General features: G+C 68.2%; 42 protein-coding genes (1 of these 42 only partly in view). 18 read left to right on the top strand and 24 right to left on the bottom strand.

Features of this window, described 5'->3' with window-relative positions; translation table 11 throughout:
- Nucleotides 1-166: 166 nt before the first annotated feature.
- The 6 genes from accC to cutA all read right to left on the bottom strand — a co-directional run bounded on the left by accC (nucleotide 167) and on the right by cutA (nucleotide 5,954).
- Nucleotides 167-1,534, bottom strand: a complete 1,368-nt coding sequence (gene accC / locus ACIPRS_RS09595) for an acetyl-CoA carboxylase biotin carboxylase subunit (protein ID WP_446538392.1) — start codon at nucleotides 1,532-1,534, stop codon at nucleotides 167-169.
- A 10-nt stretch (nucleotides 1,535-1,544) separates the two neighbouring features.
- Complete coding sequence (gene accB / locus ACIPRS_RS09590) at nucleotides 1,545-2,021, bottom strand: acetyl-CoA carboxylase biotin carboxyl carrier protein (RefSeq protein ID WP_277727522.1); 477 nt, start codon at nucleotides 2,019-2,021, stop codon at nucleotides 1,545-1,547.
- A gap of 47 nt (nucleotides 2,022-2,068) precedes the next feature.
- Nucleotides 2,069-2,509: a type II 3-dehydroquinate dehydratase gene (aroQ, locus tag ACIPRS_RS09585; protein ID WP_446538391.1), complete on the bottom strand. Its 441-nt coding sequence runs from the start codon at nucleotides 2,507-2,509 to the stop codon at nucleotides 2,069-2,071.
- 211 nt (nucleotides 2,510-2,720) lie between these two features.
- Nucleotides 2,721-3,314, bottom strand: a complete 594-nt coding sequence (locus tag ACIPRS_RS09580) for a TlpA family protein disulfide reductase (RefSeq protein WP_446538390.1) — start codon at nucleotides 3,312-3,314, stop codon at nucleotides 2,721-2,723.
- A complete protein-coding gene (locus tag ACIPRS_RS09575; protein ID WP_446538389.1) occupies nucleotides 3,311-5,605 on the bottom strand; it encodes a protein-disulfide reductase DsbD family protein in 2,295 nt (764 codons plus the stop codon). The genes ACIPRS_RS09580 and ACIPRS_RS09575 overlap by 4 nt, the downstream gene beginning before the upstream one ends.
- 13 nt (nucleotides 5,606-5,618) lie before the next feature.
- On the bottom strand, nucleotides 5,619-5,954 hold the full coding sequence (gene cutA / locus ACIPRS_RS09570) for a divalent-cation tolerance protein CutA (RefSeq protein WP_446538388.1): 336 nt from the start codon (nucleotides 5,952-5,954) through the stop codon (nucleotides 5,619-5,621).
- Between the two features lie 204 nt (nucleotides 5,955-6,158).
- Here cutA and ACIPRS_RS09565 point away from each other — a divergent pair, with 204 nt between their 5' ends.
- The 3 genes from ACIPRS_RS09565 to ACIPRS_RS09555 all read left to right on the top strand — a co-directional run bounded on the left by ACIPRS_RS09565 (nucleotide 6,159) and on the right by ACIPRS_RS09555 (nucleotide 11,319).
- Nucleotides 6,159-6,452 (top strand): co-chaperone GroES, encoded by a 294-nt coding sequence (locus ACIPRS_RS09565; protein WP_142126167.1) that lies wholly within the window; start codon nucleotides 6,159-6,161, stop codon nucleotides 6,450-6,452.
- A 101-nt stretch (nucleotides 6,453-6,553) separates the two neighbouring features.
- Nucleotides 6,554-8,194: a chaperonin GroEL gene (gene groL / locus ACIPRS_RS09560; RefSeq protein WP_142126166.1), complete on the top strand. Its 1,641-nt coding sequence runs from the start codon at nucleotides 6,554-6,556 to the stop codon at nucleotides 8,192-8,194.
- A 218-nt stretch (nucleotides 8,195-8,412) separates the two neighbouring features.
- On the top strand, nucleotides 8,413-11,319 hold the full coding sequence (locus ACIPRS_RS09555) for a TonB-dependent receptor plug domain-containing protein (protein WP_446538454.1): 2,907 nt from the start codon (nucleotides 8,413-8,415) through the stop codon (nucleotides 11,317-11,319).
- 203 nt (nucleotides 11,320-11,522) lie between these two features.
- On the opposite strand, the gene ACIPRS_RS09550 is transcribed toward ACIPRS_RS09555, so the two are convergent.
- The 5 genes from ACIPRS_RS09550 to ACIPRS_RS09530 all read right to left on the bottom strand — a co-directional run bounded on the left by ACIPRS_RS09550 (nucleotide 11,523) and on the right by ACIPRS_RS09530 (nucleotide 18,153).
- Nucleotides 11,523-12,416 carry a helix-turn-helix transcriptional regulator gene (locus tag ACIPRS_RS09550; protein WP_446538387.1) on the bottom strand — a complete coding sequence of 298 codons (894 nt, stop codon included), beginning with the start codon at nucleotides 12,414-12,416 and terminating at the stop codon, nucleotides 11,523-11,525.
- A 1-nt stretch (nucleotide 12,417) separates the two neighbouring features.
- On the bottom strand, nucleotides 12,418-13,401 hold the full coding sequence (locus ACIPRS_RS09545) for an alpha/beta hydrolase (RefSeq protein ID WP_446538386.1): 984 nt from the start codon (nucleotides 13,399-13,401) through the stop codon (nucleotides 12,418-12,420).
- A gap of 90 nt (nucleotides 13,402-13,491) precedes the next feature.
- On the bottom strand, nucleotides 13,492-16,125 hold the full coding sequence (locus ACIPRS_RS09540) for a tetratricopeptide repeat protein (RefSeq protein ID WP_446538385.1): 2,634 nt from the start codon (nucleotides 16,123-16,125) through the stop codon (nucleotides 13,492-13,494).
- Nucleotides 16,126-16,195: 70 nt separating this feature from the next.
- On the bottom strand, nucleotides 16,196-16,720 hold the full coding sequence (locus tag ACIPRS_RS09535) for an ECF-type sigma factor (RefSeq protein WP_093301688.1): 525 nt from the start codon (nucleotides 16,718-16,720) through the stop codon (nucleotides 16,196-16,198).
- 122 nt (nucleotides 16,721-16,842) lie between these two features.
- Entirely contained in the window at nucleotides 16,843-18,153 is a 1,311-nt protein-coding gene (locus tag ACIPRS_RS09530) for an aminotransferase class V-fold PLP-dependent enzyme (protein WP_446538384.1), read from the bottom strand.
- A 320-nt stretch (nucleotides 18,154-18,473) separates the two neighbouring features.
- On the opposite strand from ACIPRS_RS09530, the gene ACIPRS_RS09525 reads away from it, so the two are divergent.
- The 9 genes from ACIPRS_RS09525 (at nucleotide 18,474) to rarD (ending at nucleotide 30,769) form a co-directional block, all read left to right on the top strand.
- Nucleotides 18,474-19,550, top strand: a complete 1,077-nt coding sequence (locus ACIPRS_RS09525) for a 3-deoxy-7-phosphoheptulonate synthase (protein ID WP_446538383.1) — start codon at nucleotides 18,474-18,476, stop codon at nucleotides 19,548-19,550.
- A gap of 117 nt (nucleotides 19,551-19,667) precedes the next feature.
- Entirely contained in the window at nucleotides 19,668-20,096 is a 429-nt protein-coding gene (locus tag ACIPRS_RS09520; RefSeq protein ID WP_446538382.1) for a DUF2141 domain-containing protein, read from the top strand.
- Nucleotides 20,097-20,107: 11 nt separating this feature from the next.
- A complete protein-coding gene (locus ACIPRS_RS09515; protein WP_446538381.1) occupies nucleotides 20,108-21,625 on the top strand; it encodes a carotenoid oxygenase family protein in 1,518 nt (505 codons plus the stop codon).
- Between the two features lie 48 nt (nucleotides 21,626-21,673).
- Complete coding sequence (locus ACIPRS_RS09510; RefSeq protein ID WP_446538380.1) at nucleotides 21,674-23,848, top strand: hypothetical protein; 2,175 nt, start codon at nucleotides 21,674-21,676, stop codon at nucleotides 23,846-23,848.
- A 483-nt stretch (nucleotides 23,849-24,331) separates the two neighbouring features.
- The gene (lipA, locus tag ACIPRS_RS09505) at nucleotides 24,332-25,348 is read left to right on the top strand and encodes a lipoyl synthase (RefSeq protein ID WP_446538379.1); all 1,017 of its coding nucleotides are present in this window, start codon (nucleotides 24,332-24,334) and stop codon (nucleotides 25,346-25,348) included.
- A 210-nt stretch (nucleotides 25,349-25,558) separates the two neighbouring features.
- Complete coding sequence (locus tag ACIPRS_RS09500) at nucleotides 25,559-27,739, top strand: carboxy terminal-processing peptidase (protein WP_446538378.1); 2,181 nt, start codon at nucleotides 25,559-25,561, stop codon at nucleotides 27,737-27,739.
- A 198-nt stretch (nucleotides 27,740-27,937) separates the two neighbouring features.
- A complete protein-coding gene (locus ACIPRS_RS09495; protein WP_337731736.1) occupies nucleotides 27,938-28,786 on the top strand; it encodes a methylated-DNA--[protein]-cysteine S-methyltransferase in 849 nt (282 codons plus the stop codon).
- Between the two features lie 157 nt (nucleotides 28,787-28,943).
- Nucleotides 28,944-29,852, top strand: a complete 909-nt coding sequence (yedA, locus tag ACIPRS_RS09490) for a drug/metabolite exporter YedA (RefSeq protein WP_337731735.1) — start codon at nucleotides 28,944-28,946, stop codon at nucleotides 29,850-29,852.
- On the top strand, nucleotides 29,849-30,769 hold the full coding sequence (gene rarD / locus ACIPRS_RS09485; protein ID WP_446538377.1) for an EamA family transporter RarD: 921 nt from the start codon (nucleotides 29,849-29,851) through the stop codon (nucleotides 30,767-30,769). Before yedA ends, rarD begins: the two co-directional genes overlap by 4 nt.
- Before the next feature lies 1 nt (nucleotide 30,770).
- Here rarD and ACIPRS_RS09480 read toward each other — a convergent pair whose 3' ends face one another.
- The 3 genes from ACIPRS_RS09480 to ACIPRS_RS09470 form a co-directional block, all read right to left on the bottom strand.
- A complete protein-coding gene (locus ACIPRS_RS09480; RefSeq protein WP_192202258.1) occupies nucleotides 30,771-31,358 on the bottom strand; it encodes a hypothetical protein in 588 nt (195 codons plus the stop codon).
- A 10-nt stretch (nucleotides 31,359-31,368) separates the two neighbouring features.
- Nucleotides 31,369-33,561 carry a molybdopterin cofactor-binding domain-containing protein gene (locus tag ACIPRS_RS09475; protein WP_446538376.1) on the bottom strand — a complete coding sequence of 731 codons (2,193 nt, stop codon included), beginning with the start codon at nucleotides 33,559-33,561 and terminating at the stop codon, nucleotides 31,369-31,371.
- A 66-nt stretch (nucleotides 33,562-33,627) separates the two neighbouring features.
- Nucleotides 33,628-34,083, bottom strand: a complete 456-nt coding sequence (locus tag ACIPRS_RS09470) for a (2Fe-2S)-binding protein (protein ID WP_192202256.1) — start codon at nucleotides 34,081-34,083, stop codon at nucleotides 33,628-33,630.
- A gap of 171 nt (nucleotides 34,084-34,254) precedes the next feature.
- On the opposite strand from ACIPRS_RS09470, the gene ACIPRS_RS09465 reads away from it, so the two are divergent.
- Nucleotides 34,255-35,217 carry an XdhC family protein gene (locus ACIPRS_RS09465; RefSeq protein WP_446538375.1) on the top strand — a complete coding sequence of 321 codons (963 nt, stop codon included), beginning with the start codon at nucleotides 34,255-34,257 and terminating at the stop codon, nucleotides 35,215-35,217.
- Nucleotides 35,214-35,825 (top strand): nucleotidyltransferase family protein, encoded by a 612-nt coding sequence (locus ACIPRS_RS09460; RefSeq protein ID WP_446538374.1) that lies wholly within the window; start codon nucleotides 35,214-35,216, stop codon nucleotides 35,823-35,825. The genes ACIPRS_RS09465 and ACIPRS_RS09460 overlap by 4 nt, the downstream gene beginning before the upstream one ends.
- Before the next feature lie 45 nt (nucleotides 35,826-35,870).
- On the opposite strand, the gene ACIPRS_RS09455 is transcribed toward ACIPRS_RS09460, so the two are convergent.
- The 4 genes from ACIPRS_RS09455 to ACIPRS_RS09440 all read right to left on the bottom strand — a co-directional run bounded on the left by ACIPRS_RS09455 (nucleotide 35,871) and on the right by ACIPRS_RS09440 (nucleotide 40,811).
- Complete coding sequence (locus ACIPRS_RS09455; protein ID WP_446538373.1) at nucleotides 35,871-37,184, bottom strand: ABC transporter permease; 1,314 nt, start codon at nucleotides 37,182-37,184, stop codon at nucleotides 35,871-35,873.
- Nucleotides 37,185-37,196: 12 nt separating this feature from the next.
- On the bottom strand, nucleotides 37,197-38,357 hold the full coding sequence (locus ACIPRS_RS09450) for an ABC transporter permease (RefSeq protein ID WP_337731728.1): 1,161 nt from the start codon (nucleotides 38,355-38,357) through the stop codon (nucleotides 37,197-37,199).
- A gap of 11 nt (nucleotides 38,358-38,368) precedes the next feature.
- On the bottom strand, nucleotides 38,369-39,058 hold the full coding sequence (locus ACIPRS_RS09445) for an ABC transporter ATP-binding protein (protein ID WP_337731727.1): 690 nt from the start codon (nucleotides 39,056-39,058) through the stop codon (nucleotides 38,369-38,371).
- Nucleotides 39,059-39,569: 511 nt separating this feature from the next.
- Entirely contained in the window at nucleotides 39,570-40,811 is a 1,242-nt protein-coding gene (locus tag ACIPRS_RS09440) for an efflux RND transporter periplasmic adaptor subunit (protein ID WP_446538372.1), read from the bottom strand.
- A 233-nt stretch (nucleotides 40,812-41,044) separates the two neighbouring features.
- Here ACIPRS_RS09440 and ACIPRS_RS09435 point away from each other — a divergent pair, with 233 nt between their 5' ends.
- From ACIPRS_RS09435 to ACIPRS_RS09420, 4 genes are all read left to right on the top strand, one after another.
- Entirely contained in the window at nucleotides 41,045-41,965 is a 921-nt protein-coding gene (locus ACIPRS_RS09435; protein ID WP_446538371.1) for an ABC transporter ATP-binding protein, read from the top strand.
- On the top strand, nucleotides 41,965-42,723 hold the full coding sequence (locus ACIPRS_RS09430; protein WP_446538370.1) for an ABC transporter permease: 759 nt from the start codon (nucleotides 41,965-41,967) through the stop codon (nucleotides 42,721-42,723). Before ACIPRS_RS09435 ends, ACIPRS_RS09430 begins: the two co-directional genes overlap by 1 nt.
- A 28-nt stretch (nucleotides 42,724-42,751) precedes the next feature.
- Nucleotides 42,752-43,942, top strand: a complete 1,191-nt coding sequence (locus ACIPRS_RS09425; RefSeq protein ID WP_446538369.1) for a sensor histidine kinase — start codon at nucleotides 42,752-42,754, stop codon at nucleotides 43,940-43,942.
- Nucleotides 43,943-44,089: 147 nt separating this feature from the next.
- A complete protein-coding gene (locus ACIPRS_RS09420; RefSeq protein WP_446538368.1) occupies nucleotides 44,090-44,692 on the top strand; it encodes a response regulator in 603 nt (200 codons plus the stop codon).
- Between the two features lie 174 nt (nucleotides 44,693-44,866).
- On the opposite strand, the gene ACIPRS_RS09415 is transcribed toward ACIPRS_RS09420, so the two are convergent.
- From ACIPRS_RS09415 to ACIPRS_RS09390, 6 genes are all read right to left on the bottom strand, one after another.
- Nucleotides 44,867-46,237 carry a leucyl aminopeptidase family protein gene (locus ACIPRS_RS09415; protein WP_446538367.1) on the bottom strand — a complete coding sequence of 457 codons (1,371 nt, stop codon included), beginning with the start codon at nucleotides 46,235-46,237 and terminating at the stop codon, nucleotides 44,867-44,869.
- A complete protein-coding gene (locus tag ACIPRS_RS09410; protein ID WP_446538366.1) occupies nucleotides 46,234-46,974 on the bottom strand; it encodes an HAD family hydrolase in 741 nt (246 codons plus the stop codon). The genes ACIPRS_RS09415 and ACIPRS_RS09410 overlap by 4 nt, the downstream gene beginning before the upstream one ends.
- Nucleotides 46,975-47,277: 303 nt before the next feature.
- Nucleotides 47,278-48,372 carry an AI-2E family transporter gene (locus ACIPRS_RS09405; protein ID WP_446538365.1) on the bottom strand — a complete coding sequence of 365 codons (1,095 nt, stop codon included), beginning with the start codon at nucleotides 48,370-48,372 and terminating at the stop codon, nucleotides 47,278-47,280.
- Between the two features lie 202 nt (nucleotides 48,373-48,574).
- Nucleotides 48,575-49,006 (bottom strand): protein sip-5, encoded by a 432-nt coding sequence (locus ACIPRS_RS09400; RefSeq protein ID WP_446538364.1) that lies wholly within the window; start codon nucleotides 49,004-49,006, stop codon nucleotides 48,575-48,577.
- On the bottom strand, nucleotides 49,003-49,509 hold the full coding sequence (locus ACIPRS_RS09395; protein WP_192202241.1) for a phage holin family protein: 507 nt from the start codon (nucleotides 49,507-49,509) through the stop codon (nucleotides 49,003-49,005). Before ACIPRS_RS09395 ends, ACIPRS_RS09400 begins: the two co-directional genes overlap by 4 nt.
- A gap of 8 nt (nucleotides 49,510-49,517) precedes the next feature.
- Nucleotides 49,518-49,614 carry the end of a hypothetical protein gene (locus tag ACIPRS_RS09390; protein ID WP_192202439.1) on the bottom strand. The gene runs 269 nt beyond the window's last position, so 97 of the gene's 366 nt are visible here — the last part of the coding sequence; the start codon falls outside the window, past its right edge — the gene reads right to left on this strand; it ends in the stop codon at nucleotides 49,518-49,520.

Raw genomic sequence — 49,614 nt, 5'->3', positions numbered from 1 at the left:
CGGGGGGGGGCCGCCCCCCCGCGCGGGGGGGGGGGGCCCCCCCCCCCCCCCTTCTCTTTCGTGTGCGTGCGCGCCATTCCGCGATGCCGGCCTGCAGCCGGCGACCCGCCGGCTTCCGCCACATGGAAGGCCCCGCGCGGACGCGCGGGGCTGATCCATCCTCTGCTCAGACCAGCGAGATCGTCTTGTTCTTGCGTTCGGCCAGGCGCTTTTCCAGGTAGTGGATGTTCTGGCCGCCGGCCTGGAATCCCTGGTCGCGCATGATGCGCTGCTGCAGCGGGATGTTGGTCTTGATGCCGTCGATGACCATCTCGCTCAACGCCACGCGCATGCGGGCGATGGCGGTTTCGCGGTCCGGACCGTGCACGATGAGCTTGGCGATCATCGAATCGTAGTTCGGCGGCACGCGGTAGCCTTCGTAGATATGCGTATCCACGCGCACGCCGGGGCCACCCGGCGGATGGAAGTGCTGGATCAGGCCCGGGTGCGGCATGAAGGTGTCCGGGTCTTCCGCATTGATGCGGCATTCGATGGCATGCCCGCGCAGCACGATGTCGGACTGCTTGATGGTCAGCTTCTGCCCGGCCGCGATGCGCAGCTGTTCGCAGACCAGGTCGATGCCGGTGATGCGTTCGGTCACCGGATGCTCCACCTGGATGCGGGTGTTCATCTCGATGAAGTAGAAGCGGCCGTCCTCGTACAGGAACTCGAACGTGCCGGCGCCCCGGTAGCCGATGCGCAGGCAGGCTTCCACGCAGACCTTGCCGATCTCCGCGCGCTGTTCGTCGGTGATGCCGGGAGCGGGTGCTTCCTCCACCACCTTCTGGTGGCGGCGCTGCATCGAGCAGTCGCGCTCGCCCAGGTGGATCGCGTTGCCCTGGCCATCGGCCAGCACCTGGATCTCCACGTGGCGCGGGTTCTCCAGGAACTTCTCCATGTAGACCTCGCCGTTGCCGAACGCGGCCTTGGCTTCGGACTTGGTGGTCTCGATGGCGGCCTTCAGCGCGCCCTCGACATGCACCACGCGCATGCCGCGGCCGCCGCCGCCGCCCGCGGCCTTGATGATCACCGGATAGCCGATCTCGCGCGCGATCTTGGTGTTGGCGACGATGTCGTCACCCAGCGGACCGCCGCTGCCGGGTACGCACGGCACGCCGGCCGCCTGCATCGCGCGGATCGCTTCGACCTTGTCGCCCATCATGCGGATGGTGTCGGCCTTCGGGCCGATGAAGATGAAGCCGGACTGCTCCACGCGCTCGGCGAAGTCGGCGTTCTCCGACAGGAAGCCGTAGCCCGGATGGATGGCCTGCGCGTCGGTCACCTCGGCCGCGGCGATGATCGCCGGGATGTTGAGGTAGCTGTCCTTCGAGGCGGCCGGGCCGATGCAGACGGACTCATCCGCCATGGCCACGTGCTTGAGGTTGCGGTCGACGGTGGAATGCACCGCGACCGTGCGGATGCCCAGGGTGTGGCAGGCGCGCAGGATGCGCAGCGCGATCTCACCCCGGTTGGCGATGACGACTTTGTCCAGCATGGCGCGCGCCTCAGCCGATCACGAACAGCGGCTGGTCGAATTCGATCGGCTGGCCGCTCTCGGCCAGGATCGACAGCACGGTGCCGGAGACGTCGGCTTCGATGGGGTTGAACATCTTCATGGCTTCGATGATCGCCAGCGTCTCGCCGGCCTTCACCGACTGGCCGACGGCGACGAACGCGGGCTTGTCCGGCGACGGCGACGCATAGAAGGTGCCGACCATCGGCGCACGCACCACGTGGCCGTCCGGCAGGGCGTTGCCGGCCTTGGCCGTGCCGCCGGTGGAGGCTTCGGTGGGCGAGCTCATCGGCATCGGTGCGGCGGGGCGCGGTTCCGCGTAGGCGGCGGGGGCCGGTGCCGGCACGGCATAGCCGCCCTTGGGCGTGCGCGCCAGGCGCACGGATTCTTCGCCTTCCTTGATCTCGATTTCGGCCAGGTTCGACTCTTCCAGCAGGTCGATCAGTTTCTTGATTTTGCGGAGATCCATGGGAGCCTCGTGGTTGAACGTCGTTCCCCGCGGGGAACAGAGGAAAGTCAGGCGGGCAGCCGCAGCAGGGCGGCGTCCAGCGCGTAGCGGTAGCTGTCCGCCCCGAAGCCGCAGACCACGCCGACCGCCTTGTCGCTGACGTAGCTGGTGTGGCGGAACGGCTCGCGGGTGTGCGGATTGGACAGGTGGACTTCGATGTAGGGCAGGGCCACGGCCGCCAGGGCATCGCGGATCGCGACCGAGGTGTGGGTGAAGGCGGCGGGGTTGATCAGGATGAAGGCGGTGCCGTCGGTGCGGGCCGCCTGGATGCGGTCGACCAGCGCGTGTTCCGCGTTGGACTGGAGCGTCGCGAGTTCATGCCCGGCGGCCTGCGCCTGTGCCGTCAGTGCCCGGTCGATGTCGGCCAGCGTCGCGTGGCCATAGACCTCCGGCTCGCGGGTGCCGAGCAGGTTGAGGTTGGGGCCATGCAGGACCAGCAGCTTCGCCATCGACGCCTCCAGCGGAAGGGCGGCAGTCTGCTTGAAGCCGGCGATGCTGTCCAGTTCGCCGAAGTTTGCCTCGTTTTAAGCGATTGTTTGATTCCAGGGCGACCCACCTCGGATCAAGGACTTGCAAGGCGGAGCAAACCGCGACGGCGCGCGTGCCGAACGGTGGTCACGCCACGATGGCAGCAGGTTCGATGAACTTCCCGGCGGGAGCCTAGTCCACCCACCCGCTGATCTCGCCGTGCTGGAAGGGCCCGACCTTCTGCCGTTCGATCCTCCCGTCTGCGCCCACCAGCACGGTGTACGGCAGCACGCCCTTGGCGTTGCCCAGCCAGACGCTGGCGTCGGCCGGACCGGGCGTGTCCAGCACGATGGGATAGCTGACCGGCACGCGCAACAGGAAGTCCTGCACGCCCTCAGGCGTGTCCAGCGCCAGACCCACCACCTGGACGCCCCCGGTTCCCTGGGACGTGGCGAAGCGCTGCAACTCGGGCATCTCCTCGATGCAGGGCCCGCACCAGCTGGCCCAGACGTTGATCAGCAGGCGCTTGCCCCGATAGGTGGCCGCGAGATCGACGATCTTTCCATCCAGCCCCGGCAGCGCGAGCGCCGGCATGGGATCGCCGATGCCGGCAGGCGTGACGCCTTCCGGAGGCTTGGGGGCGGTCGCATTCACCGCAGCGTGCAGGGCGCGCTCGCCGGGTCCGGTCCGCCACAGCGGATTGCCGTTGAACCACAGGCTGGCCACCAGGCCCAGGCCACCGGCGACGAGGGCGACGGCCAGGATGCGCGGCGTGGTGACCTTCATCGTGCCGCCCGTTCGAACGCCTGGCGCATCGTGTCGTGGGTCAGCACGGTGGGCAACACCTCGCCCTCGCCACCGTTGCGCGGATACATCACGTACAGCGGTACGCCGACGGCCGCGTGCTGCTCGAGGAACGCGGTGATCGCAGGGTCCACGTTGGTCCAGTCGCCGGTCATCATCACCGCGTCGTGCTCTGCCAGCAGGTCGCGGAACGCGGTGGTGTTCAGCACGGCTTTTTCGTTTGCCTTGCAGGTGACGCACCAGTCGGCGGTCATGTCGACGAACACGATGCGGTGCTCGGCACGCAACGTTGCCAGACGTTCCGCCGAATAGGCCACGTGGTCGTCGGCCGTCGGTGCCGCCGCAGCCTCCGCCGGCAGCCGGTGCACCATCGCCAGCGGCACCAGTGCGGCGACAGTGAGCATCAGCGCCGACACACGCTGCAGTGGCGCTGCGGCGAAGCGCACACGCTGGAACCACCACAGCCCCAGTGCCAGCAGCACCAGGCCGGCGAGCGCCAGGCCGACCGCGTCGATGCCGCGCTGATTTCCCAGTACCCACAGCAACCACACGGAGGTGAGGTACATCGGGAACGCCAGCACCTGCTTCAGTGTTTCCATCCAGGCGCCGGGCTTCGGAAGGCGATTGGCCAGCGCGGGCACGAAGCCGATCAGCAGGAACGGCAGCGCCAGCCCCAGTCCCAGCACCGCGAACACCAGCAGTGCCAGCGGTGTCGGCGCGGTGAAGGCGTACGCCAGCGCGACGCCCATGAACGGTGCGGTGCACGGGCTGGCGACCACCACCGCCAGCACGCCGGTGAAGAAATCGCCTGCCGCGCCACTGCGCGACGCCAGGCCGTGCCCGGCGCCCGCCAGCCGATGGCCGATGGCGAACACGCCCGACAGGCTCAGGCCGACGGCGAACATCACATAGGCCAGCAGCCCGACCACCCACGGCTGCTGCAACTGGAATCCCCAGCCCAGCGCCTGGCCAGCCGCGCGCAAGGCTATCGCCAGCGCACCGACCGCCACGAAACTGACCAGCACGCCGGCGGTGTACCAGAGCGCGCTGCGGCGCGCCTGTCCGCCGCTGCGTCCGCTGTCGGCCAGTGACAGCGCTTTCAGCGACAGGATGGGCAGCACGCAGGGCATCAGGTTGAGGATCAATCCGCCGAACAGGGCCAGCGCCAGCGCCGCGAGCAGGGATGTGGCGCCGCGCTGGTTGCGTGCCAGAACCTCTTCGGGAGGACGGGTGCGTTCCACGTCGGCTGCGATGGGTGCGGTCGTTGCGGGCGTGGCCGGCGCGCTGGCGGTCGCATCGTCCGGTATCGCCGTTGCCGGCAGCGGTGCGACGGCGGCGGGTGCGGGCACGTCGGGTGTGCTGGCCGGCGTGGCCGCCCCGGCCGGGATCGACAGCGTCACCCGTCGCGTCATCGGCGGGTAGCAGATGCCGTCGGTCTGGCAGCCCTGGAAGGTCACGCGCAGCGTGGCCTGCACGGCCTTGGCGTGCTCCCTTCGCAGCGGCACCGGCACTTCCGCCTGCTCGAAGTAGACCGTGACATCGCCGAAGTGCTCATCGCGGTGGGCCTTGCCGGCCGGCCAGCGCGGTGCCTGCAGCGAGACGCCAGCGGCGCCTTCCAGCGCCATCGAGGTACGGTCGCGGTAGACGTAATAGCCGCGTGCCGGCGTGAAGCGCAACAGCAGCTCGTTGCCATTGAAGGCGATCGCTTCGAAGCCGAATGCTTGTTCGGCCGGCAGCGGCAGGGTATCCATGCCCGCCTGCGGTCTCTGCCCCAACAGTCCACCCGTCAGCGCACCCGCACCGAGCGGTACGAACGCCTCGCCCGCAGCGGCCGGCAGCGCGACCTTCACTGTGCGTGTCTGCGGCGGGTAGCAGATGCCGGCGTCGGCGCAGCCCTGATACTTGATCTTCAAGGTAACGCTGTCGGCGTCGGACGCAGGCTGGCCGGGCAGGGCGGCGATCAGTTCGCCACGATACGTCTCGACGTCGCCGAAGAATTCGTCGCGATACGCCTTCCCCTTGGGCAGCTGCAATGGCTGCGCCGCGAAGCCGGCGCCCGCCTCCACGCTGGTGCGGTGACGATAGAGGTAGTAGCCGTCGGTGATCTTCCAGCGGATCTCGATACGGTCCCGCGCCGGTGCAGTGGCCGTCAGCACGAAGGCCTCGTCCACCGGCAGCAGGTCGTCCTGGGTGATCGCCGCCGATGCAGCGGGTGCCACCACGGCGAGCAGGGATAAGGCCAGGAAGGCGAACAGCATGCGGATCAGCGTCATCGGGTCTGGGTCTTCAACTCGAGGGGGCGCTATCGGCCCGGGTTTCAGCGGCGACCCACGCCAGGTAGGCGGGCAGGCCGGCGGCGGTTTCGACCGCCAGGATCTCCGGCAGTTCATACGGGTGCAGTTCGGACAGCCGCGCCATCAGGGCGTCGCGCCGGTCGGCGGGGGTCTTGGCCAGCAGCTGGACCTCGCTGGCCTGCTCCACCTGGCCCTGCCAGCGGTAGGTCGACACCATGCCGGGCAGCACGCTGACGCAGGCGGCCAGGCGCTCGTCCACCAGCGCCCGTGCCAACCGCTGGGCGGTGTCGGCGTCGGGACAGGTCGACAGGATCAGGAAGACGGGCATGGGGCATCGATTATCGCAGACCCGGCCCGGGCGCCCCCGCGACCGATATGTGCACCCACCCCTTGAAACCGCGCCGGGCACCCCGATATCCCTCGCATCCCGGCCCTGTCGGGTTTTTGTGCCCCTGGCGTTGGCAGTCTCCCGTAGGGAGTGCTAACATCGCCGCCCCTTTCCTAGTCCAATCAATCACTTAAGAGGATTGACATGAGCAATATCAAGCCGCTGTACGACCGCCTGGTGGTCAAGCCGATCGAAGCCGAAGAAACCTCCGTCGGCGGCATCATCATCCCCGACGCCGCCAAGGAAAAGCCCACCAAGGGTGAAGTCGTCGCCGTCGGCGAAGGCAAGTTCATCGACGCCACCGGCGGCGTGCGCGCCCCGAAGGTGAAGGTCGGCGACAAGGTGATCTACGGCCAGTACTCGGGTTCGCCCTACAAGTACGAAGGCGTCGAGTACAAGATCATCAAGGAAGACGACGTCCTCGCGATCCTCGGCTGATCGCGCGTGGCGGCTCCGCGCCGCCGCCCACGTCACCGCATTCCTCCTGATGGCGGGCCTGCCCGCCTCACGAACCACACTCAATACTCCTGGAGTTGCACATGGCAGCCAAAGATATCCGTTTCGGTGAAGACGCCCGTACGCGCATGGTGCGCGGCGTGAACATCCTCGCCAATGCCGTCAAGGCCACCCTCGGCCCGAAGGGCCGCAACGTCGTGCTCGAGAAGAGCTTCGGCGCCCCCACCATCACCAAGGATGGCGTGTCCGTCGCCAAGGAAATCGAACTGGCCGACAAGTTCGAGAACATGGGCGCGCAGATGGTGAAGGAAGTCGCTTCCAAGACCTCCGACAACGCCGGTGACGGCACCACCACCGCCACCGTGCTGGCGCAGGCGTTCATCCGCGAAGGCTCCAAGGCCGTCGCCGCCGGCATGAACCCGATGGACCTGAAGCGCGGCATCGACCAGGCCGTGAAGGCTGCCGTCGAAGAGCTGAAGAAGCTCTCCAAGCCCACCGCCGACGACAAGGCGATCGCCCAGGTCGGCACGATCTCGGCCAACTCCGACAGCAACATCGGCGACATCATCGCCGAGGCCATGAAGAAGGTCGGCAAGGAAGGCGTGATCACGGTTGAAGAAGGCTCCGGCCTGGAGAACGAACTCGACGTCGTCGAGGGCATGCAGTTCGACCGCGGCTACCTGTCGCCGTACTTCATCAACAACCAGCAGTCGCAGCAGGTCGAATTCGACGACCCCTTCATCCTGATCCACGACAAGAAGGTCTCCAACGTCCGCGAACTGCTGCCGGTGCTGGAAGGCGTCGCCAAGGCCGGCAAGCCGCTGCTGATCGTGGCCGAGGAAGTCGAAGGCGAAGCCCTCGCCACGCTGGTGGTCAACACCATCCGCGGCATCGTGAAGGTCGCCGCCGTCAAGGCGCCGGGCTTCGGTGACCGCCGCAAGGCCATCCTGGAAGACATCGCCACGCTGACCAACGGCACGGTGATCTCCGAGGAAGTCGGCCTGCAGCTGGAGAAGGCCACCATCAACGACCTGGGTCGTGCGAAGAAGGTCGTGATCTCGAAGGAGAACACCACCATCATCGACGGCGCCGGCGATGCCGAGCGCATCCAGTCGCGCATCAAGCAGATCAAGGCGCAGATCGAAGAGACCTCTTCGGACTACGACCGCGAGAAGCTGCAGGAACGCGTGGCCAAGCTGGCCGGCGGCGTGGCCGTGATCAAGGTCGGTGCCTCGACCGAGATCGAAATGAAGGAAAAGAAGGCCCGCGTCGAAGACGCCCTGCACGCCACGCGTGCGGCGGTGGAAGAAGGCGTGGTCCCGGGTGGCGGCGTCGCGCTGATCCGCGCGCTGCAGACCATCGGCAACCTGAAGGGCGCCAACGAAGACCAGAACCACGGCATCCAGATCGCCCTGCGCGCGATGGAAGCCCCGCTGCGCGAGATCGTCACCAACGCCGGTGAAGAGCCGTCGGTGATCGTCAACCGCGTCAAGGACGGTTCGGGCAACTTCGGCTACAACGCCGCCAACGGCGAGTTCGGCGACATGATCGAGTTCGGCATCCTGGACCCGACCAAGGTCACGCGCTCCGCGCTGCAGAACGCCGCTTCGATCGCAGGCCTGATGATCACCACCGAAGCGATGGTGGCCGAGGCTCCGAAGAAGGACGAGCCGGCGATGCCGGCCGGCGGTGGCATGGGCGGCATGGGCGGCATGGACTTCTAAGTCCCGCTTCCCGCGTCACCGTTCCAGGAAGGGCCCCGCAGCGATGCGGGGCCTTTTTGTTTTTCCGCGATATGCGCACCGCGACACCGCAACAAGCGTTCCGGCAAAGCCGCGCGCGGGACACCTCTCTGCCGGACCGGCTCCGTAGCGTACGAACTTCGGTGCTTAACGATGTTTTCACCGAACACGACGCGAACGACAGCCATCGGAGGAGAGGGATTCAAATGAAACGACATGCATTGCGCGACGCGATCCGCGTCGCCCTGGTCGCGTGCGCGGCCACCGCGGCGGCGGCCCACGCGCAGGAGGCGCCGGCGCCCACCACACTGGATCGCATCGAGGTGACCGGGTCGCGCATCCGGCAGGTGGATGTGGAGACGGCCGCGCCGGTGCTGGTGATTTCGCGCGAGGAGATCCAGAAGCAGGGCTTCAATTCCGTCGCCGATATCCTGCAGAACATCACCAGCGCGGGCAGTCCGGCGGTGAGCCGCATCACGCCGCTTGCCGCAGGCGAAGCGGTGGGCGGTGCGTACATCGACCTGCGCAACCTCGGCCCCAACCGCACCCTGGTGCTGGTCAACGGGAAGCGGCTGGGCATCACCACCGGCGGCTTCCAGGACCTCTCGCAGATTCCGGCGGCGATGATCGAACGGATCGAAGTGTTGAAGGACGGCGCATCGACGCTGTACGGCTCCGATGCGATCGCCGGCGTCGTCAACCTCATCACCCGGCGCAACATGGACGGCATGCAGGCCAGCGTCTATGGCGGCCAATACTCGCAGGGCGACGGCCAGCGCACGGTACTGGACCTGATCGCCGGTTTCAGTGGCGACCGTGGTTCGGTGACCGTCGGCGCGGAGTACACGGAAGAAGATCCGGTATGGGCCACCGATCGCTGGTTCTCCGCGAGCCGCTTCCCGATGGGTGAGGGCAGGGTGCCGAGGCCGGGTGGTGAAAGCGGAACCACGCAGTACGGTCGCCTGATCGTCCCCGGGCGCGGCAACTTCACGCTCCGGCGCGAGACGCCCGGACTCGATCCGCGCGACCTGGACAGCTACCGCGCGCTGGACGACACCGACTTCTCGCTGCCGGTCCAGCAGTCCACGCTGCTGGCGGGCATCGAACGCAAGTCGGTGTTCGTCAACCTCGATCACGCGCTCGGCGACCGCATCCGCTTCGCCGGCGACATGCTCTACACCGACCGCGCCTCGTTCTCGCGCAATGCGGGCTATCCATACTCGTCGCAGGCGTTCGATACGCCGATGTCGATCGACAGCTACTACAACCCCGTCGGCAACCAGAGCGGCGACGCGGAGCCCACCGAAGTGCATTTCACCCGTCGCGGTTGGGAAGTGCCGCGCGAGAACCGGCTTTCGCTGACCACCTATCGCTTCAGCGGCACGCTGTCGGGCTACTTCGACCTGGCCGGCCGCAGTTGGGACTGGGACGTGGGCTACCTCTACAACCAGAACAAGGGCGTGCAGGTCGGCACCGGCAACCTCAACCTTGCCGCCGTGCGGATGGCGGTGGGCCCTTCGTTCCTCAACAGCCAGGGCGTGGTCCAGTGCGGCACGCCGGACAATCCGATTCCGCTGGGCACCAGCCAGGGCGAATGCACGCCGTGGAATCCGCTGTTGCCGTTCGGGTACGGCGGTCCGGGTGACGGCTCGGCGACGGACCCGGCCGTCAGGCAGTTCATCTTCCCGGTCGGTCAGGCCGTCTCGATGACGAAGACGCAGGACTATTTCGCCAACATCACCGGCACGCTGGCGACGCTGCCGGCCGGCGACCTGGCGGTCGCGCTGGGCGTGGAGCACCGCAAGGAATACGGCGAATTCTCGCCCGATGCGTTGGCCCAGTCGGGCGGTTCCACCGATCTCGCGGCCGGGCCGACGGCGGGCGGCTACAGCCTCGACGAAATCTACGCCGAGGTGCAGGTGCCGCTGCTGTCCGAGGTGCCGCTGGCCCGCGAGCTGACGTTCAGTGCGGCGACGCGCTATTCGGACTACGACACCTTCGGCGACACCACCAACAGCAAGCTGGGCCTGAAATGGAAGCCCGTGGACTCGCTGCTCGTCCGCAGCACGTGGGCAGAGGGCTTCCGTGCGCCGGATGTCAGCAATCTGTACGGCGGCGCGTCGCAGACGTTCTCGTTCTACACGGATCCGTGCGACACCGCCTTCGGCGCCGCGCGTGGCAATGCGCAATGCCTGCAGGACGTGCCCGCCGACTTCCGCCAGCCCGCCAATGACGCCGACGGCATCGCGGACGGTCCCGGGACGCAGACGCCGATCCCCTTCGTATCGGGTTCGAATCCCGACCTCACTCCGGAAACGTCCGAATCGACGACGCTGGGCGTGGTATTCAGTCCATCGTTCGCGCCGGGGCTGAACGTGTCGCTGGACTGGTGGACGATCCGCATCGAGAACACCATCGTGGCCGACACCGAGACCCAGGTGCTGGACGATTGCTACCTGCGGGGGATCGAGGCGCGTTGCAACGCATCGACGGGCTCGCGCTTCGAACGTGATGCGGCCACCGGCGAGATCCTTTCGTTCACCACTACGCCGATCAACGTGGGCCATGTCGAGACCGAGGGTTTCGATTTCGATGTCAACTACCGCCGTACGACACCGTGGGGCATCTTCAGTGCCAGCTGGCTGAGCACGTACATCAGCAAGCTCGAACTGAAGACCGACGACCTGGAGGACAATCCGCCGCAGCAGTTGAATGGCATCGCGACGAGCATAGGCAGCAACTTCCGCATCCGCTCCAACCTCAATCTGGGCTGGGAGCACGGGGCATGGGGCGTGTCCTGGGGGATGCGGTACTACGCGGGGGTGAAGGAGCGCTGCGTCTTCGACGACATCTGCAGCCTGCCGAACTACCGCGCGCCCTGGACGGGCGGCGAGATACTGCGGATGCACGAGCGACCTTCCACGACCTTCCACGACGTGCAGGTCCGCTACCAGGCGCCCTGGAACGCGACGATCTCGTTCGGGGCCAACAACGTGTTCGAGCGCTATGGGCCGCCGATGTACTCGCAGCCTAGCTCGGGCTACTCGTATTACGGTGGTTACGACATCGGACGGTTCGTCTACCTGAAGTACCAGCAGAAGTTCTGAGTCGTCCGCAGTGGTCCAGCCGGCCGCGTCCACGAGGACGCGGCCTTTTCACGTGCGAAAAAAAAGCGCACCGGGGAGAGATACCTGGTGCGCAGTCGTGTGCGATGCATGTCGTGCCGCCCGTGTTGCGCGATGCGCGCGGGTGGCGGTGTCCGCCGTCGTGATGTGCGGGTACGCCTGTCGCGCTTCGGGATGGTGATGGCTCAGCGGGCGCCGCCCGCGGTACGGAAGCGGGTCGCGGTGACCCCGGTGGCGCGTTTGAACGAACGCGAGAACGCATGCCGACTCTCGTAGCCTACGCTCGCGGCGATCTCGCAGATCGCCAGTCGGCCATCCTGGATCAGTGCGCAGGCACGCAGCAGGCGGGTCTGGGTGAGCAGGTCGTGGGGCGTCATCCCGAACACGTCACGGAACGAACGCAGGAAATGCGAGGGCGAGTAGCGCGCAGCCTCGGCCAGTGCGCGAAGGTCGTGCGCATCGAATGGGGCGTTGAGGATGCGGTTGCGCGCGGTCAGCAGGCGTGCCACGACCGCGCGCCGATGCCGTTCACTGCGACCGTAGGCGCGCTCCACCCAGTCCGCGGCGCGTGCCTGCGCGTTGCGCGCTGCCAGCATCACGGCGGCCAGTTCGCGCCCCGATTCGCGGTCGCAAGGATGCGGCGCGCATCGCAGCAATGCGGAGAGTCGCTGCAGCATCGGGCGGTCCATGGGCAGTACGGCGGGCAGCAGCAGTGGCGCCGCCAGGCCGCGACGCTCTGCAGGCTCGGACAGCGCCTGTGCCCAGTGGCTGGGCGCGTGCACGAGCACCCAGTCCGCGCCGGGCCCGGCGAGCAGGCGCCTGGGCGCGTCGCCCGGCAGCGCCAGGAACCGGCGGCCGGCGAGCCGGAATACGCCGTCGTCGGTCTCGACGTCCGCCTCGCCGCGCAGCGCGATGACCAGCGTGCAGCCGCTGCACGCGGGCGGCGCATGCATCCCGCGGCCACCGCGCAGGCAGAGGCCCGTCATGGCGTCGCCGGCATCGTGGCCGGAACTCCTGCGCGCGTGGCGGAATCGCATGATGCAGGCAGGCGCCACGTCGTGGCGGCGTGCCGGCACCATGTCAGCTGAAGCCGTAAGGAAGATTCGGCGATGACACGACCTTGTCGCCGATCGCTTCGCCTTCCAGGAAACGCACGCAGTCGCGCAGCACCGTCGGGTCGTTGAGGACGCCGTGGTGGCCGAGGTCGAGCGTGGTCAGCAGGCGCGCAGCAGTGAGGTGCCGGGCGAAACGCTCGCCTTCATCCCAGGGCACTTCGTCGTCGAGCAGATCGTGCACGACCAGCACCGGGATGCCGATGGCCGGCGCGATGCGGTGCGCCTGCAGCGCATCCAACCCTTGGCCAATGCGGGACTCGAGCAGCGCCAGGATGCGCGCGCCCACGCGCTGTCCCATGCCGGAACGATCCACGAAGCGCTGCAACGCCGCGCGAGGATCGGCCTGCGCGGAGACCAGGATCGCCCGCTTCGCGCGCAGGCCCTGGTGCAGCGCGAGCACCACCGACATGGCACCCAGCGAATGGCCGATGACGGCGGCCGCTTCGCCGCATCGGCGGCCGACCTCGAGCATGTCGCCCGCGGTCTCCAGCAAGGTGGACGTTTGCATGGCCACCGTACGGCCCTCGCGGGCGAAGGCGACGACGGCGTACCCGTGCGCCGTCAGAGCGCGCACCCAGCCGGCCATCGCCTCACGGCCCGTCGCGTCAAGCGGCGGTAGCAGCACATACGGCTGCCGGTGCGGATCGCCCCAGGACACTACCTGCAGGCACCGGCCGCGCAACGCCAGTGTTTCACGGCGTTCCGGGCAGCCTTCTACGTATCGCGGACAGCCGGCGAAGCCGGTCTCGTCATCGAGCTGCAGTAACCCCCTGCGTGCGGCGTGGCGCGGTGCGAGCAGGCCGATGAGACATTGCACCGCACGCGTCCACGGGTTGAAGGGGGTCGGAGGCCTGGGTTCGGTATCGCCGCCGCGTGGAGCGGCGTCGGACGGGGAGGGAACGTCGGTCAGGGGTTCGGCGGCGTGCGTGGCGTGGCGGGAAAGCAGCATGGAAGTCCGGTCTCTGCGTGAGGGTTCACAGAGACAAGCGCTTTCCTGCCGTGCTCACTGACACGTCCCGACGATGCGGGGCGAAACGATTCAGGGCGCGTTGGCCATCGTGACGAAGGAGGCGGTCGCCAACGCAATGCGGGCAGGATGGTTGGCAGGAATGTCCATGCGGTCCGCAAACGCCAGGCCCTCCCGGCGCGTGCGTGCGGCTGCCTCGGGACGCCCATTGCGCGCATGCAGCTGCGCCAGCGTGGCGTACCACGCGAGCAGGTCGTGCGGGAACGAGCGCGGACGGTCGCCGATCCGCAACGCTTGATCGATCATGGCGATCGCCGCCGCGTCCTCCCCCTGCCGTGCATGCGCAAGGGCGCGCACGTACAGGGCGTTCGCCGACAGATACGGCTCGTGTTGTGCGTCGACGCGCCGCTGCAGGTCGATCGCGTGTTCCCGCAGGTCATAATCGAGGCCAGCCACCAACTGCAGGCGGAGGACGCGCAGTTCGGCGTCGAGACGCTGTTCGTGCGTGGGTGGCAGCACTCTGTCCAATTGGGCCCGCGCCTCATCGGCCAATGTGCGCGCACCGGTCAAGTCGCCGCGCAGTTCCTGGATGCGGGACAGCTTCGCCAGCGAGAACCCGATGCCCGGCGCGCGCTCGCGGCCGATCGCATGCTCGATGGCCATGGCTTCGCGCAGCAGCGGTTCGGCCTCGTCGAGGCGACCCAGCGCAAGGTACACGCCGCCGAGATTGTGCACACGCGGCGCGACGTCCGCGTTCGGTTCGCGATAGATGCGGCGCGCGATGCCGACGGCTTCACGGAGCGGAGCCTCGGCTTCCGCCATCTGTCCAACCGCCATCAGCGCGATGCCGTAGTTGCTGAGCCGTCGCGACGTCTCCGGATGTTCATTGCCGTACGCCGCACGCGTCAACGCCAGGGCATGCCGTTGCCAGCGCACGGCCTGGTCGGCCTGGTGCGCGCGCGTGTACGCGGTACCCAGCGCGCCGTAGCTGCGGACCAGGCGGGGATCGCGTGGCGGCAGGCGTGCCTGCTGGATCGTGATGGCGGCCAAGTGGTCGGCGATGGCGGCCCGGTGCTCGTCCATCTCGCTGCGCACGATCGCGCGGCGGTGGTAGGTGAGGGAGGCGGCGAGCCCCTGCGGATCGACGCTGCGCTGGACCGCGAGCGCTTCGTTCAACAACGCGAGCGCCGCGGGATAGTCCTTCTCGCTGGACGCGAGTTGTCCCTGCTGGCTGAGCGCCATCCCGAGCGCGGCGTGGTCGCGCGCGGGCAGTGCGCGCGCGATGGCGACGGCGCGTGCCAGCAGCGGACGTGCGTCGTCGTAGCGGGACATCTCGTCGTAGATCCGTGCGATCACCACCAGCATCTCGACCTGCAACGCTGGCGAGGCCACCAGATCGGTGCGTGCGCGTTCGGCCCCACGCTGCAGCAGGGTGGCGGTATCCGGCAGCGACGCGCGCGGACCTCGGGGAGCTTCATTCTCGAACAACTGCACGAGCAGGTCGCGCACGGCATTCGCACGCTGTGCTTCATTGCGCGCACGCCAAGCTTGCTCCTGCGCTTCGGCCGCGGCCATGCGCGCGGTGTGCGCCTGCCAGAGTGCAGCCGACAGACTGGCGAGCACGGCGACCATCAGCATGGCCGCGACGGCCACGCCACCGCGATGGCGGCGGGCGAACAGGCGCATGCGATGGAGCGGCGACGGCGTCCGCGCGCGGACAGGCTCGTGGCGCAGGTGGTGTTCGAGATCCTCGGCCAGGTCGCCTGCCGATGCGTAGCGACGGGCGGGCTCGGCCGCGGTAGCCTTCGACAGGATCGCGCCCAGATCGCCCTTCGGCAACGCATCCTGGCGCGCACTTTCATCGGGGCGCTCGCCGCTCAGCAACTCCCGCATCAGCACGCCCAGCGCGTACACGTCCGTGGCGGTGGTCACGGCAGCGCCGGTGTACTGCTCGGGCGCTGCGTACCCCGGCGTCAGTCCGATGGCGGTTGCGCCTTCGCCGTCGCCGGTGGCGTCGATCAGGCGCGCGACACCGAAATCCAGCAGCCGCGGCGAGCCGTCGGTCGTGACCAGGATGTTGGAGGGCTTGAGGTCGCAGTGGACGACCAGTTGCCGGTGCGCAGCGTCCACCGCGCGGCAGACGTCGCACAGCAGCTGCAGTCGTGCAGTCCGGTCCAGGTTGCGGAGTTCCGCGTGGCGGGTGATCGGTAGCCCATCCACGTGGTCCATGACGAGATAGGGCACGCCTTCGTCGGTGACGCCGCCGTCGATCAGGCGCGCGATGGCCGGGTGCGTCAGCGCCGCCAGCGTCTGCCGTTCGCGGCGGAACAGCTGCTGCTGCAGTTCGGAATACGGTCCGCGCCGCAGCAGTTTGACCGCGACGCGTTGCTGGAAATCGACATCCTCGCGTTCGGCGAGGAACACGGTGGCCATGCCGCCCTGGCCCAGTGGACTGATCAGCCGGAAGTCACCGATGCGCTCGCCGATCCACGCCTGCGGCGGACGGATGTCTTCCGCCTTCAACGCCTCGATCAGAGCGGCGACGGGTGTGTCGAGCAGGACGGGTTCGGTGCGTGCGTGGGCGGCGAGCAGCGCTTCCAGGTGGCGGCGGTCGGTCGGGTCGGGGCAGTGCCGGTCCATCCAGTCGCGCCGTGCCTGCGGGGGCAGGTCCACGACCGCATCGAACGATTGGCGCAGGGAAGGCATGGCGTGTGTCTGCGGGAAAGGGTCTGCCACCAAGCGACTTTCGGGGCCGGACCCTGACACGCCGGCGCGCTTACGCGGCCAGCTGGGCGCCGAGGAACGCCCGGGCGTATTGCCAGTCGCGGTAGACGGTGCGCACGCTCAGCTCGCAGAGCTCGGCGATGCGCTCCAGCGGCAGGCCGGCGAAGTAGTGCAGTTCAACGACTTCGGCGGCACGCGCATCGTCCAGCGCGAGGCGGCGCAGCGCCTGGTCCAGTTCCAATGCGTGTTGCGGATCGATCGTCACCTGGCCGGCCAGCGTGTCGCGATAGTCGGTGCGACGCAGGTCGCCACCGTGCTTGATGCGTGCGCGTTCACGCGCGCGGTCGACCAGCATGTGCCGCATGGCGCGCGCTGCATACGCATAGAACTGCCGCGTATGGGTGAACTGGGGCTGCTGGTGGCTCATCTGCAGGTACAGCTCGTGCACCAGCGCCGTGGTGTCCAGCGTGGCGCCATCGCGGGGAAATCGTTGCTTGTGCGCCAGCCGGCGCAACTCTTGGTAGACCTCGCCGAACATGTCGTCCAGCGGGCGGGGGGAAGCGTCGTTCGGGGGCATGACGATCCGGATATGACGGAAGGGACAACGGGTCGTCGCCTTGCAACGACCGGCACCAGGAACCAACGCGCAAATCCCGGCGCACGGGCCACCGCCCGGCGGATACCGATCGTCGGGCGCGTTCAGCCCGCGATCGCACGCACCGCGCGCACCGCCTCGTCGACCTCCGCGGGCGTGTTGACCAGACTCGGCGCCAGTCGCGCGTAGCTCACGGCGTAAGGGCTGGTGCTGGCGATGATGCGTCGCGCGAGCAACTGCTTCACGATGTCGTTGGGCCGCACACCCTCGATTTCGAACGCGACCAGCCCCGCTGACAACGCTGCGGAGCGAGGCGTGTGCACGTTCACCTTTGGCAGATCGGCCAGGCCCTGCTTCAGTTGATCGTTCAGTGCGCGGATGCGCGCCGCCACGCGCTGGCGCCCCATCTGCCCATGCATGCGGAACGCGGCCGCCAGCGCCCACTGGTGCTCGAAGGCGTGGAACCCGCCGGGCGTCATCCGCGCGGCATTGCACGGGCCGGCCGGTGCCCGGTCTTTGGTCCAGGCGACATAGCTCTCGAGTTCGGTGAAGTTGGGTACCAACGGCTGCAGGCGTGCCCAGTTCGCGGCGTTCGCCCACACGATGCCGGTGCCGCGTGGCCCGAACATCCATTTGTGCGTGCCGGCGCAGAAGTAGTCGGCGCCCATCTCGGCGATGGTCTCGTCCGCGGCGCCCAGTCCATGCACGCCATCGACCACCAGCCATGGGGCCTGCGGCAGGCCGCGCAGCATCGCGCTGATCTCGCGGATCGGCAGACGGATGCCGGTGCTGGAATGCACCCACGTCACGCCCACCACCTTCGTCTGCGGGCGGATGGCCGCTTTCAGGTTGCCGACGATCTCGTCCACGCTGGCGTCGCGCGATGTCCGGAACAGGGCCACCTTGCGCATCGACGCGCCGCAGCGCGCCGTCGCAAGCCGGATCGATTCATGGTGCGAGTAATGGTCGTGCACCGTGGTCAGCACCTCGTCGCCGGCTTTCAGCGGCAGGCCGTGATAGACCAGGGCCAGGCCTTCGGTGGTGCTTCGCGTCGTGCAGACATCCTCGCCTCGACCACCCAGGTATTCGGCCACCTGTGCGCAGACGTGCAGCGGAAGATTGTGCGTGTCGTCCTCGAACATCGCGCGCTCCACGAACAGGAACGGGTTGGCGTCCATCGCGCGCCGGTAGCCTTCCAGCGCTTCACGCACAGGTGCCGGATGACTGGCGATGAAGAACGAGGCGAAGTGGCGGTACGCCGGGTCCAGCGCGAACTGCGCGCGTACCGATTCCCAGGTGGAGAGGTCGGGCAGGGCGGGGGTCTGCGCCGTCACTGCCGCCAGCAGGCGCCCGGGCAACAACGTGGCCGCGAGCGCGGCGGGCGCCGCGAGCAACTGTCGGCGGGTCAGTTCCATGGAACACCTGCGCGGGTGTCGTCCTCGAAGCGGACATGCTGGCAAACGTGGCGCCCGTGGCCGGGCGGCCACCGCCGCTGGGCGGCGGGCCTGGGGGAACACGCTCCACGTTGCAGATGAAACATTCGCCATCGCCGGCATGGCGTGTTATCTCTAGCCGCGAATGAACACCACCCGTGCCCGCTTCTGGTTTTGGTATTACGGCTTTCCGATGCCAGCGGCGGAGGCGAGGTTGCATTCATTCTAGGCAAGACACCAGAAGAATCCCCTTGAAGCCGCCAGCCACCCTGGCGGCTTTTTTGTTGACCCGGAGAAACCCGATGGCCCCCCATACCGACGACCTGCGCATCCGCAAACTCGATGAGCTGGTGACGCCCGCCGCCGTGATCGGCGAACTGCCTTGCGACGACGTGGTGTCGCAGACCGTGTCCGATGCGCGCGGCGCGCTGCACGACATCCTGCATGGCCGCGATGATCGCCTCATCGTGGTGATCGGTCCCTGCTCGATCCACGATCCTGCCTCGGCGATGGAGTACGCGAGCCGGCTGAAGCCGTTGCGCGACGCGTTGGCCGGCGAACTGGAGATCGTCATGCGCGTCTATTTCGAGAAGCCGCGCACCACCGTCGGCTGGAAGGGGTTGATCAACGATCCGGCGCTGGACGGCAGCTTCGACATCAACCGCGGCCTGCGCCTGGCGCGCCGGCTGTTGCGCGACATCAACGCGCTGGGGTTGCCGGCGGGGTGCGAATACCTGGACACCATCTCGCCGCAGTACATCAGCGACCTGGTGGCATGGGGCGCGATCGGGGCGCGCACCACCGAAAGCCAGGTGCATCGCGAGATGGCCAGCGGGCTGTCGTGCCCTGTCGGGTTCAAGAACGGCACCGACGGCAACGTGAAGATCGCGGTCGATGCGGTGGGTGCGGCCTCGCATCCGCATCATTTCCTGGCCGTGACCAAGGAAGGGCGTTCGGCGATCGCGGCCACGGCGGGCAATCCCGACTGCCACGTGATCCTGCGCGGCGGGAAGACGCCGAACTTCGACGCGGCCAGCATCGAGGCGGCGAGCCAGGTGCTGGCGAAGGCGGGCCTGCCGGCACGCCTGATGGTCGATGCCAGCCACGCCAACAGTGGCAAGAACCCGGACAACCAGCCTGCGGTCGTCGATGACATCGCCGCGCAGCTGCAGGCGGGCGAGCAGCGCATCGTCGGCGTGATGGTGGAGAGCCACCTGGCGGGTGGGCGCCAGGACCTGGTCGATGGCCAGCCGCTGACCTACGGGCAGAGCATCACCGATGGATGCCTGGGATGGGAGGCATCCGTGCAGGTACTGGAAAGCCTCGCCATCGCCGTGCGCCGGCGACGTGCACAGCGCGAGGTTTCCGCAGCAGCCTGAGTGCGGGCTCCCCGGAAGTGACTTCCGGCAGGTCGAAGAGATGACGGCTGGCAACTGACCGGTCGCAGGGCGGTGGCGACACTGGCAGCACGTTCCTGCCATGCACCGGAGTCCGCCATGCACCGTTCCGTCTGTCGTCCGCTCTGCCTCGTCGCGCTGCTGATCGCCACCATCGCATCGGCGCAGGCCGCCGACCTCACCGTCACCCTGCGCGGGGTACGCGCGCAGACAGGACTCATCAAGCTGGCGGTCGTCGACAGCCAGGCCGGCTGGGACGGCCAGGCGCCCCCGGTGCAGGGCGATGGCGCGCCGCCGCGCGGCGACACCTCCACCTTCGTCTTCAAGGACCTGGAGCCCGGCACATACGCCGTCATGGTCACCCACGACGAGAACGGCAACGGCAAGCTCGACAGCAACATGATCGGCATGCCGACCGAAGGCTACGGCTTCAGCAACAATCCGCGCGTGATGCGCAAGCCGACGTGGGACGAAGCCCGCTTCGACATCGGCGCGCAGGATGCCGCCATCGACATCGCGCTGCACTGAGGAGCGAGGCCATGGACCGCCGCCGCTTCCTGCACAACCTCCTGTCCGGCGCCACCGCGCTGGCCGTCGCCCCCGCCTTGCTGCGCGGCCAGGACGCCTTGGCCGGCGATCCCGCCCGCTTCGCCGCCGGCCTGCGCGAACGCCCGTGGCTGGCCGGCTGGAAGTCGGTGCAGTCCGAAACCCTGGGCCCGGAAAACGTGCGGATCGAAGGACGGCTGCCGGCGGGCTTCGGTGGCACGCTGTACCGCAACGGCCCTGCATGGACCGAGCGTGCGGGGTTCCGCTACGAGCACTGGTTCGACGGCGACGGCATGGTCCACGGATGGCGCTTCAACGGCGACGGCACGCTGACCCACCGTGCCCGCATGGTGGCCACGCCCAAGTTCACCCGCGAGCAGGAGGCAGGGCGTTTCCTGTACCCCGTCGCCGGCACGTCCGTTCCGGACATGCAGCCGATCCGCAACAACGACGATGCGAACGCGGCCAACACCTCGGTGACGATGATCAACGGCCGCCTGTTCGCGCTGTGCGAGGCGGGCTCCGCGTTCGAGCTCGATCCCGACCAGCTGGCCACGCTCGGGCCGGTGACCTGGCGTCACGACCTGGCGGCGATCCCGTTCTCGGCACATCCGCTGGTGGATCGCGACGGTTCGGTGTGGAATTTCGGCTCCATCTCGATGATGGGCGGCAATGGCCTGATGGTGTGGCACATCGGCCGCGACGGTACGCTGGCGTCGGCCGACGTGCTGGAGACACCCGTGCCCGGCTATCTGCACAGTTTCGCGATGACCGATCGCCACCTGGTGTTCGTCCTGATCCCGTTCCGCTACCTGGACGGTGCCGGTGCGTTCTTCGAGCGCCTGCGCTTCCGGCAGGACCAGCCGCTGCGCATCGCCGTCGTGGACAAGCATGCACCCGCGCAGGCGCGCTGGTTCGAAGCCGATTTCGCCGCGATCTATCATTTCGGCGATGCGTACGAGCGCGATGGCCGCATCGTGCTGCGCGCCGTGCAGCATCTGGATGTGGAAGAGGCACGCTCGCCCCTGAAGGCGGCAATGAACGGCGACGGCGATGTGCATGGCGGAAACGGGCCATTGCGTGAACTCGTGCTCGATCTGCGCCGTGGCGATGCCCGCTGGGAAGAGACGGGAATCGCCGGCATCGAGTTCCCCGTGTTCGATGCGCGCACGCGGTCTGCCGGTCCCGCGCGGCTGTATGCGCCCGTGCACGCGAGCGCTTCGGTTGCGCCGTATTTCAACGGCGTCGGCGCTTTCGATGTGGCGCGTGACCGGCGCCAGGTACATGACTACGGTCGCGATGTGCTGGTGGAAGAGCACCTGTTCGTGCCGCGTCCCGGCAGCACACGCCCCGACGACGGCTGGCTGGTCGGCACGCTGCTGGACGCCGCGCGTGGCCGCAGCGGCATCGCGGTGCTCGACGCGGGCCGCGTGGAAGCGGGTCCTGTTGCCCAGGCGTGGCTGCCGTACACCGTGCCGCTGGGCTTCCATGGCCACTTCGCCGCCGCTTGATCCCATGTGGCTGTTCTTGCCGGGACGTGGATGCGGCATCCTGTGCGGATGGAAAGGACATCCCGTCGCGGCACCCCCCTGCGCTGGCTGCGGCGAGGGCTGCTGGCCCTCGTCGCCCTCTATGCGCTCTATCTGCTCGCAGGCAACGTGTTCCTCAACACGGCATTGGGCGAAGCCACCCTGAACCGCAAACCGGAGCGTTTCCGGATGCAATGGGCGTCCGGCAGTACCTGGTGGCCGGGGCGGGTCAGCCTGACCGATGTCACCCTCCAGGGTCAGGCGCGGCGCATCGCCTGGGACGCACACGCCACACGCGTGGAGGGCCGCATCGCGTTGTGGCCGCTTCTTTCGCGACGGTTGCATGTGCCCGAGGTGCGCGCGGACCAGGTCCATGGCGGGGTCCGGCGTGTGGCAAGCGAGTTGGCGCCGCCACCGCCGCGCGCGGGCGGTTGGGAGCTCCAGTTCGACCGCATCGCCAGCGATTCGGTCCGCCGTGCCGCATTCGATGCATGGGTGCTCGAAGGCGAAGGCCGCGCGCAGGTCGGGTTCTACAAGCAGTTGCGCGGAGGACCAATGGAACTGATGCCGTCGACATTCGACATGACCGGCGCACGGGTGACGCGCGAGGGCGCCGAGGTGCTGCGCGAGGCGACCCTGCATGCAGGGTTCGCCCTTGATCGCCATCGGCGCGAGCAGGCCGCCGGGCTCGACAAGCTGCTCAAGACGCGGCTGGACCTGCGGCTTGGCGGCCGCACCTCAGGATTGAACGTGGCCGTCAGTCCGCGCGGAGAGGTCGCGGTCAAGCTGGTGCCGGGCGAGGGCAGGGCGGACATCGCCCTGGCCTTCGAGCGTGGCCTGCTCGCGCCGGGCGGCCGCGCGCAATGGACGATGGCCGTCGCCGGCAACGACATCACGGGCGCCGTGCGCCACGACATCCTGGGCATCGATGTGGCCGTGGACCAGGACATCGCGATCAAGGCGACCGTGCCGCCGCAGGCCGATGGCAGGCTGGCGGTGGAGGCGGATATGCGCCTGCGTGGCCGACGCGTGCCTTTGCGCGACTTCGCCGGTGTCCTGCCGCGCGCATCCGGACATGTGGCCGGGACCTGGCATTTCGATTCGCTGCGGTGGTTGTCCGGGCTTTTCCCGCAGGCGCCATGGCTGAAGCTCGATGGCGCCGGTGCGATCAGCGCCGACGTGCAGGTGGTGGACGGCAGGCTCGCGCCCGGCAGTCGCATCGAGGTGCCGGGCGTGGACGCGGTCGTCGACGTGATGGGCAACCGCATCCGTGGGCGCGCCCGCGCGGACATCCGGCTTGATGCCGGCGCTGGCGGCGAACTGCTGCCGCGGCTCAAGGCGGTGATGGAGACGTTCGACGTCGCGGCGGTGAAAGCGCCCGGTAAGCCGTACGTGCGCGGGCGCAACCTGCGCCTGTCGGTGAATGCGGACGATGGCACGCGCATGCGCGAGACGCTGAAGGCGCGTGTGGTGTTCGACGATGCCACGGTGCCTGATCTGCGCGTCTACAACCCGTTCCTGCCGCGGCGTCACATGCGGTTCGACGGCGGTGCCGGCTACCTCAGTGGCGACCTGTCGCTGGATGCCGCCGGTGAGGTCGGGCATGGTTCGCTGCGTATCGCCGGGCGGGGCACGCGCATGTTCCTTGCCGGCATCCAGCTTCGGGGCGATGTCGATCTGGCGCTGCGCCTGCGCCGGGCCGACCTGAAGCGCCATCTGTTCGTGGCCGACGGCAGCACGCTGCAGGTGCGCAATGTCAGCTTCCGCGAACCCGATGGCGGGACCCGCGCGGGCTGGTGGGCCCGCGCGACGCTGGGGCGCGCGCGGCTGGACATCGATCGTCCGCTCAGCGCGGGCGGACTTGCCGACGTGACGATGAAGGACGTGGGCTTCCTGCTGGCCCTGTTCTCCCGCAAGAAGGAGTACCCGGCTTGGGTCTACCGACTGATCGATGCAGGCCAGGCGCGTGTCGATGGTCGCGTGCAATGGCAGGACGACGTGCTGGTCCTGGATCGCCTGCAGGCGCGCAACGACCGTTACGAAATGCGGGCACGGATGCGGCTGCAGGGTGCCCGGCGGCAGGGCGATCTCTACGCCAAATGGCGGGCGTTGAGCGTCGGCGTGGAATTGCAGGGTACCCAGCGCAAGTTCCACCTCGTCCGTGCCGGGGCCTGGTACGACGGCCGCCCCCACTACCTGGAATAGCCCGGTTTGCGCAGTCGTCGCGCGTCTGGAAACGGCGTCACCTGTTCAGGTAAATGCAGTGAAGAACGTAACCGGGATTCCGGCCCGCTGCCCCCGAATTGGTCTGATATCGGTAACACGCAGCAGGGGCGCGGGTTTGGCGCACGTTCATATTTGTGACTCGACGCAGCCGCGCGCTGAACCGTCCGGTTCTGTTTTGCAGTGCAGCGTGCAAGACGCGTAACGGACCCTTCACGATGGCCCCGCATCCCGACGTGGGGGAGGGAGCAAGCCCGCAGTGGCCTAGCCATTGCGGGCTTTTTTATGCCTGCAGCAGCAGGAGTGGAAGCCCGGGATCCCCTGCGCGAATCCCGGCCCATGACCGTACTGCCGTCGTCCCCCGCCCTGACTCAGGGGCTTTGCCCCGCAGCATTCCAGCGCGCGGCGTGGTGCAAGACCTTTGTCGACCGCAGGGCCCCAGGCGAAAGCGGCTAGAATTGGCCCATGGCCGATACCCCCGCACGCGTGATTCCGCTCCAGGTCGTCAGTTCTTCGCCCGCTCCCCTGGAGACGGGCGCCAAACAGCTGGGGGGCGACAAGATCGGGCGTTCGCCGGTGCAGTTCGCGGACGCGCCGGTACTGCGCAAGCCGTCCTGGATCCGGGTACGCATTCCCTCCGACGGGTCGGTGGCCAAGCTGAAGGCCAAGCTGCGCGAGAACCGCCTGGTCACCGTCTGCGAAGAAGCCAGCTGCCCGAACATCCATGAGTGCTTCGGCCACGGCACGGCCACCTTCATGATCCTGGGCGAGGTCTGCACGCGGCGCTGCTCGTTCTGCGACGTCGCCCACGGCCGCCCGAAGCCGCCGGACGCGTCCGAACCGCTGAGCCTTGCCCACACCGTCGCCGACATGGGCCTGAAGTACGTGGTGGTGACCAGTGTGGATCGCGACGACCTGCGCGACGGCGGTGCCCAGCATTTCGTCGACTGCATCGCCGCCATCCGCGAACACTCGCCCGCCACCCGCATCGAGATCCTGACCCCGGACTTCCGCGGCAAGGGCCGCATGGACCGCGCGCTGGAGATCCTGGCGGTCAATCCGCCGGACGTGTTCAACCACAACATCGAAACCGTGCCGGACCTGTACCCGAATGTCCGCCCCGGTGCCGACTACCAGTGGTCGCTGACGTTGCTGCAGCGATTCAAGCAGCAGCACCCGCACCTGCCCACCAAGTCCGGCATCATGCTGGGCCTGGGTGAAACCATGGAGCAGGTGCAGGCCACGCTGCGCGACCTGCGCGCGCACGACGTGGACATGGTGACCATCGGCCAGTACCTGCAGCCCACGGCCCACCACCACCCGGTGCTGCGTTACTGGACCCCGGAAGAGTTCAAGGAACTGGAGCTCTACGGCAACGCACTGGGCTTCAGCCACGTGGCGTCCGGCCCGCTGGTGCGTTCGTCCTACCACGCCGACCAGCAGGCGGCGCAGGCGGCCCACGCTGCGCAACACGCGGGCTGAATCCCGTTCCGGAACCGTGACGCCGGACCACCCCGCCGGCGTCGCCATGTCCGCCTCCCGGCCATGGCACGGCCACGGTTCACCTTTTCCTACGCTCCGGCCTTTAGGCTGCCCAAAGGCAGATGACAATGCACGCAACTTTGTGCACTGTCGGCGTGTCGAATCCGCAATCCGTTCCAGCCTGACGGGCCTCCGGGCCATGAGTACGCAATGACACTGAAGAAAGCCCCCCTCCTGCTGTTGGCCCTGGCCCTCTCGACCCCGCTGGCGCTGCTTGCGCGCGGCGACGGGGACGCGGTCGCGGTGGCACCCACCACCGACCAGTCCAATACGTCCAAGCTGGTCTACGGCCTGCTGTCCGACAGCCGCTACGCGTACCGTCCGCGCCCGCTGGACGACACCCTGTCGCAGGATGTCTTCAAGCGCTATTTCGAAGCGCTGGATGGCGGCAAGCAGTTCTTCACCGCTGCCGACGTGGAGCGCTTCGCGCCCTACAGGACCAAGATGGATGATGCGATCCGCAGCGGCGATCTTGCGCCGGCCTACGAGATCTTCACCGTCTACAAGCAGCGGGTCGGCCAGCGCGTGGCATTTGCACGTGCGCTGCTGAAGCAGGACTTCGACTTCAACGGCGACGAACGCTGGGACTACGACCGCGAGGATGCGCCGTGGGCCGCCGATGGCAAGGCCCTGGATGCGATCTGGAAGAAGTCGGTGATGAACGACTGGCTGCGGCTGAAGCTGGCCGGCAAGAAGCCCGACGACATCCGCAAGACGCTGGACAAGCGCTACGCCAACCTGCAGCGGAGCATCAACGAGCTGAAGACCGAGGATGTCTTCCAGACCTTCCTCAACGCCTACACCAGCGCGATCGATCCGCACACGGATTACTTCACGCCGCGCACGGCGGAGAACTTCAACCAGTCGATGTCGCTCTCGCTGGAAGGCATCGGCGCCGTGCTGCAGCGGCAGGACGATCTGGTCGCCGTCCGCGAGATCGTACCGGGTGGTCCGGCCGACCTGAGTGGCAAGCTCAAGGTGGGCGACCGCATCGTCGCCGTCGGGCAGGGCAAGTCGGGGCCGCTGACCGACGTGATCGGCTGGCGCATCGACGATGTCGTGGCGCAGATCCGTGGCAAGAAGGACACCCAGGTCCGCATCGAGTACATCCCGGTCGAGGCCGGCATCGACGGCAAGCATGCGCAGGTCACCATCACGCGCCAGAAGGTCAAGCTGGAAGAGCAGGCGGCGAAGGCGGAAACCATCACCCTGCCGGCCAGCGGGGGCGAGGCCGAGCGACGCATCGGCGTGATCAAGTTGCCGGCGTTCTACCAGGACTTCGAAGGCCGTCGCCGCAACCCCAACGATTTCAATTCCGCTACCCGCGACATCGCCAAGCTGCTGGTGCAGTTCAAGGCACAGGGCGTGGATGGCGTGATCATGGATCTGCGCAACAACGGCGGCGGCTCGCTGGACGAGGCGGTGGAGCTCACCGGCCTGTTCATCGACAAGGGCCCGGTCGTGCAGGTGCGCGAGTCGGGCGGCCGCGTGACGGTCAACAGCGACCGCAAGACCGGAGTGGCCTGGGAAGGTCCGCTGGCGGTGCTGATCAACCGTGGTTCGGCCTCGGCGTCGGAAATCTTCGCGGGCGCCATCCAGGATTACGGGCGTGGCCTGGTGATCGGCGAAACCAGCTTCGGCAAGGGCACCGTGCAGAACATGGTGGATCTGGACCGCTGGCCTGCCAACGAAGCGCCGCGCTTCGGCTCGGTGAAGCTCACCATCGCCCAGTTCTTCCGCGTGGCCGGTGGCAGCACCCAGCACAAGGGCGTGGTGCCGGACATCGCGTTCCCGGTGAGCGTGGACGCCAGCGAGTACGGCGAGAGCACCTACGACAACGCATTGCCGTGGACCCGCATCGCCGCCGTGCCGCACACGCAGTACGGCAACTTCGCGCCGCTGCTGCCCCGGCTGGAGGCTTTGCACGCGGCGCGTTCGGCCAAGGACAAGGAGTTCCAGTGGTGGTCGGAAGACGTGGCCCAGTTCCGTGCCGAAGCGGCGAAGAAATATGTCTCGCTCAACGAGGCCGAGCGCCGCGCAGAGCGTGACCGCCAGGAAGTGCAGCGCAAGCAGCGGCAGGCCGAACGCAAGGCATTGGGCCTGGCATTGGATCCGTTGGCCGAAGACCTGGCCGATGACGGGCTGGGCGCTTCCGAGCGCGACATCGTGAAGGATGCGCAGCGCGAGAAGCTGGCCGACAAGCGTCCGGACCCGTTGCTGCGCGAATCCGCCGCGATCCTCTCCGACGCCATCGGCATCCTCGGCCAGGACCGCAAGCTCTCCGCGCAGGTGTTGCCGGATTCGCCGGGTCCGGGTCGCTGGGCCGAATGATCGCTCTGTAGGAGGGGCTTTGGCCCCGATGCCCTTCGATCGGTGTCGCGCGGTCCTGGAGGTGTGTTTGGGGCTGGTTTTCAGCCGGCCCACTGGCCAGCCCTTCCTGTGGACGATCTTCGGGGCTGAAGGCACGCCAGGCACAAGATCCGGATAGCGCCCCCCTGGCGTGCGCCGTAGTCTGGGCGCATGGACACCATGTCACGCCGATCGCTTCCCGAACCCGCCCGCGCCGGCCTCGCCGATCCCCTGGAGGCGGCGCGTCGCCTTCTCGACCAAGGCGATCCCTCGCTGGCCGAACTGGCGGCGCATACCGGTCTCAGTGCTTCGCATCTGCAGCGGCGCTTCCGTGCGCGCTTCGGACTGAGTCCGGCCGAATACCTGGCGAGGAAAAAGCTGGGCACGCTGAAGCATGCGTTGCGGGAAGGCAGCGACGTCACCACCGCGTTGTATGACGCCGGCTATGGCTCGCCCTCGCGGCTGTACGAACAGGGCGCGGCGAAGCTGGGCATGACCCCGGCCACGTATCGCGCTGGCGGCCGCGGCATGACGATCCGCTGGGCCATTGTCGACACCGTCCTCGGTCGTGCGCTGGTGGCGGCCACCGAGCGCGGCATCTGCGCGGTGGAACTGGGTGACGACGACGCGGCACTGGAACAACGGCTGCGCGCAGAGTTTCCGCAGGCGCAGCTGGAAGGCGTCGAAGCCGGTCGCGACGAATTCCTCGCTCCCCGCCTGCGCGCCGTTGCCGAACGCCTGGCGGGGCGCGATACGGCGGTGCCGGTGGACCTGCTGGGCACGGGGTTCCAGCAGCGCGTGTGGGAGGCGCTGATGAAGATTCCCGCAGGCGAGACGGTCAGCTATGCCGGACTGGCCCGCACGCTGGGGGCACCCCGCGCGGCGCGCGCGGTTGCCAGCGCCTGCGCACACAACCGCATCGCGGTGGTGGTGCCTTGCCATCGGGTGATCCGGGGCGATGGCTCGCTGGGTGGCTATCGCTGGGGACTGCCCCGCAAGCAGGAGTTGCTTGCGCGGGAGCGCGTTTGATCGGCGACGGATTCTGTTCCTGCGACAACGGAGATGCAGGCTTGAGCGGGATTCAAGCCGGGCCGGAAACGTTTCAAGCAGTCGAGGACATCGGCGCCACGCCGCGTGCCCGCGAGTGGCCTAGAATTGCATGACGCCGAACTCCCCCACGGTTCCCATGACCTCTTCCGTTTCCACCGCCGCGCCTGCACGTGGCGGGTTGGCCGTCGCTGCCGCCCTGGCCATCGTCTACGTGGTCTGGGGTTCGACCTACCTGGGCATCCGCTTCGCGCTGGAAGGCGGTTTCCCGCCGTTGCTGATGGTGTCGGGCAGCCGCTTCGTCGTTGCCGGCCTGGTGCTGTTCCTGTTCCTTCGCTGGCGCGGCGTGACGGCGCCGACCCGCGCGCAGTGGAAGAACCTGCTGGTGATGGGCGCGTTGCTGCTGCTGATGGGCAACGGCATGGTGGTGCTGGCCGAACAGACAGTGTCGTCCGGCCTGGCCGCCGTCGCGGTGGCCTCGATGCCGTTGTGGATGGGCCTGTTCGGCGCGATGCGCGGGCAACATCCGACGCGCGGGGAATGGCTGGGGATCATCATCGGGTTCGCCGGCGTGGTGTGGCTCAATGCGGGCAGTTCGCTGACAGGGTCGCCGGTCGGCCTGGTGCTGTTGCTGATCGCGCCGATCGCATGGGCCTATGGCTCGGTGTGGTCGCGCGGCCGTGACCTGCCGTCGCCGTTCATGACCGCCGCTGCGCAGATGCTGGCGGCGGGCGTGATGCTGGTGCTCGCCGGGCTGCTGCATGGTGAGCGTTTCAACACGGCGGAGTGGACAGTGACGGGGGCGCTCGCCGTTGCCTACCTGGCGGTGTTCGGTTCCATCATCGCGTTCACGGCCTACGTCTGGCTGCTTCACCATGCGCGACCCGTGCTGGTGGGCAGCTATGCCTACGTCAATCCGGTGATCGCGGTGGCGCTGGGTGCCTTCATTGCCGGCGAGACGTTCACTTCGCACGATATCGGCGCCATGGTGGTGATCCTGGCGGGCGTGGTGGTCATCACCCTGGCGCGCGCGCGGCAAGCGAAATGAGTGCGGCAGCCATCGACCGCAGAGGGCTGGCGATCACCGCCGGCACGTTCCTGATCTGGGGCGTGGTGCCGCTGTACTGGCATCTGCTCAAGGCGGTGCCATCGTTCCAGATCATCGCGCACCGCATCGTGTGGAGCGCGGTGCTGGTGATCGGCTGGCTGTTGCTCAAGAACGGACGCAACTGGTGGAAGCAGGTGCGTGCGCAACCGCGCGCCGTGCCGTGGCTGGGCGTCAGCAGCCTGCTGATCGCGTTCAACTGGGGCCTGTACATCTGGGCGGTGAACGCAGGCCATGTGGTCGAGACCAGCCTGGGGTACTTCATCAATCCGCTGATCAACGTGGTGCTGGGCGTGCTGGTGTTGCGTGAGCGCCTGTCGCCCGCGCAATGGATCGCGATGGGTTTTGCGCTTGTCGGCGTGGCGTGGCTCACGCTGCAGTCCGGTTCACCGCCCTGGATCGCGCTGGGTCTGGCGTTCTCGTTCGGTCTGTATGGGCTGGTGCGCAAGCTGGTGGCGGTGGACCCGGTCGCCGGGCTGGGCGTCGAGAGCCTCTACCTGTTCCTGCCCGCGCTGGCCTACGTGGCCTGGGGCGAGTTCGGCCACGGTGGCGGCTTCGTCAGCGGCTATGGCTGGAAGAACGATCTGCTGCTGGTGTTCGGCGGCGTGGTGACGGCGGTGCCGCTGATCGGGTTCGCCTACGGCGTGCGGCGCATTCCGTTGTCGGTGGTGGGCCTGCTGCAGTACATCGCGCCCAGCATCCAGTTCCTGATCGGCGTGCTGGTGTTCGAGGAAGCCTTCGGCGTGGAGCGTGCGATCGGCTTTGCAGCCATCTGGACGGGCCTGCTGATCTTCGCCAGCGATGGACTGTGGCGCGCACGCCGTCGCGATGTGCTCGCGACGGCGACCTCGGGCAAGTAGTTCAGCCCGACGTCTTCGCGGCGGGGGCGGGGCAAGGCCCGCCTGCATCGGCCCAGGTCTTGAATGCGGCGACGAACTGGTCGTGCGGCACCGGCACCGGTGCGCGTTCGCCACCGGGATTCCAACCCCAGAGCACCAGCTTGTCTTCCGCCACGTGCTTGGTGAGCGCGGCGAAGTCGCGGCCGCCATTGCGCTTCTTGTCCTGGATCATCGCGCACAGCTGATCGGCGGGCAGGCCGATCCAGGCCATCTTGTGGTCCGGCGGCGGCAGCGACCAGTGCGGCGCCCCCGGCGGTGCATGCGGCCCGTAGCTGGCTGGCGGATTGGCTTCGTTGTGGCAGGTCGAGCACGGTTGCCCGGGCGCGCCCTTGCCTTCCGGACCGCGCACCACGTTCATCGCATGCGGTGTCTGCGCGTCGAACTGCAGCGGCTGGTCGCCCGGGATATGGCAGTTGCTGCAGCGGGGGTGCTGGAACACCTTCTCGATGGTGGCGAAGGCGGTCAGCGCCTGCGCCTTCTGCTCCTCGCTGATGCGGGGGCCGCAGGCGGTGAGCAGGAGAACGGTCAACGACATCAGCGCGATGCGCATGGCGGTCTCCTCAGGCGGTCGGTGCGGGGGTGGCAGCAACGGGCAGTTGCAGGGGAAGTTCGCGCAAACGCTGTCCGGTCAGGGCGAAAACGGCGTTGGCCACGGCGGGTGCGATCGGTGGCGTACCGGGCTCGCCCACGCCGCCCATCCTGTCGGTGCTCGGCACGATGTGGACCTCGATCTTCGGCATCTCGTGCATGCGCAGCACGCGGTAGTCGTGGTAGTTGGATTCCTGCACCTGGCCCTCCTTGAGTGTCAGCGCGGAATGCAGCGTGGCGCCGAGCCCGAAGACGATGCCGGATTCCATCTGCGCCGCGACGGCGGCGGGATTGACCGCCACGCCGCAGTCGATTGCGCAGACCACGCGGTGCACGCGGATCCGGCCATCCTCCACCGACACCTCGGCGACCTGCGCGACGTAGCTGCCGAACGATTCGTGCACGGCGATGCCGCGTCCGCGTCCTTGGGTGGCGGGCGTCGCCCAGCCGGCCTTTTCCGCGGCCAGGTTCAGTGCGGCCAGATGGCGCGGATGGTCCTTCAGCAGGGCACGCCGGTACTCCACCGGATCCTTGCCGGCCGCATGCGCCAGTTCGTCGACGAAACTCTCCATCACGAAGCCGTTGACGCTGTGGCCTACCGAGCGCCACCACAGCACGGGGATGCCGGTCTTCGGCGAATGCAGGTCCACCCTGTGCGCGGGCGTGCCGAGCACGTAGGGCGAGTTGGCGACGCCTTCGGTCGAGGTGGCATCGATGCCGTCCTTGACCATCATCGCTTCCATGAAGGTGCCGGCCATGATGGATTGGCCCACCATCACCTGGTGCCATGCGACAGGCGTGCCGTCTTCGCCCAGGCCCACCTTGATCTTCTCGACGAACGCGGACCGGTAGTAACCGCCGCGCGTGTCGTCCTCGCGCGTCCATACCGTCTTGACCGGCGCTTTCGCGGCCTTGGCCACGTGCACGGCTTCGGACACCACGTCCGAGTCGGGCGTGGCGCGACGCCCGAAGCCGCCGCCCAGGAAAGGCGTGTGGATGCGGACTTTCTCGGGGGGGATGCCGAGGATCTTCGCGGTGCTGTTCTGGTCCAGGGTGGGGAACTGCGTGCCGCACCAGATGTCGCACTCGCCGTCGCCGATCTTGACGGTGCAGTTCAAGGGTTCCATCGCCGCGTGTGCGAGGTACGGCACGGCGTATTCGGCATCGACCGTCTTCGCGGCCTTGCCGAGTTCGGCAATGACATCACCGGCGCGCACGGCGGTCGGGCCGTCGGTGGTCGCCAGTTGGGAGAACTCCTGACGCAGCGTCGCGCTGTCGAGCTTGGCGCCGTCGCCGGCTTCCCACACCACCTGCAATGCGTCGCGGCCCAGTTTCGCCGCCCAGAAGTGGTTCGCCACCACGGCCACGCCGCTGGGCACCTGCACCACGTCGCGCACGCCGGGCACGGCGCGGGCGGCGGTGGCATCGAAGGTCTTGACCTTGCCGCCGAACACCGGCGAACGCAGCACCACGGCGGTCAGCAGGCCGTCGAACTGCACGTCCATGCCGAACACCGCACGCCCGGTGATCTTCTCCGGCGTATCCAGCCGCTTGGTCGCCTTGCCGATCAGGCGCCAGTCCTTCGGGTCGCGCAGTTTCAGCGACGCAGGATCGGGCGCGGTGAGCTTGCCGGCGGCATCGGCGAGTTCGCCATAGCGCAGGCGCTGGTTGCCGGAGACCACGGCGCCGTTCTCGGTACGCAATTGCGCCACCGGCACGTTGAGGCGGGCCGCGGCCGCCTGCAGCAGCATCGCCCGGGCGACGGCGCCGGCTTGGCGGTAACGGTCGAACTCCGACCACGTGGTGGTCGATCCGCCCGTGCCCTGCATGCCGAACACGGGGCTGGTGTAGGCCTTGTCGGCCGGACCGTGTTCGACACGGACCTTCGACCAGTCCGCGTCCAGTTCCTCCGCGATCAGCATCGGCAGGGTGGTCCAGATGCCCTGGCCCATTTCGGCATGCGCGAGCAGCACGGTGATCGAATCGTCCGCGGCGATGCGCAGGAACGCATTGGGCACGAACGCAGCGGCGGCAGCGGGCTGGCCCTCCTGCGCCCAGGCGAAGCGGTGGGCGCCGGGAACGGCGATGCCGACGACCAGTCCGCCGCCGACGAGGGCGGTGGAGCGCAGGAAGTCGCGGCGCGAGGATTTCAGTTCAAGGTTCACGGACACGACCTCCGTCGAACATCGGATCGGGGCCACGGCGCAGGGAGCGCCGTGGATGCATGGGGATCAGGCCTTGCCCAGTTCCGCCGCGCGATGCACGGCGGCGCGGATGCGCTGGTACGTGCCGCAGCGGCACAGGTTGCCGGAGAGCGCCTGGTCGATGTCGCTGTCGGTGGGCGTGGGCACCACGGCCAGCAACGCCACCGCCGACATGATCTGGCCGGACTGGCAGTAACCGCACTGCACCACGTCCAGTTCCGCCCACGCCTTCTGCACCGGATGCGAGCCGTCGGCCGACAGGCCTTCGATGGTGGTGATCTTCTTGCCGGCGACGGCGGAAGCGGGCGTGATGCAGGCACGGAGCGGCGAGCCATCGACATGCACCGTGCAGGCGCCGCACTGTGCGATGCCGCAACCGAACTTGGTGCCGGTCAATCCCATCAGGTCGCGCAGGACCCACAACAGCGGCATGTCATCCGGCGCATCGATGTCGCGCTCGGAACCGTTGACGTTCAACTTCATGGTGTCTCCCTGGCGGCGGCGTGGGACCGGCTGACGATACTCCGCGGAAACGTGCCGTGCCAGTGAAGGCGGGGGCCGATGCTTGCATGATCCTGCGGGATCGTTGCCCGATGCGCGGACCGCCGCGGGAGGCGTTGCCTTCGGCCCCGTGCTTGCGCCATCGTGGCCGGCATGTCCGTCCACCGCCACCCGCTGGAAGTGTCCGCGCGCGCCAGCGAGGCCGCCGACGGCAGCGCCTTGGTGGTCGTGACCGCCACCGAAGGCTCCACCTATGTCCGCCAGGGTGCGATGGCGGTGTTCGCGGCGGACGATGCGCAGACCGGCTGGCTGAGCGGAGGCTGCCTGGAACCGGAGATCGCGCGGCGTGCCCGCCATGCGGTCGCCGAAGGGCACCTCGATGCGATGGAGATCGACACGCGCGATGACGAGGACCTGCTGGCAGGCTCCGCCGTCGGCTGTCGTGGTCGCCTGCATCTGGCGCTGCTGCCGCTGGACCACATGCCGGGCTGGTCGCGTGCGGTGCAGGCGTGGTGGCAGGGAGAGGGGCCGCTTTCGCTCCGCATATCCGCCGGGGGCGAGGTGCAGGCGCGGGTGGGCGACATCTGCCTGGACTGGCACTTGCCACTGGCAGCGTCAGGGGCGATCGGGAACGCCGCGGGCGATGTGGTCGTTTCACCGCCGCCGCGCGTGGCGATCTTCGGCGCCGGTCCCGAAACGTCACCGCTGGTGGGCTGGCTGCGCCAGCTCGGTTGGCACGTCACCGTGGTGGAGCGGCGCGCGCGCTGGATTCCCGATACCGATATCGCGGATGCATGGCTGATGCGCGCGCCCGACGAAGCGCTTCGCGTGCTGCGGCCCGCGCCGCATGCAGCGCTGGTGATGCATCACCATTTCGAACATGATCGCGAAGCGCTGGTGGCGCTGGCGCAAGCCCCCATTCCGTTCATTGGTCTGCTCGGCCCGGTGCGCCGGCGCGAAGACCTGCTGCGGGTGATTCCCGCGCACCTGCATGGCGTGCTGTCGCAGCGACTGCGTTCGCCGATCGGCCTGAAACTGGGTGGCCAGGGACCGGAGGCGATCGCATTGAGCATCGCCGCGCAGCTGCAGGCCTGGCATCACGGCGAATCGGCATGAGCGCGTTGCACGCGGCGGTCGTGCTGGCCGCAGGCGGCAGCCGTCGGCTCGGGCGGCCGAAGCAGCTGCTTACGCGTGACGGAGAAGCACTGGTGCATCGCGTGGCCCGGCTTGCACTGGAGTCCGGTGCGTCGCGTGTGCTCGTCATCATCGGTGCACGGGCGGACGACATGCGTGCCGCGTTGGCGGACCTGCCGCTCGAATGCGTGGTCAACCCCGCCTGGTCGTCCGGCATGGCGGGCAGCGTGCGCGTGGCGGCGGAAGCGCTCGCGACACATGCCGGCGCCACCTTCCTGCTTGCCTGCGACCAGCCTGCGCTGGAGGCCACGCATCTGCGTGGATTGCGGGAGGCCGCGCAACGCGCGGATGCAGGATCGGCGGCAACGCGGTTCGGCGACCGGCTTGGTATTCCGGCGCTCGTATCGCCTGCCATGCTGCGTCAGGCGCGGACATTGCCGGATGGCGATCGCGGATTGCGCGACGTGCTCAGCGCCACGGATGCGGGGGTCGCGGCTTGCGACGCTCCTGGCCTGGAGCACGACATCGACACGCCCGATGATGTGGCGGTCGCCGTGGCGAAGGGGTGGCTGGACCCGGTGGGTGCGTGATGAAGGAACAGGCACCGGCGCAGGCCGGTGCCTGTCATGGCGGGGTCAGATCGCGCGCAACGCCTGCGTGATCGGCAGCCGTGCCGCGCGCAGCGCGGGGAACAGGCCGCCCACCAGGCCGATACCCAGCGCCCACTTCAGGCCGCTCCACAACAGCTCCGGCGTCACCTTGAACTGGAACACCACCTGGCTGAAGTTCGACCCCAACGTCGCCACGCTGTAGCCATTGAAGATGGCCCAGGCGATCAGTCCGCCCAGTACGCCGCCCAGCAGGGCCAGCAGCATCGTTTCCAGCATCACCGCCATCACCACCGGCAGTCCGCGGAAGCCGATCGCGCGCATGGTGGCGATCTCGCGTGCGCGTCCGGCGACGGCCGCGTACATCGTGTTCAACGCGCCGAACACGGCACCCACCGCCATGATCGCGCCGATGACGATGCTGAGCCAGGTGATGATCGTGGTCAGCTGCCGGGTCTGCTTGGAGTAATAGTCCTGCGTGGTCTGCACGTCCAGCTTCAGCCGCGGGTCGTCGTCCAGGGCGGCTTTCAGCTTCGCGAAACCCTCCTTGCCGTCCAGTCCCACGGTGACGGACTGGAAGGCACGCCGGTCGTACGCCGACGAGAGCGTCTCGATGTCCGTCCACAGTTCCGAGTCGAAGGCGTCGCCGGCGGCGAACACGCCCACCACCGTCCAGTCCTGGTTGCCCAGCTTGATGGTCTTGCCTACATCCAGCCCGCGGTACTGCCCTTTCGCGCCCTGGCCCACCACGATCTCGCGCACGCCCACGTTGAACTTGCGGCCCTCGATGATCCTGATGTTCGGCCGGATGGCCCATGCCGCATCGCTGACGCCGCGGAACTGCGCGTTGGCATCCTCACCGGTGCTGGCGGTGGGCAGGTTGACCACCTGCGACAGCTCACCCGACACCACCGCACGGCCCTGCGCGTCCTTGGCGATGCCGGGCAGGCTGCCGATCAGCGGCGACTGGTCGCGGGTGATGACGGAATTGGTCTCCGCCTGCGAACCGCCGCGCAGCAGGATGGCGGTGGTCTCGTTGCCGGTCTGCTTGAGCGTGGCCTCGAAGCCCGCGCCCATCGCCAGCATTGCCACCAGCACGCCGACCACGCCGGCAATGCCCACGATGATCACCGACGATGCGCCCCAGCGCTGCGGCAGGCTGGCGATGCCGATGCGGGTCGCCGCCAGTGCGACGCGGCCGGTGCGGGTGAAGGCCAGCCACAAGCCCAACAGCACGACGACGCCCAACACGCCCTGCCAGGGCAACATGATCCACGCCACCAGTCCCAGCACGATGCAGACCACCGCGATCAGGTTTCCCATCCAGAAATTCTTCTTCATCGCGTTCTCTCCTCAGCGGCCGGCCAGTGCATCGACGATCTTCAGGCGCATCGCGCGCAGTGAAGGCAACGCCCCCACCACCAGGCCGATGCCCACCATCAGCGCCAGCCCCATCACCCATGTCTCGACGGGAATGGCGCCGATCGGCAGTGCTCCGCCCGTCAGCGCCGCCAGCACCGGGACCATGATGGCCGCCAGTCCCATGCCGATCAGTCCGCCCAGCACTACCAGCAACACCGATTCGGCCAGTACCAGCGCCAGCACGCTGCCGTTGGTGAAGCCCAGCGTCTTCAGGATGGCCAGCTCCGGCACGCGGTCACGCACGGCCTGCGCCATGGTGTTGCCGGTCAGCAGCAGCAGGGTGAAGAACACCGCGCCCATGATGGCGGTGACGATGAAGCCGATGTCGGCGAACTGCTTGAGGAAGGACTGGTTGAAAGCCTGCTCGGTCTGCGACTTGGTCTCGCGGTCGGAGTTCTCCGAGATCGCATCGATGGCCTTCGCCACCCGCGTGGCATGGTCCACGTTGTCCAGCTTGACCATGTACCAGCCGACCTGGCCGTTGACGTACTGGTTGGCTTCGTCGAAATACTTCCAGTGGAACAGCAGCTGGTTTTCCTCGCCCTTCTTCTTGTCGTCGGCGACGACGAACGTGCCACGCAGCGTCAGCGGCCACGCGTTACTGCCGTCCTTCTGCGGAAAGATGGTGGCCTGCAGCGGGATGGTGTCGCCGACTTTCCAGCCGAACTTCTTCGCCAGCGACTCGCCGACGATCGCGCCGGTGCGGTCGTTCTGCCACGCTTTCATCTGCGCGTCGGACACCACGTACTCCGGGTACAGCGACAGGTAGTTGTCGCTGACGGAGAAGTTGGGGAAGAAATTCCGCGGGTCCTTGTAGATGCCGCCGAACCACGCGGCGTAGGCCACTTTCTTGACTCCGGGGGTGGAAGCGATCTTCTGCTCCAGGTTCAGTGGCAGCATCTGCGTCAGCGACAGGCGCGAGGACACCACCAGGCGATCAGCACCGGCGACGCCGCCGCCCGAGGTGAATGCCACCCGCACCGAGTCCAGCAGCCCGAACAGCAGGAACGCGGCCACCACCGACAACAGCGTCAGCGCGGTGCGTGTCTTGCTGCGGAACAGCGCGGCCCATATCAGCGAGAAATATTTCATGACCGCCTCCGTCAGTGCGCGGCCGGGGTATCGGCCAGCTCGCCCTTGTCCAGGTGGATGGTGTGGGTGGCGTACTCGGCCGCCTTCGGGTCATGGGTGACCATGATGATGGTCTTGCCGTGTTCCTTGTTGAGCATCTGCAGCAGGTTGAGGATTTCCTCGGCCGAATGACGGTCCAGGTCGCCGGTGGGCTCGTCGCAGATCAGGAACGTGGGGTCGGAGACGATGGCGCGGGCGATGGCCACGCGCTGCTGCTGGCCGCCGGAGAGTTCGTTGGGCCGGTGCGCGCCGCGTTCGGCCAGGCCCACCAGCTGCAGGGCGATCTCGGCGTTGCGCTTGCGCTGGCTGGCACCCAGCTTGGTCAGCAGCAGCGGCAGTTCGACGTTCTTCTGCGCGGTCAGCGTGGGCATCAGGTTGTAGAACTGGAACACGAAGCCGACATGGTGGCTGCGCCACTGCGCAAGCTGGGCATCGTTCATGCGGTCGATGCGCTGGCCCTCGATCTCGATCTCGCCGCCGCTGGGCGTATCCAGGCCGCCGATCAGGTTGAGCAGCGTGGTCTTGCCGGAACCGGAGGGGCCCATCAGGGCGACGAAGTCGCCGTGCGGGATGTCCAGGTCGATGCCGTGCAGCACCTGGACCTTTTCGGGGCCGCGCTGGTAGGTCTTGGTGAGGTTGCGGAGGGAGACCAGGGAGGACATGGGCGTTTTCCTTCGGTGGTGTTCGGGAATATGGCGTGTGCGGGACTGCGATCTTTGCGGACAATCAGGGCGGGTTCTGACCTGATGGTCGGAAGGTGCGAAGTCTTGCGTACGACGAAGCGGAGCGGCGGTTATCGACACGATGCCGATTGTTCGCTGGAGGTGCTTGATGCGGGTTGTGCTCTGAGAAAAAGGTCAGTCGCTCGTGTGCGCTCGCCGCGGGGCGTCCTTTCTTTGCTTGTGCAAAGAAAGGACCAAAGAAACACCCCCCGGCGGTCCGCCCGTCGCGTTGCGACGGGTGCGCAGTCCCGGCAGGAATTTCCGGAAGACACTTCCTGTGTCATCCGGAAACGGCGCACGTCCTGTGCGCCGCCCCTGCGGGGCTTGACCTGCCGTGCCTGCCGGACCTCAAGGGGTCCGGGTGGAGCAAGATCAAAAGCGAAAGCGAAAGCAACTATCCGGTGATTCGTCGCAGCGTGGGTTTCCTCACGCGCGCCGTTGCAGCGGGGCCTTACTCGGCGTCCTCGGCCAGCTTCACCTTGGCGCCGTCCTTCAGTTCGGCCGGGGCGTCGATGACGACGGTTTCGCCGGCGATCAGGCCGTCGGTCACCTGGACGTCGTCGCCGAGCTTGCCGCCGACCTTCACCGTGCGCTGTTCCACCGTGTCTTCATCGCCCACCACGAACGCCACCTGGGCGCCGTCGCGTTCGCTGATGGCGGCGGCCGGGGCGCGCACGCCCTTCGGTGCCTGCGTTGCCTGCGGCTTGGCCGATTCCAGGAAGCTCACGCGCACGCCCATGTCGGGCACGATGCGGGGATCCTTGACGTTCAGCGCCACGCGCACCTTCACCGTGGCCTTGCTGCGGTCGGCGGTGGGAATGATGGCGATCACCTCGCCGGGGATCTGCCAGTCCGGGTAGGCATTCAGCGTGGCCTGGATCGGCATCTTCGGCTGCACGCGGCCAATGAAGGATTCGTTGACCTCCACTTCCACTTCCAGCGATTCCATGTCGACGATGGTGCCGATACCGGTGCGGGTGAACCCGCCCGTTGCCAGCGGCGAGACGATCTCGCCCGGCTGCGCGGCCTTGGCGATGACCACGCCGGCGAACGGCGCACGCACGATGGTGTTGTCCACGCCGTTGTCGGAGATGGCCAGGCTGCGGCTGGCGACGGTGACGTTGCGCTGCGCAGCCTGCAGCTGCGCGCGCAGGGCATCGCGCCCGGCGATCGCCTGGTCGTATTGCGAACGCGCCACCAGCTGCTGCTGCACCAGGGTGGACAGGCGGCGTGCGTTGGCCTCGGCATCGGTCAGCTGCGCCTGCACGTTGGCCACCTGCGAACGCGCCGATTCGACCTGCGCCTGCGACAGCGCGCGGCTGGCGTCGGCGTCGACCGGGTCCAGCGTGGCCATCACCTGGCCCGCCTCGACCTTCATGCCTTCCTCGATCAGCACCTCGCGCACCTTGCCGGTGATCTTCGCCGACACCGTGGCCATGCGCCGGGCGACCACATAACCGGAAGCATCCAGCACCGAGGCCGCCGCACCGCCGTTGCCCAGCGCGACCGTCGGCGCGGTGCGTACTTCGATCGGCTTCTCCCGGCCGAAGAACGCCCAGCCCGTGGCCGCCAGCACCAGCAGCGAGACAACCACGCCCAGCGTGATCCACAGGCCACGGCGCGACGGCGGGGCCGGCGGCGGCGCCTTGCGGTCGATGCGGAGTTCCTTCAGCAGGTCGGCAGACGTGTTCATGCGTATCCAGACGGTGAATGCGGGGAAGTGTGACCAGCAAGAGTAACGGAAGCCTAGTTGCCGGAAGTCACTTCCTGCGCAGGCGAGCGGCTCGGGCCGTCCACCGGAGGCATCCTGGGGCAGCGCCCTCCGCGATCCCAGTGACAACTGTCACCTGATTCGCCTGAGGGGCTGCACTCATCACGGGTGCCGCATGCGGGCACGATGCCCCCACTTACTGACGAGGGCGTCGCATGAACGTGGCAAGCTTCACCTCCGCACCTCTGGCCCGCCTGCGCGGCGTCCGCCATCTCTACGGCAAGACCCTGGCGCTGGATGGGCTGGATCTGAGCCTGCCCTCAGGCCAGGTGCTGGCATTGCTCGGTCCCAACGGCGCGGGCAAGACCACCGCGATCAGCCTGCTGCTGGGCCTGCAGCGCGCGGATGCGGGGAGTGCCGACCTGTTCGGCCTGCCGCCGCAGGCGCTGGAAGCACGCCGCCGCGTGGGCGTGATGCTGCAGAGCGCGGCGGTGCCCGACACCCTCAAGGTGCGCGAACTGATCGACCTGACGCGCAGCTATTACCCGCAGCCCCGCAGCGTGGCCGACTGCGTGGCGCTGGCCGGACTGGATGGTCTGATGGAGCGCCGCTATGGGCAATTGTCGGGCGGCCAGCAGCGCCGCGTGCAGTTCGCGCTGGCGGTATGCGGCCGGCCGGCGCTGCTGTTCCTCGACGAGCCCACCACGGGGCTGGACATCGATGCGCGGCAGACGCTTTGGAAGGCGATCCGCGAACTCAGCGCGCAGGGCTGCGCGGTACTGCTGACCACGCATTACCTGGAAGAAGCCGAAGCGCTGGCCGATCGCGTGGTGGTGGTGAACCACGGCCGCGCAGTGGCCGAGGGCACCGTGGCGCAGATCCGCGCGCGCGTGTCCCAGCGTCGCATCCGCTGCAGCAGTTCGCTGTCGTCCGCACACGTGCAGGAGTGGCCGGGCGTGCAACTTGCGCAACGCGACGGCGAGCGGCTGGAGATCGTGGCCGAGTTCGCCGAACCCATCGTGCGCCGCCTGCTGGCCGAAGACGCCACCCTGTCAGACCTGGAAGTGCAGCGCGCCGGCCTGGCGGACGCCTTCCTCGCCCTCACCCGTGATGCCACCCAGAAGGAAGCCGCCTGATGAGCACCCTCGTTGCCCCGCCATTCTCTTCCACACGCGCCTATCTGCTCGAAGCGCGCTATGAATTCCTGCGCCTGCTGCGCACGCCGTCGTTCTCGCTGCCATGCCTGCTGTTCCCGCCGGTGTTCTACCTGCTGTTCGGCGTGCTGCTGGGCGGGAAGGGCGGCTCGGTCGCCGCGCAGTACATGCTGGCGGGCTACGGCGTGTTCGGCGTGATCGGCGTGGCGCTGTTCGGCTTCGGCGTGACCGTCGCGATGGATCGCGAACAGGGCCTGCTGACACTCAAGCGCGCGCAGCCGATGCCGCCGGGTGCCTATCTGGTGGCGAAGATGGCGATGGCCCTGCTGTTCGCCGCGATCATCCTGTCGCTGCTGGCCGTGCTCGCGGCGGGCGTGGCCGGCGTGCAGTTGTCGGCCACGCAGTGGATCGCGTGGGTCACCGCCTGCCTGGTCGGCGTGCTGCCCTTCAGCGCGCTGGGCCTGTGGCTGGGCACGCTGGTCAGCGGACGCGGCGCCCCTGCGCTGATCAATCTCATCTATCTGCCCATGGCGTTCCTGTCGGGCCTGTGGGTGCCGCTGACGATGCTGCCGCCGGTGCTGCAGACCACCGCGCCGGTATGGCCGGCGTATCATCTGGCGCACATCGCGCAACAGGCCGTCGGCGTGGGCACGGGGCGTCCACTGGGGCTGCACGTGGCCGTGCTGGCCGCCATCACCGCCGTGTTCTTCGTACTGGCCCGCCGCCGCCTGGTGCAGTGAGCCGGAGCACCGGCGCAAGGAGTCGTCCATGAAGCATCTTTCGTCGCCCCTGCTGTCCGCGCTGACGCGCCTGCGCGACCGCCTGGTACCCGAAGCGCTGGGCCTGGGCTGGATGCCCATCTTCCTGCTGGGCTACCTGGTGTTCCTGTTCGTCCCGGTGCTGGTGCCGTCCAACGCCGACTGGGGCGAGGGCGTGCGCTGGTACCTGTGGCCGACGCTGGCATCCATCGCCGTGTTCCTGCCGATGTACTTCCTGGCCTATCGCGGCAGCGCGCTGGCGCGCGTGCTGTGCACGCTGGGCATCGCGGCGCTGGGCTACGGACTGATGCCGTTCAACGCGTTCTCCAACACCTACGTCATCTACGCGGCGGCCTTCGTGGCGCTGATGCCGGGATCGATGTGGATCCGGCTCGAAGTCTTCGCCCTGCTGATCATCGCTTACTGCGGCATGGCGGTCTGGCTGGGGTTCCCGGTGTTCGTGCCGGCCGTGACCGCGATCGTGTCGGTGGCCGTGTTCACCGGCAACTACTTCCAGGCCGAGACGGTGCGCAAGCGTGCCGAGCTGAAACTGTCGCACGAGGAAGTGCGTCGGCTCGCCGCGCTGGCCGAGCGCGAGCGCATCGGCCGCGACCTGCACGACCTGCTCGGGCACACGCTGTCGCTGGTGGCACTGAAGTCGGACCTGGCCGGCCGGCTGGTCGACCGTGACCCGCAGGCCGCCCGCAACGAGATCAACGAAGTCAGCCGCGTCGCCCGCGACGCACTGGCGCAGGTACGCCGTGCGGTGACCGGCATCCGGGCGGCGGGGCTGGCGGCCGAACTCGCCTCCGCCCGCCTGCTGCTCGAATCCGACGGCGTCACCCTGCGCTACGAAGCGCAGGACGTGGCGTTGCCGGCCGATCTGGAGACGGTGCTTGCGCTGAGCCTGCGCGAGGCGGTGACCAACATCCAGCGTCACGCGCGCGCCACGATCGCCGAGGTCACCCTGGCCTGCAGCGACGGGCACGTGCAACTGCGCATCCGCGACAACGGCGTCGGCAGTGCCGCCGTGCCCGGAAACGGCCTGAGCGGCATGCGCGAGCGCGTCGAGTCGCGCGGCGGGCGCCTGCGCATCGACTCCACGCTGCGGCAGGGGACGTGCGTGGAGATCATGTTGCCGCTCCCGTCGAGCGATGACGCCGTGGCAGCCCCCACGAAAGCCCCTGTAGGAGCGACGTAAGTCGCGACCGCACGGCCGGCACGCGCGCCAATGCTCACTGGGGTCTTCCTCTTGCGGTCGCGACTTACGTCGCTCCTACAGAAAGCGGCCCACTTCCCTTGATTGATTTGCTAGCGTGTCGTCCGACTTTTCCCTGCCGGCCTCCCGATGATCCGCGTGCTCCTAGCTGAAGACCAGGCCATGGTGCGTGGCGCACTCACCGCCCTGCTGGGCATGGAGAGCGACATCGACGTGGTGGGCAGCGCGGCGGATGGCGAGACCGCATGGCGAGACCTGCAGCGGCTCAGACCCGACCTGCTGGTCACCGACATCGAGATGCCGGGCCTGAGCGGGTTGGAACTGGCGCAGCGCATCCAGCGGCACGGGCTTGCGTGCAAGGTGGTCATCGTCACCACGTTCGCGCGCGGCGGCTTCCTGCGGCGCGCGCTGGACGCGGGCGTCTCGGGTTACCTGCTGAAGGATGCACCGGCCGAGGATCTCGCGGAGGCGCTGCGCAAGGTGCACCGCGGCGGCCGCGCCATCGATCCCCAACTCGCGCTCGAGGCATGGTCCGACGCCGATCCGCTCAACGACCGCGAACGCCAGGTATTGCGGCTGGCGGGCGAGGGGCAATCGGCCGGCGACATCGCAAAGCAGCTCAATCTCTCCCAGGGCACCGTGCGCAACTATCTGTCCGAAGCCATCGGCAAGCTCGGTGTCGCCAACCGCATCGAGGCCTATCGGATGGCGCGGCAGCGGGGGTGGTTGTAGGAAATGAAGTGCCTTCTGTAGGAGCGACGCAAGTCGCGGCCGCAGACCCGGGAATCCACTCGCTCCTATCCGGCAGACACGAAGCGCTTCGCGACGCTACGCGGCAATGCGGAAGAACGGGAGCGCTGACAGCGTGCGGTCGCGACTTACGTCGCTCCTACAGCGGGGGCGACGTCAACCGCCGTAGCGCGCCTTCAGCATCGCGTACGCACTGCGCAGCGCGAGCGCTTCGCCACCGGCGGGGCGACCGGCGCGGTCGCTGTCGTTCCATGCGTACACGTCCAGGTGCGCCCACTTCATTCCGTCCGGCACGAAGCGCTCCAGGTACAGCGCGGCGGTGACCGCGCCGGCCATGCGCGAGCCGGCATTGGCCAGGTCGGCGATGCCGCTGGTCAGGTAGCGCAGGTACGGACGCCACAGCGGCATGCGCCATACCGGGTCGCGCATGCGCTCGCCGGCGGCGATCCAGTCATTGGCCACGGCGTCGTCGTTGGCGAACAGCGCGGGCAGGTCCGGTCCCAGTGCGATGCGTGCGGCACCGGTCAGGGTGGCGAAATCCAGCAGCAGGTCGGGCGACTGCTCGCCGGCATAGGTCAGCGCATCGCACAGGATCACGCGGCCTTCGGCATCGGTGTTGTCGATCTCGACGCTGACGCCCTTGCGCGTGGCGATCACTTCGCCGGGACGGAACGCGTTGGGGCCGATGCTGTTCTCCACCGCCGGCACCAGCAGCGTCAGCCGCACCGGCAGCTTGCGCGCCATCACCAGCTGCGCCAGCGCGATGGCATGCGCCGCGCCGCCCATGTCCTTCTTCATGTGGCGCATGCCGTCGGCGGGCTTGATGTCCAGGCCGCCGGTGTCGAAGCACACGCCCTTGCCGACCAGTGCCACGTGCGGCCGCGATGCGTCGCCCCAGCGCAGCGCGATCAGGCGCGGCGCGCGGTGCGAGGCGCGGCCCACCGCGTGGATGGCGGGGAAGTTCTGCGCCAGCAGCGCGTCGCCCGCGATCACGTCGACGTCGGCGCCATGCACGTCCGCCAGTGCGCGGACGACGGCTTCCAGATCGTCCGGACCCATGTGCTCGGTGGGCGTGTTGACCAGGTCGCGCACCTGCACGCTGGCGGCCAGCAGGTCGAGCGCTTCGGCATCGGCCTGCGGCAGCACCAGGCGCGCCGGCTTGCGCGCCGGCTGCTTGTAGCGGTCGAACTTGTAGCTGCCCAGGCCCCAGCCGAGCTGGAGCGCGGTGCGCGCATCGGCGGGCAACTCGCCTGCGATCTCCCAGTCGCCCGCCGGCAGGCCGAACGGCGCATGCGCGTAGGCATACGGGTCGAGCGCGTCGCCGATGCCCATCACGGCGCCGGCCAGGCCCTGTTCGCCAGGCAACGCCAGCAGCGCGCCGGGCGATGCGGTGAAGTTCTGCGCATCGATCCAGGCGTTGACCGCCGCCGACTGGGTCGTACGCCACGCGACCAGCTGCGCGCGCTCCAGTACATGCAGCGGACGGGCACTGGCGGAAGAATCGGTGTAGGCGAGGGCGGCGCTCATGCGGCGGCGTGTTCCGTGGCGAAAGAGGGGTGGGCGTCCAGCCAGTCGGCCAACGCGGCAAGGGTGTCGAATTCCAGGTCGGGCCGCAGCGCCTCGTGGGGCCAGGCCTGGGGGTGGCCGTCGTGGTCTTCCGGCCGGTTGATCCAGCAACTGCGCAGCCCCGCGCGCACGGCACCGACGACATCCATCTCGATATGGTCGCCGACATGCAGCACTTCGGCGGGCGGTACGCCGAGCAGGTCGCATGCAGCGTGGAAGATGCTGGCGTCGGGCTTGGCGGCGCCGTGCTCGCGCGAGTGGATCTTGTGCACGAACAGGTGGTCCAGGCCGATCCGCTGCAGGTCCGCATTGCCGTTGGTCACGGCCGCGACCGGGAGGCGGGCGGCGATGCGCTGCAACGCATCCAGGCTGTCGGGGTAGTACTCCACCTGGTTGCGCGCGGCATAGAAGGTCTCGTAGGCCGGTTCCAGCAGGGCCATGTCGGCGCCGCTCTCGCGCAAGGCGCGCTCCAGCGTCATCCGGCGCAGGAGGCTGAGGTCGTGCTTGTGCTGCGGATGGGCGGCGAAGACTTCTTCGCGCACGGCACGCATGCGTTCGACGGGGAACATGGCGGCGGTGGCGGGGCTGTGTTCGCGCAGCCAGTCGTCGAGCACGCGTTCGATCCGCACGCCGATGGGGGCGAACGGCCACAGGGTGTCGTCGAGGTCGAGGGTGATGGCGCGGACGGGGAAGCTCATCGAGGCGATTTTACACGCGGTTCCGCACCCGCCTTCACCCGGTGCGGTTCAAGCCCGGACTGAGCCCCTTTCCCTGCGGGAGAGGGGTTGGGGCGAGCGGCACCATGCGTGACCTAAAGCAGACCCGCACCGAAAGATGCAAGCGACAGGTTCTTCGCGCGTGAGCGTTTTCAGTCAGTCGCGGATGTTGTGAGAACGCCGGCTTATCGGGGTTGGCTGACTCCGTTGCCCCTCACCCCAACTCCGCTCTCCCACAGGAACTTCCTTCGGTCGCCGCGAGAAGAGGGCTCAAGAACGCAGGATTCACTCCAGCAACCGCGCCCACCCCTCCATGCCTTCCACCCGCGCCAGCACCAGCTTCACGCACACCAGCAGCGGCACCGCCAGCAACAGCCCGATGATCCCCCACAGCCAGCCGAACAGCATCAGCGCCAGGATCAGCACCAGCGGCGACAGCGCCATCCTCCGGCCCAGGATGATCGGCGTGATGATCTGGCCCTCGATCGTGTGCAGCACCAGGTAGGCCACCGCCGGCAGCATCGACTGGAACGGTTCCTTGAAACTGATGAACCCCACCAGCAGCATCGCCACGATCCCGATCAGCGGGCCCACGTACGGCGCGAAGTTCAACAGCGCCGCCATCGTGCCCCACAGCAGCGCCTCGGCCAGGGGCAGCCCCAGCAGGTAGAGCACTCCGGCGAACACCAGCCCCACCACGGTGTTGATGATGCTGATGGTCAGCACGTAGCGCGATACCTCGCGCTCGATCGAGTGCAGGATGTCCACCGTGAATTTCTTCTGCTGCCGCCCCGGCAACAGCGCAATCGCGTTGCGCTGCAGGTTCTCGCCGTAGACCATGAAGAAGAACGTCAGCAGCACGACCGCCAGCAGCGATGCGAGGAAACGCGGCGTCGCCAGCAGTTTCCGGTAGGGCTCGTCCTGCGGGGCGGTGTGCACCACCTGCGGCTGCTTGCCGGTCTGTCCGCCAGCGGCACGGGCGAAGTTCTCCGCCGCCTTGTTGGCGTCCTGCACCGGCTTGGTCAGTTCGCGCAGCTTGGGCGCGAGCTGGCGCATCTCGCGCGGCGCCTGCTGTGCCCATTCCATCGCCGAAGGCAGCATCTTGTGCGCCAGCAGTCCGGTCGCGGCCATGCCGCCCAGCAGCACGACCAGCGCGCCCAGGAAGCGCGGCACGTACAACCGGCGCAGCACGCGGATGATCGGATTGCCCACCAGCGCGAAGAACATGGCCAGCAGCACGGGCAGCAACACATCCTGCGCGGCCCATAGCGTGTAGCCCACGGCCAGCGTGGCCAGCACCAGCATCGGTGTGGAGGCGCGGGGGCGCGGCGGGGGAGGAGTGGGGGCGGCAGGTGCGTCGGTTGGAGCGGGTGTACTCATGGGCAGTCGGCCGCCAGGGTGGATGCGCGATTGTGCAGTGAACCCTGTAGGAGCGACGTGAGTCGCGACCGGAAGAGGCAGAGGTCGGGGAGGCTTCGGACAGGCCGCTGCCTTTTCCAGCGAAGTTCGGTGCAAGGAAGGCTTGATTCGTGCGGTCGCGACTCACGTCGCTCCTGCAAACGCCCGCAAACGTGCAGGCGCCTCAGCGCTCGGAGAGTTCCGTGGCTGCTTCAGCCGGGCGCGGCGCGGTCACCACGATCTCATCCTCGTCGAACGCCTCGTCCACCATCGGTTCGTCGTCGGCCAGGCCCTCGGCCTGCTCCTGCGCATCCTGCGCCGTGTCGGCGGCCTGCTCGGCGGTCTCGGCGGCGGCGGCCGCCTGCGCGGTGGCCACGAAGCTGGAGACGGCGGTGAACATCTGCATCCAGCGCGCACCGGTCAGCGTGCGCAGCGGTTCGGCACGCCCCACCAGGAAGCCGCTCACCACGCCCGCGATGACGATGCGCCCCGGCGTCCAGCCTGCGCGCCATGCCTGCTTCAGCGTGATCCATTGCAACTGCGTGTGCGTGGCGCGCAGTTCGACGCGCTGTTCCGCGCGCTGCACGTGCTGCAGCAACTGTTCGAAGCGCATCACGCGCCCCCGTGGTCGGCCGCGCGCGGATCATGCGCGGTACCGGGTGGGGGATCGTCGTCGACCACCTCGTCCTCATCGAACAGCCCCAGCTTCGCCAATTGGCGACGGGTGGCATGCATGCCGGTGTAGTCGAAGTAGCGGCCCACCTTCCACGCCGCGAACGCGGTCATGGCCAGACTGATGAAGGCGGCCAGCGACAGCGACTGCAGCCAGGAGAACCCCAAGCGCTGCATCAGTGCGATCAGTGCGCCGGTCACCAGCAGCCAGGCCGAGGCGCCGAACACGATGGCCACGCATGCCCACGCCAGCGCGCGCCCGAACGCGCTGCGCGCCAGCGCGAAATCCGCCGATACCAGCCCGCGCAGTGCACGGCCGGTGCCCTTGGCCGAGCCATAGGCCGCGCGGCCGGCGGCGCCGACCTGCTTCAGGCTGTCGGCGAAATCCGGCGGCGGAACATCGCCGGACGTGCCGGCATCGCCGGATTCGCGGGGCGCGTCGCTCACGCGGTGGGCTACTTGTCGCCGCCGCCGCTGCGCGCCAGCTTGGCGATGATCCAGCCGGCCGCGAAGGCCACGCCGAACGAGGCCAGCGGGCGTTCGCGGATCAGG

Source organism: Pseudoxanthomonas sp. LARHCG66 (assembly GCF_052871755.1).
The sequence above is the reverse complement of the archived record's forward strand: the minus strand, read 5'-3'. Positions and strand labels throughout refer to the sequence as shown.

Excerpts from the sequence above, each read along its gene's own strand:
- ACIPRS_RS09495 (WP_337731736.1), top strand. The coding sequence starts at position 27,938 with ATGTCACGCCGATCGCTTCCCGAACCCGCCCGCGCCGGCCTCGCCGAT.
- ACIPRS_RS09500 (WP_446538378.1), top strand. The coding sequence starts at position 25,559 with ATGACACTGAAGAAAGCCCCCCTCCTGCTGTTGGCCCTGGCCCTCTCG.
- ACIPRS_RS09510 (WP_446538380.1), top strand. The coding sequence starts at position 21,674 with ATGGAAAGGACATCCCGTCGCGGCACCCCCCTGCGCTGGCTGCGGCGA.
- ACIPRS_RS09460 (WP_446538374.1), top strand. The coding sequence starts at position 35,214 with ATGAGCGCGTTGCACGCGGCGGTCGTGCTGGCCGCAGGCGGCAGCCGT.
- ACIPRS_RS09470 (WP_192202256.1), bottom strand. The coding sequence starts at position 34,083 with ATGAAGTTGAACGTCAACGGTTCCGAGCGCGACATCGATGCGCCGGAT.
- ACIPRS_RS09415 (WP_446538367.1), bottom strand. The coding sequence starts at position 46,237 with ATGAGCGCCGCCCTCGCCTACACCGATTCTTCCGCCAGTGCCCGTCCG.
- ACIPRS_RS09445 (WP_337731727.1), bottom strand. The coding sequence starts at position 39,058 with ATGTCCTCCCTGGTCTCCCTCCGCAACCTCACCAAGACCTACCAGCGC.
- ACIPRS_RS09430 (WP_446538370.1), top strand. The coding sequence starts at position 41,965 with ATGAGCACCCTCGTTGCCCCGCCATTCTCTTCCACACGCGCCTATCTG.
- ACIPRS_RS09450 (WP_337731728.1), bottom strand. The coding sequence starts at position 38,357 with ATGAAATATTTCTCGCTGATATGGGCCGCGCTGTTCCGCAGCAAGACA.
- ACIPRS_RS09535 (WP_093301688.1), bottom strand. The coding sequence starts at position 16,720 with ATGCCCCCGAACGACGCTTCCCCCCGCCCGCTGGACGACATGTTCGGC.
- ACIPRS_RS09410 (WP_446538366.1), bottom strand. The coding sequence starts at position 46,974 with ATGAGCTTCCCCGTCCGCGCCATCACCCTCGACCTCGACGACACCCTG.
- ACIPRS_RS09575 (WP_446538389.1), bottom strand. The coding sequence starts at position 5,605 with ATGACGCTGATCCGCATGCTGTTCGCCTTCCTGGCCTTATCCCTGCTC.
- aroQ (WP_446538391.1), bottom strand. The coding sequence starts at position 2,509 with ATGGCGAAGCTGCTGGTCCTGCATGGCCCCAACCTCAACCTGCTCGGC.
- ACIPRS_RS09405 (WP_446538365.1), bottom strand. The coding sequence starts at position 48,372 with ATGAGTACACCCGCTCCAACCGACGCACCTGCCGCCCCCACTCCTCCC.
- ACIPRS_RS09480 (WP_192202258.1), bottom strand. The coding sequence starts at position 31,358 with ATGCGCATCGCGCTGATGTCGTTGACCGTTCTCCTGCTCACCGCCTGC.
- ACIPRS_RS09515 (WP_446538381.1), top strand. The coding sequence starts at position 20,108 with ATGGACCGCCGCCGCTTCCTGCACAACCTCCTGTCCGGCGCCACCGCG.
- accB (WP_277727522.1), bottom strand. The coding sequence starts at position 2,021 with ATGGATCTCCGCAAAATCAAGAAACTGATCGACCTGCTGGAAGAGTCG.
- ACIPRS_RS09530 (WP_446538384.1), bottom strand. The coding sequence starts at position 18,153 with ATGGAACTGACCCGCCGACAGTTGCTCGCGGCGCCCGCCGCGCTCGCG.
- ACIPRS_RS09545 (WP_446538386.1), bottom strand. The coding sequence starts at position 13,401 with ATGCTGCTTTCCCGCCACGCCACGCACGCCGCCGAACCCCTGACCGAC.
- accC (WP_446538392.1), bottom strand. The coding sequence starts at position 1,534 with ATGCTGGACAAAGTCGTCATCGCCAACCGGGGTGAGATCGCGCTGCGC.
- ACIPRS_RS09565 (WP_142126167.1), top strand. The coding sequence starts at position 6,159 with ATGAGCAATATCAAGCCGCTGTACGACCGCCTGGTGGTCAAGCCGATC.
- ACIPRS_RS09440 (WP_446538372.1), bottom strand. The coding sequence starts at position 40,811 with ATGAACACGTCTGCCGACCTGCTGAAGGAACTCCGCATCGACCGCAAG.
- ACIPRS_RS09420 (WP_446538368.1), top strand. The coding sequence starts at position 44,090 with ATGATCCGCGTGCTCCTAGCTGAAGACCAGGCCATGGTGCGTGGCGCA.
- ACIPRS_RS09525 (WP_446538383.1), top strand. The coding sequence starts at position 18,474 with ATGGCCCCCCATACCGACGACCTGCGCATCCGCAAACTCGATGAGCTG.
- ACIPRS_RS09580 (WP_446538390.1), bottom strand. The coding sequence starts at position 3,314 with ATGAAGGTCACCACGCCGCGCATCCTGGCCGTCGCCCTCGTCGCCGGT.
- groL (WP_142126166.1), top strand. The coding sequence starts at position 6,554 with ATGGCAGCCAAAGATATCCGTTTCGGTGAAGACGCCCGTACGCGCATG.
- cutA (WP_446538388.1), bottom strand. The coding sequence starts at position 5,954 with ATGCCCGTCTTCCTGATCCTGTCGACCTGTCCCGACGCCGACACCGCC.
- ACIPRS_RS09520 (WP_446538382.1), top strand. The coding sequence starts at position 19,668 with ATGCACCGTTCCGTCTGTCGTCCGCTCTGCCTCGTCGCGCTGCTGATC.
- ACIPRS_RS09550 (WP_446538387.1), bottom strand. The coding sequence starts at position 12,416 with ATGGTGCCGGCACGCCGCCACGACGTGGCGCCTGCCTGCATCATGCGA.
- ACIPRS_RS09455 (WP_446538373.1), bottom strand. The coding sequence starts at position 37,184 with ATGAAGAAGAATTTCTGGATGGGAAACCTGATCGCGGTGGTCTGCATC.
- yedA (WP_337731735.1), top strand. The coding sequence starts at position 28,944 with ATGACCTCTTCCGTTTCCACCGCCGCGCCTGCACGTGGCGGGTTGGCC.
- ACIPRS_RS09435 (WP_446538371.1), top strand. The coding sequence starts at position 41,045 with ATGAACGTGGCAAGCTTCACCTCCGCACCTCTGGCCCGCCTGCGCGGC.
- ACIPRS_RS09425 (WP_446538369.1), top strand. The coding sequence starts at position 42,752 with ATGAAGCATCTTTCGTCGCCCCTGCTGTCCGCGCTGACGCGCCTGCGC.
- ACIPRS_RS09465 (WP_446538375.1), top strand. The coding sequence starts at position 34,255 with ATGTCCGTCCACCGCCACCCGCTGGAAGTGTCCGCGCGCGCCAGCGAG.
- ACIPRS_RS09540 (WP_446538385.1), bottom strand. The coding sequence starts at position 16,125 with ATGCCTTCCCTGCGCCAATCGTTCGATGCGGTCGTGGACCTGCCCCCG.
- rarD (WP_446538377.1), top strand. The coding sequence starts at position 29,849 with ATGAGTGCGGCAGCCATCGACCGCAGAGGGCTGGCGATCACCGCCGGC.
- lipA (WP_446538379.1), top strand. The coding sequence starts at position 24,332 with ATGGCCGATACCCCCGCACGCGTGATTCCGCTCCAGGTCGTCAGTTCT.